The organism is [Erwinia] mediterraneensis (assembly GCF_900604315.1).
Classification (GTDB): Bacteria; Pseudomonadota; Gammaproteobacteria; order Enterobacterales; family Enterobacteriaceae; genus Pantoea; species Pantoea mediterraneensis_A.
The window spans coordinates 2,296,313-2,353,983 of sequence record NZ_LR026978.1 but is presented as its reverse complement, the minus strand read 5'-3'; the positions used below and the strand labels follow the sequence as shown (position 1 = coordinate 2,353,983).

The following is a 57,671-nucleotide window of genomic DNA, read 5'->3' as shown; positions in this document are numbered from 1 at the left end:
GCATAGGCCGCCGAGTGCGATTTGTTGAAGCCATAACCGGCAAATTTCTCTACCAGGTCAAAGATCTTCATCGCCAGCTCGCCGTTGATGCCCATTTTTTCCGCGCCGTCTTTAAAGACCGAGCGCTGTTTGGCCATCTCTTCCGGTTTCTTTTTCCCCATGGCGCGTCGCAACATGTCTGCTCCGCCCAGCGTATAGCCCGCCAGCACCTGAGCGATCTGCATCACCTGTTCCTGATAGAGGATGATGCCGTAGGTAGGCTCCAGGACCGGTTTCAGGCTTTCATGCTGCCATTCAATATCGGGGTAGGAGATCGCTTCACGCCCGTGCTTACGGTCGATAAAGTTGTCTACCATCCCTGATTGTAGCGGGCCGGGGCGGAACAGCGCCACCAGCGCGATCATATCTTCAAAGCAGTCCGGCTTCAGACGCTTGATCAAATCTTTCATGCCGCGCGATTCGAGCTGGAAAACCGCGGTGGTTTCCGCACGCTGCAGCATGTCGAAACTTTTCTTATCGTCCAGTGGGATTGCCGCAATATCGATAGGTGCTTCGCCCTGCTTCGCACGCCGGGCGTTGATCATCTCCAGCGCCCAGTTAATGATGGTAAGCGTACGCAGCCCGAGGAAGTCGAACTTCACCAGCCCGGCATATTCGACGTCGTTTTTATCAAACTGCGTGACCGGATGGTTGCCGTTTTCATCACAGTAGAGCGGTGCGAAGTCAGTGATTTTTGTCGGCGCGATCACCACGCCACCGGCGTGCTTACCGGCGTTACGGGTAACCCCCTCCAGCTTACGCGCCATGTCGATCAGCGCCTTGACCTCCTCATCCGCCTCATACATTTCGGGCAGCTGCGGCTCGGCCACAAAGGCCTTCTCCAGCGTCATACCAGGATCGGGAGGGATCAGTTTGGAGATGCGATCGACAAAGCCGTACGGATGGCCCAGCACACGCCCCACATCACGAATAACCGCCTTCGCCGCCATAGTACCGAAGGTGATAATCTGCGATACCGCCTCGCGGCCATACATATCCGCCACGTGTTCAATCACCAGGTCGCGTTTCTCCATACAGAAGTCAACATCGAAGTCGGGCATGGACACACGTTCCGGGTTAAGGAAACGTTCAAACAGCAGGTCAAATTCCAGCGGATCGAGATCGGTAATTTTCAGCGCATAGGCCACCAGCGAACCGGCACCGGAACCGCGTCCGGGGCCAACAGGCACGCCGTTATCCTTCGACCACTGGATAAATTCCATTACGATCAGGAAGTAGCCGGGGAAGCCCATCTGGTTAATAACACTGAGTTCGATCTCAAGGCGTTCGTCATAGGGCGGGCGTTTTTGCGCGCGCACTTCCGGATCAGGGAAAAGGAACGCCAGGCGCTCCTCCAGCCCTTCGCGCGATTTCACCACCAGGAAATCCTCGGTGGTCATCTCGCCGGTGGGAAATTGCGGCAGGAAATATTCGCCGAGACGTACCGTGACATTACAGCGCTTAGCAATCTCTACGCTGTTTTCCAGCGCTTCCGGGATGTCCGAGAACAGCTCGCACATCTCATCAATGCTACGCATATATTGCTGAGGACTATAGTTACGGGGGCGTTTGGGATCGTCCAGCGTGTAGCCGTCATGGATCGCGACGCGGATTTCATGGGCGTCGAAATCTTCTTCATTCAGGAAGCACACTTCGTTGGTGGCGACGACCGGCACCCCTTCGGCAATTGCCAGTTCCACCGCGGCGTGCAGATAGCGCTCTTCATCGGGCCGACCGGTACGGATCAGCTCCAGATAGTAGCGACTGGCGAAATGCTGCTGATAAAACGCCAGGCACTCGCTGGCCAACGCCTGATTGCCGCGCAGCAAGCTGCGGCCCACATCGCCACAGCGGCCACCGGAAAGTAAAATCAGTCCTTCCTGATGCTCAACCAGCCAGTCGCGATCGATGATCGGGCCGTGAATGCCATAGCCACGCTGATAAGCACGGGAAATTAACAGCGTCAGGTTCTGATAGCCAGTGTTGTTGGCAGCCAGCACCGTCAGCTGCGTCAGCTCATCCCCCATCAGTTCGCTGGCAACTTTAAAGTCAGCACCGATGATCGGCTTGATACCCGCGCTGTGCGCGGTGCCGTAAAACTTCACCAGACCGCACAGGTTGGTGAAATCGGTGATCGCCAGCGCAGGCATACCCAATGCCGCGGCTTTCCTGACCAGCGGGCCAGTTTTCGCCAGCCCATCGACCATTGAGTAATCGCTGTGTACGCGCAGATGTATAAAACGAGGTTCAGCCATATCAGTTTCCGGTTAAAACAGCATCAGGCTCTTAAAGCGCAGTGGACTGGCGTGTTGCCAGTAGCTCAGCATCCAGCAGAATATTCCGTACCGGCGCGAAGCTGCGCCGGTGATGGGGCGTTGCGCCGTACTGCATCAGTTTTTCCAGATGCAGGGCGGTAGGATAACCTTTATGTTGAGCAAAACCATAGTCAGGAAACAACACATCCAGCTCAGCCATCTCCCGATCGCGCGTTACTTTCGCCACGATGGAGGCGGCACTGATTTCCGCCACCAGGCTGTCGCCTTTGATCACCGCCTGAGCCGGCATCGGCAGCGTCGGGCAGCGGTTCCCGTCGATCAACACATAATCGGGCGTAACGTGCAGCCCCGCCACGGCGCGCTGCATCGCCAGCATAGTGGCGTGCAGAATATTGAGCTGATCAATTTCATCCGGTTCGGCACGCCCCAGGCTCCAGGCAAGCGCCTTGCTGGTGATTTCGTCATATAGCGCCAGCCGGCGTTTTTCCGACAATTTTTTAGAATCCGCCAGCCCGGCAATGGGTTTTGCCGGATCAAGAATCACCGCCGCGGTGACCACGGCACCGACCAGCGGTCCGCGTCCGACCTCATCTACACCAGCAATCAGACGGGCTTCAGGATAGATAAATTCAGCCACGAGCTAACTCCAGTACCGCCAGCGCTGCCTGCTCATCAGCATTCCAGCGGATTTGCGTATGTAATTCATGGAAAGTCGCCAGCAAGGTTTCACGTTCCGGCCCGGCGTGCAGCAGAGGCTCAAGCGCCGCCGCCAGCGCCCCGGGCTGACACTCTTCCTGCAGCAATTCTTTGACGATCTCGCGTCCCGCCAGCAAATTGGGCAGCGACACATAGGGCGTTTTGACCAGCCGCTTCGCCAGCCAGAAGGTGAAAGGTTTCATGCGATACCCCACCACCATCGGGCATTTCGCCAGCATACATTCGAGGGCGGCGGTCCCGGAGGCGAGCAGTGCCGCATCGCTGGCGATCATCGCTTCGCGCCCTTTGCCGTCCAGCAGATGCATCGGTAATTCGGGTGCCACTTCAGCTTTAATCTGTTCAAACTGCGCGCGTCGTTTCGCATTCACCAGCGGCACCACTATCTCCAGCGCCGGATAACGCACACGCAACTGGCGCGCCGTTTTCAGAAAATCCGCGCTCAGCATCTCGACTTCAGCGCTGCGGCTGCCCGGCAGCAGGGCCAGACAGAGCGTGTCGTCAGCTATGCCCAGCGTGCGTCGGGCTGCCTGTTTATCAGGCTGCAACGGCATCGCATCTGCCATGGTATGCCCGATAAAGCGGCAGGGAACCTCAAAGCGGTCGTAAAACGCTTTTTCAAACGGCAGGAAGGCAAGTACCAGATCGGTATTACGACCAATTTTAAACACGCGTTTCTGACGCCATGCCCAGACCGAAGGGCTGACATAGTGAATCGTTTTAATGCCCGCGCGTTTCAGGTGGCCTTCCAGCGTAATATTAAAATCAGGGGCATCGATGCCGACAAAGACGTCGGGCCGCAGTGCGGTAAAACGTCGGGTCAGATCGCGACGTATTTTCAACAGACGCGGCAGACGTTCCACCACTTCGACCACACCCATCACTGCCAGCTCTTCCATCTCATACCAGGCCTCACAGCCCTCCGCCTGCATCAGCGGACCCGCAACGCCCACAAAGCGGGCATCAGGATATTTGGCTTTCAGAGCACGAATCAGACCGGCACCAAGAATATCGCCGGAGGTTTCTCCGGCGACCAGGGCAATCGTTAAGGAACGCGACATCGGTTAACGAATGATTCCGCGAGTGGAACGGGCAAAGAAATCGTAGAACGGCTTAACTTCGCTGTGCTGCTGCGCCAGCGCTTCGATTTCCGGTTTCACCTCATCCAGGGTTTTTCCGCTGCGGTAGAGCAGCTTGTAGGCATTGCGAATCGCATGCAGCGCCTCTTTACTGAAGCCGCGGCGTTTCAACCCTTCAATGTTGATACCAAAAGGCGTGGCATGATTACCCTGCGCAATCACATAGGGAGGGACGTCCTGTGCAACGCCGGAGCAGCCACCAACCATCACATGCGCACCGATAATGCACCACTGATGCACGGCGGTCATCCCGCCAATAATGGCGAAATCATCGACGGTGACATGCCCGCCTAACGTGGCGTTGTTGGCAAAAATACAGCGGTCGCCAACCACGCAGTCATGCGCGATATGAGCATTGATCATCAACAAATTGTCGTTGCCAACACGGGTAACGCTGCCACCCTGAACGGTGCCGCGGTGAATGGTTACGCTTTCGCGGATGCGATTGCGGTCGCCAATTTCGACACGAGTCGGTTCGCCTGCGTATTTCAGGTCCTGATTGACCTCGCCAATGGAGGCGAACTGGTAAATCTGATTATCTTTACCGATACGCGTATGGCCGTTCACAACAACGTGTGACTTGAGTACCGTTCCTTCACCGATCTCGACATTGGCGCCAATATAGCAAAACGGGCCAATATGAACGCCGGGACCAATGATGGCCCCCTCTTCAATGACAGAACTGGGGTGGATAGTGGCAGTTTGATCAATCACTAATTATGCCTCCCGGCTACGGGCACACATCATGGTTGCTTCACACACAATTTTGCCGTCAACAGTGGCAACGCCCTTAAAGCGCGTCAGACCACGACGGGTTTTTTCGAACGTGACTTCCATAATCATCTGATCGCCTGGTACAACCGGACGCTTGAAACGCGCTTCGTCAATACCGGCAAAATAGTAGAGTTCGCCTGGCTCCAGCTTGCCGACGCTTTTAAACGCCAGAATGCCTGTTGCTTGTGCCATCGCCTCCAGAATCAGAACGCCCGGAAAAATCGGTTTACCAGGGAAGTGCCCCTGGAAAAACGGCTCGTTTACCGAAACGTTCTTCACCGCACGCAGATATTTGTGCTCTTCAAAATCCAGTACACGGTCAACCAGCAAAAACGGGTAACGGTGCGGCAGCAGTTCTAAAATCTCTTCAATTTTCAGAGTATGCGTTTCAGTAGTCAAAATACTCTTCCTGTCCTAAAAATCTGATGGCATCAATAACACGGCCTGCACCGATCAAAATGATCTTTCGCAGGCCGCAAATCGGTTCGTGGCACCTGGCTTCCCTGCTTATCATTGTTATGAAAGCCGGTCAGTTTTGGGATGCGTTCAGTCGTCTTTGCCGACTTTACGTTCGATGGCTTTCAGGCGTTTGCTCATGTCATCGATATTCATCACCAGCGCTGCAGTTTTACGCCAGGTTTTGTTAGGTTGCAGCGGGATGCCCGAAGAGTATACCCCAGGTTCAGTGATCGGACGCATGACCATTCCCATTCCGGTTACAGTCACCTTGTCACAAATTTCCATATGGCCGTTAATCACGCTGGCACCGCCAATCATACAGTAACGACCAATCCTGAGGCTACCCGCCATGATCACACCGCCAGCAACCGCAGTGTTATCGCCAATAACCACGTTGTGGGCTATCTGGCACTGGTTATCTATGATAACACCATTGCCGATCAGAGTGTTATCCAGCGCACCGCGATCGATGGTGGTACAAGCGCCAATTTCGACCCGATCGCCGATTATCACCGCACCTAACTGAGGAATTTTCACCCAGTTACCACGATCGTTGGCGTAACCAAAACCGTCAGCGCCAATCACGGTACCGGATTGAATCAGGCAATCCTGACCAATTTCGATTTCATGATAAATGGTGACATTTGCCCAGAGACGCGTGCCGCGACCAATACGCGTCCGTTTACCAATAAAGCAGCCGGCGCCGATAATCACATTATCGCCCAGCTCCACCCCGGACTCGATCACCGCATTGGCACCCACAGAGACGTTAGCACCCAGTTTTGCGCTGGGATCGATCACCGCGCTCGGCGCAATGTTTTGTGCCGGCTGCGGCGTGGTATCCAGAATTTGCGCCATACGCGCATAGGTCAGGTAGGGGTTTTTCACCACCAGCGCGGCCGTATTACACCACTCCAGATCCGCTTCCGTCAGCACCACGGCCGAAGCCTGGCATTGGGCGAGCTGCTCGCGGTAGCGGCTGTTAGCAAGAAACGTGATTTGGCCAGTTTTGGCGGATTGCATAGAAGCAATGCCGGAGATGGCGATATCGCCATCTCCGTGCAATTCTGCATCCAACTGCTGGGCTAAATCAGCCAGTCGAATTGATGACATCGATTATTTAACCTGTTTCAGCACGTCAGCAGTAATGTCTTTCGCATTTGCTGCGTAAGCCACGGCATTCGCATCGATAACGACGTCATAGCCATCATCTTTCGCTACGGCTTTTACGGCGTCCTGAATACGGCTCAGCAGCTTGTTACGCTCTTCCATCTGGCGACGGCGATTGTCCTGCTCAAAAGCCTGCGCTTTAGAGGAGAACGCTTCACGCTGTGACATAATCTCTTTTTCCATGCGGCTACGCTCGCTGGCCTTCATGGTAGAACCGTCACGCTGCAGACGCTGCATTTTGGCCTGCAGATCGCGTTCCTGGCTCTGCAGTTCGGTTGCACGGCCTTTGAATTCGTTTTCCAGCTGTTTGGCAACGGTCGCACGTTGCGGTAACTGCTGGAAAATGCTGGACACGTTTACCACTGCAATTTTATCAGCAGCCTGAGCGCCCGCGGAAACCGCTAAAGCCAGACCCAGACCTGCGGCACACAACAACTTTTTCACTATAAACTCCTTACCATCAACGTTTGTGTCTGCGACACATTTTTTGCCTGAGAACGGAGGCGCGCTGGCACTCCGTCCCGAAGCAATAGTTTGCTTACGCTTCCCTGCTCAGAACCTTACCAGGTTTTACCGATGTTAAACTGGAACTGTTCTGCTTTATCTCCATCATATTTCTTGATCGGCTGCGCATAGGAGAAGACCAACGGACCCAGCGGCGACATCCACTGCAGGGCGATCCCGCTGGAAACGCGGAAATTACTCGGATCGCTGTAGTCAGGTACGCCTGCGATACGCGTATCTTCGGTATTTTCCCACTTGGTATCCCATACGGTACCTCCGTCAATAAACAGAGAGGTACGTACCGAGTTTGCATACTTCTCACTCAGGAACGGCGTTGGGGTGATCAACTCCAGGCTGGCCACCGCCATGGCATTACCGCCCACTGCATCATTTGAAGAGCAGATACGATTCGCGCCAGAGCAGGTTGATGAGTTGTCGTTGTAGTAAGCCGCTTTCGGACCAATGGTATTGGAGCGGAAACCACGCACCGTGCTGGAGCCGCCAGCATAGAAGTTTTCATAGAATGGCAGTTCTTTGCCGCTCAGGCCATCGCCATAACCGACACGGCCACGGCCCAACAGCACCCAGTTGCGATCCTGATCCAGCGGTACATACTGCTGCGTATCCAGCGTCACTTTATAGAAGCTGTTATCCGAGCCCGGAATCGTTACTTTACCGTTCAGGTTGGTACGGTTACCGGAAGTCGGGAAGAAGCCGCGATCCAGGGTGTTATAGGTCCAGCCGTAGTTGAAGGTGAAATCATCCGCCGAAAACTCACCATCTTTGTTCAGATCCTGCGGCTTGCCCACCGAGTCGAGATAACGCCACATCGCGATCTGCGGCTGCATGTTCGACAGGTCGTTATGCACATAGCCTAACCCGACGCGCAGCGTGTTATTTTCGTTGACCGGGAAGCCCAGCGTGCCATCCAGACCATAACTCTTGTTGGTATAGTCGGAAAGATCGGCATCATCCGCTTTGAAGTCGTTATAGAAAATACGACCTCCCAGACTGACACCGTCGACAGTAAAGTAAGGGTCAGTCAGCGAGAATTCCGCATAGGTCTGGTAGTCATTTTTGGTACCGCTCAGGCTGACGGTGTTACCGGTGCCCAGCCAGTTATCCTGGGTGACGCCCACCTGGAAGCTGACACCGCTTTCCGTACCGTAGCCGATACCAAAGTTAAGCGTACCGGTATTACGTTCTTTGACCTTGTAGACCACATCCACCTGATCCGGCGTACCCGACACGCGCTGGGTATCCACTTCCACGGTTTCAAAGTAGCCGGTGCGGTTCAGACGCTCTTTACCCTGCTCAACCAGATCGCTGCCCAGCCACGCGCCTTCCATCTGGCGCATTTCACGACGCAGCACCGAATCTTTAGAGGTATCGTTGCCTTCAAAGCGGACTTTACGTACGTAGTAACGGTTGCCGGCGTCCACATTGATACGCAGCTTCACCGTTTTATCGGCGTCGTTAATTTCCGGTTGGGTCATCACACGCGGATAGGCATAGCCATAACGACCCAGCAGTTTCTTGATCTCATCTTCCATCCGCGTGACTTTGGTGCCGTTATACAGCTCGCCCGCCGGGATTTGCGTCAGATGTTCAATTTCTGCCGAGTGACCCGCCATGTTGCCGTTAACAATCACGCCAGCGATCTTGTACTGATCGCCTTCGGTAATATTCACCGTGATATAGATGCCTTTTTTATCCGGCGTCAGGCTGACCTGGGTTGAGTCGATGTTGAAACGGGCATAACCGCGGTCGAGGTAGAAGCTGCGCAGCGTTTCCAGATCGCCCGCCAGTTTCTGCTTCTGATATTTGCGGTCGCCGACCACGTTCCACCAGGGCACTTCATCACGCAGCTGGAAACGGGAGATCAGCTCATCAGAACTGTAGGCTTTATTACCGACGATATTGATCTGCTGGATTTTTGCTGACACGCCTTCGGTGAAGACCAGTTTCAGGTCAACGCGATTACGCGGCAGTGGCGTCACGACGGCTTTAACGCTGGCGGTATATTTCCCGACGCTGTAGTAGAAATCTTCCAGACCCTTCTCGATGGAGGAGATGGTGGTGCGGTCCAGGGCTTCTCCAACGCGAACGCCTGAGGCTTCAAGATTCTGCTTCAGCTGTTCTTCCTTCACCGCTTTGTTGCCGGAGAAGGTGATGCTGGCAATCGTGGGACGCTCTTTTACCTGAACAATCAGGGTTTCACCGTCGCGCAGAACCTGAACATCTTCGAAGTTGCCGGTCGCAAAGAGAGAACGAATGGTATTTCTGATGTCATCATCATCTACCGTATCGCCTACACGTACCGGCATACTCAGCAGAGCCGCGCCGACGGCGACTCGCTGCAACCCTTCGAAATGAATATCTTTCACCACGAAATCGTCTGCACCGTAAACGGTGGCGCTGCTAAACAGCAGCGACGCTATGAGCAACTTTTTCATCGCCATCGTTATTATGCGTTTTCCTAACACATCCCACGCCCGTCTGCATTCCAGCCATCACAAACGTGAGAAATCATTGAAAAGTGCAAGCCCCATTAACAACACCAGCAGAATAGAGCCAATGCGATAACTGAAGTCCTGAACTCGTTCGGACACCGGTCCCCCTTTGATCTTCTCGATCGCCAGGAAAAGCAGATGCCCACCATCTAAAACCGGCAGAGGAAACAGGTTGATGATGCCCAGATTGACGCTAATCAACGCCAGAAACATCAGATAATAAATCAACCCGTACTCTGCTGACATCCCTGCGCCCTGCGCAATCGAAATTGGCCCGCTCAGGTTATTCAGCTTGACGTCACCGGTCAGTAATTTGCCCAGCATGGAAACGGTCAGTTTCATCAGTTGCCAGGTTTTCACGCTGGCCTCCCCGATCGCTGCAACCGGCCCATACTGCTTTAACGTCTTATAAGCATCCGCCAGCGGGATAACGCGCGGTACCACCCCCGCAAACCCTTCCGCGGCATTGCCCGGCCGCGCTTCCGGTATCAGCGTCAGCTGTACCCGCTCGCCCTGTCGTTCGACCTCAAGCGCCATCTTCTGGCCGGGATTATCCCGCACCTGAACCACGAACGCCTGCCATTGCGTTAAAGGCTGACCATCGACTTTAACGATCCTGTCGCCCGCTTGCAAACCGGCTGCACTGGCAGGCGAATTCGCCTGCACGTTATCCAGCGTGGTTTCGATTTGCGGGCCATGCGGACGAATCCCCAGGGCAACAACCGGATCCTGTTTATCGGGCTCAAACTGCCAGTGTCGCAGATCGAGCCGTTTCTGCTGGGTGGCATTTTCCCCAAAGCGGGAAACCGTGACGGTGGTTTCGCTGTCGCCGATTTTATCAATCAGCGCCATGCGCACCGCATCCCAGTCAGGCGTTTCGATGCCATCAACGGCCTTAAGTTCCATGCCGGGCGCAATTTGCGCCTCTGCAGCCACCGAGTCGTTCAAAATTTCGCCAACTACCGGGCGAATCCCTGGCACGCCGTGCATAAACACCAGCCAGTAAGCAAACACAGCAAAGATGAAATTGGCGACAGGACCCGCCGCAATAATCGCGGTGCGCTGCCAGATGGCTTTGTTATTGAAGGCCTGATGTCGCAGCTCAGCGGGCACGCTTTCGACACGTTCATCCAGCATTTTAACGTAGCCGCCGAGGGGAATAAGCGCGATAACATATTCGGTGCCCTGGCGATCGCTGCGACGCCAGAGCGCTTTACCAAAACCGATGGAGAAGCGCTCGACTTTTACGCCACAGCGGCGAGCGACCCAGAAATGACCAAATTCATGAACGGTGATCAACACGCCGAGCGCGATAATAAACGCGACAAAACTCCAGAGTATGTTCAACATCTTTGCGTGTCCTCAGAGGGTGCGGAACACCAGCAACAGCAGGCAGGCAAACACCGGAACCGCCGCAGTGAGGCTATCGATGCGATCAAGAATACCGCCATGACCGGGGATCAGGCTGCCGCTGTCTTTAATTCCGGCTTCGCGTTTAAACATACTTTCAGTCAGATCACCTAACACTGAGGCCAGTGTCGCAATTACCGCACAGATAACCAGCGTGCCAGGCGCAACCGTCAGCGGCGCCAGCAGGGCAAACAGCAAGGCTATAACAGCTGAGGAAAGCAGGCCGCCAAAAAAACCTTCCCAGGTTTTGCCGGGCGATACCCTGGGTGCCAGCTTGTGTTTGCCAAACAGTCTGCCAAACATATACGCGCCAGAGTCTGCGCCCCACACCAGAAACATCACAAACAGCAGCCACCAGGCACCGGCAAAGTGATCGGTTTCATAGTGGTACTGGCGCAGCGCCATCATACCCCAGAAAAAGGGGATAAGCGTCAGAATACCAAACAGCAGTCTCAGCGGACGTGAATTACGCCACAAAGCCGCGGATGCCGGATAAAAGAGGACCAGCAGCAGCGCGACTATCCACCAGCAGAGCGAAGCCCAGAGCGAGGCGGTGATTTGCGGCTGATGGATATCAGGATGATAAGGCGGCAGGGTGAAAAGCATCAGGGCGAGCAGCAAGCCGCAGAGCACGGCCAGCCAGATACGCTGCTGACGGGACGCCATACCCGCCAGCTGCCCCCATTCCCAGGCGGCAAGCATACAGATCACGATGGTTATGATCGCAAAACCAGCAGGCGGTAACCAGAACAGCGCAGCAATTACCAGCGGAATCAGAATTAACGCGGTAATCAGACGAGACTTCAGCAAAGGTTACCCCCAGGTTGCTCAGGCGCCGCCTGGTGCAGCGCCGCCAAAACGACGCTCCCGCAGAGAGAAAGCATTCAGTGCACCTTCAAAAACGTGTTCATCAAAATCAGGCCAGAGAACATCAGTGAAATAAAACTCCGCATAGGCTACCTGCCACAGCAAAAAGTTGCTAATCCGATGCTCTCCCCCGGTCCTTATCACTAAATCCACCGGCGCCAGCTCCTGCAGGCAGAGCTGCGCAGCCAGGCTTTCTTCGGTTATCTGGTCAGGCCGCAGCAAACCTTCCTGCACCTGTTCAGCCAGTTTTCTCGCTCCCTGGATAATATCCCAACGGCCGCCATAATTGGCGGCAATATTGAGCGTCAGTCGACTATTTTGTTGAGTCAGTTCCTCTGCGCGACGAATACGTTCCTGGATACGGGCGTTGAAGCGGCTGGTATCGCCAATAACCCGCAAACGAACATTGTGTTTATGCAGGCTTTTGACTTCGCTATCGAGCGCCCAGACAAACAATTCCATCAACGCCGTCACTTCCTGTGCCGGGCGACTCCAGTTTTCACTGCTGAAGGCATACAGCGTCAGCGCGTCAAGATTGTGGCTGGCCGCAAAACTGACAGCGCGACGTACCGCCTTCACACCAGCCTTATGGCCGGAAATACGCAGTTTTCCCTGATTCTTAGCCCAACGGCCATTGCCATCCATGATGATAGCCACATGGCGCGGGCCGTTTCCGTGCTGGTCATCGGTTTCGTTGTGATTGTTGGACGACATAACGCGTAATCAATTCCTTTAATCAGAAATGCTGTGTTTTCTGAATACATTGCGCCCGGTACAAATCCCGGCTGAGTCAGCCAGGCCACACCGAATTCGGTGTCAAACCGTTAAACGCGAGCGTGCGACTATACCATTTCCACCTGAATCGAACAAATAGCGGGGCGCAATCAGCCCCGCAGCGCAAAACGCGGCAACATTTCTGTTGCTGCGGCGCGCGCCATCTGATCGATCTCCATAACCGCTTCCACGCTTTCCGGTTCCGCACAGGAAAGCGCTGAGAGTACGGCAGTGTTCATAGCGGCAATATCCGTAAAACGGATTTGCTGATTCAGGAAGGCCGCGACGGCCACTTCATTCGCCGCATTCAGCGTGGTCGTGGCCGCCTGTCCCGCCGCACAGGCATCAATCGCCAGCTTCAGGCAAGGATAGCGGGCAAAGTCGGGTTGTGCGAACGTCAGTGCGCTCATGCGCGTAAAATCCAGCGGTGTGACGCCAGACTGAATACGCGCCGGCCAGGCCATGCTATGTGCAATGGGTGTGCGCATATCAGGCGACCCCAATTGGGCAAGCACACTGCCATCGCAGTAGCGCACCATGGAGTGGATGACCGATTGTGGATGCAGAATCACTTCCATTTGTGCATCACTGGCGTTAAACAACCATCGGGCTTCAATGTATTCAAGACCTTTATTCATCATGGTGGCCGAATCAACGGAGATTTTTCTTCCCATTGACCAGTTCGGATGGGCACAGGCTTGATCCGGGCTCATTGTCGCCAGGCTCTCAAGCGGTGCGTCACGAAAAGGGCCACCCGATCCCGTAAGGATAATCGACTCAATGCCGTTTTCCTGCAGGTCAGCGTAACCTAACTGATGCTGGATGGTAGCCGGTAAACTCTGAAAAATGGCGTTATGTTCGCTGTCGACCGGCAGCAACTGCGCCTGATGCTGACGCACCGCCTCCATAAACAAACGGCCGCACGTGACAAGCGATTCTTTGTTCGCCAGCAGTACAGTTTTACCAGCACGAATCGCCGCAAGAGTGGGGAGAAGCCCGGAAGCACCCACAATCGCCGCCATGACCTGATCAACGTCATCCAGCGCGGCGAGTTCGCAGGCCGCCTGAACGCCGGAGAGCACTTCGGTATCTACCTTGAGTGCTCTCAGTCGCTCACGCAGCGCCGTGGCCGCGGTCTCATCCGCCATCGCCGCATAGCGCGGACGAAAGCGCACGCACTGCTGCGCCATTAATGCCACATTCTGGCCCGCCACCAGCGCCGTCACCTGGTACAGATCAGGGTTTGCGCTTACCACCGCCAGCGTGCTGGCACCAATTGAACCAGTAGAACCCAACAGGGTTAATCGTTTCATAGGGCTGTCCGTGTGAAGTCATGCGCCTGCGCATCAGGAGAGATACGCACTGCGGCGTAAAAAATATAAAACGCCGCAAGATACGCATTCCGGAAGAATACCTCTCTGTACGGCGTTTTTCAGGCAGCGATGGAATCAGAAATCCATCAGCTCCGCTTCTTTCTCTGACAGGGCTGCATCCACTTTCTTGATATGGATGTCTGTCATTTTCTGGATTTCATCCTGCGCACGGCGTTCTTCATCTTCGCCGATCGCTTTATCTTTCAACAGCGCTTTGATGCGGTCATTGGCGTCGCGACGTACGTTACGTACAGAGACACGACCCTGTTCCGCTTCGCCACGAACGACTTTGATCAGATCTTTACGGCGTTCTTCCGTCAGCGGCGGCAGGGGAACGCGAATATCGCTACCGGCTGAGCTCGGGTTCAGCCCGAGGTCGGAGGCCATAATCGCTTTCTCTACTTTTGGTCCCAGAGAACGATCGAAGACGTTGATTTTCAACGTACGAGAATCTTCTACGGTCACGCTGGCCAGCTGACGCAGCGGTGTTGGCGTGCCGTAATATTCCACCACGATGCCGTCAAGCAGTGAAGGAGAAGCGCGGCCGGTGCGCACTTTACTGATGGTATTTTTAAACGCTTCAACGCATTTTTCCATGCGCGTTTCAGCATCTTTTTTGATGTCGTTAATCACGTTGGAACCCTTGGATTCGGTTTGACCTGGCCAGTTCCGGCAACGCCGGAAACGGTGTCGATAATCATCGATAATCCTGAATGGTGCGCGACAACTCATTATCGCGCAGACAGAATATACCCTATTTTATGTCGCCTCGGGTATTAATGCGTAATCAGGGTACCTTCTTTTTCACCCATCACCACGCGGCGCAGTGCGCCAGGTTTGTTCATGTTGAATACACGAATAGGCAGTTTATGGTCACGCGCCAGGGTAAAGGCGGCCAGATCCATCACTTTCAGTTCGCGCTCAAGCACATCCTGATAGGAGAGCTGATCGTACAGCGTTGCATCCGGGTTTTTCACCGGATCCGCAGAATAGACACCATCAACTTTGGTGGCTTTCAGCACCACATCCGCCTCGATCTCAATGCCGCGCAAGCAGGCAGCCGAGTCGGTGGTAAAGAAGGGGTTGCCAGTACCGGCAGAGAAGATTACCACGCGGTTGTTACGCAGCAGGCTAATCGCCTCAGCCCAGCTGTAGCTGTCACAAACGCCGTTCAGCGGAATCGCTGACATCAGACGCGCGTTAACATAGGCACGATGCAGCGCATCACGCATCGCCAGGCCGTTCATCACGGTGGCCAGCATGCCCATGTGGTCACCTACCACACGGTTCATCCCCGCCTGAGCCAGTCCGGCGCCGCGGAACAGGTTGCCGCCGCCAATGACCACTCCCACCTGGATGCCCAGCTCGACCAGCTCTTTCACCTCTTGCGCCATGCGGTCAAGCACGCTCGCGTCGATACCAAAACCTTCGGCACCTTGCAGTGCTTCACCACTCAGTTTCAGCAGGATACGTTGATAAACAGGTTTTGCGTTGGTCGCCATGGTCATTTCTTCCTGGAAGATTTGATGAGTGAGAAGTTAAATCTGATCGATCATCCGCTTAGTGCCAGATAATAGCTATTGGGATGAGACTGAAAAAGTGTGTACAACAGCACACGACAGACAAAAAAGAACCGCCTTATGGCGGTTCTTTCAGACCATTAAGACTGCCTGGACATTGCCGCTACTTCAGCAGCAAAGTCGCTTTCAACTTTCTCAATGCCTTCACCCACTTCGAAGCGGATAAAGTTGATCACGTCAGCGCCCTGCTCTTTCAGCGCCTGACCGACGGTTTTGCTCGGGTCGATAACGAAGTTCTGGCCGGTCAGAGAAACTTCACCGGTGAATTTCTTCATGCGGCCTTCAACCATTTTCTCTGCGATTTCTTTCGGCTTGCCAGACTGCATCGCGATGTCCAGCTGGATCTGGTGCTCGCGCGCAACCACTTCAGCAGACACGTCTTCCGGCTTCACATATTCCGGCTTGCTGGCCGCAACGTGCATAGCGATCTGCTTGATCAGCTCTTCGCTGGCGCCTTTTGCTGAAACCAGAACACCGATGCGTGCGCCGTGCAGGTAGCTGCCCAGCTCTTCGCCTTCCAGAATTGCAACGCGACGAATATTGATGTTCTCACCAATTTTCGCTACCAGCGCAACACGCTGCTCTTCAAATTTCGCTTTCAGGACGTCTACGTCAGTGATGCGCTCAGCAGCAGCCACTTCCAGAACTTCATCAGCAAAGGCCTGGAAACCGCCATCTTTAGCAACGAAGTCGGTCTGGCAGTTAACTTCCAGAATCACGCCGTAGTTGCCAACGATTTTGGTTTTGATCACGCCGTCAGCAGCAACGTTACCTGCTTTTTTCGCAGCTTTCGCCTGGCCAGACTTACGCATGTTGTCGATTGCCAGCTCGATGTCGCCGTTTGCTTCGCTCAGCGCTTTTTTGCAGTCCATCATGCCAGCGCCAGTACGCTCGCGCAGTTCTTTTACCAGTGCAGCGGTAATTTCAGCCATTCCAGAATCCTCGGTTCGTACCTGTAGGCTTTCGCACCCGCAGGTACCCTGTTGCGGAAAATTTACTCTGTCCCGCCAGCCCGAATGGGGGCGTAACAGACTTGGATAAAATAAAGGGGCCTTATCAGGCCCCTTACAGATCACATCTGAATGCTAAGGGCTCTTACGCAAGAGCAAACCTTATTAGGCGTTTTCTAAAGATGTATCTTCAGCCTGCTCAGCCAGGTCCTGTGAACGGCCTTCGCGCACGGTAGTGGCAACGGCATTCAGGTACAGGCTTACAGCACGGATCGCATCGTCGTTACCCGGGATAACGTAATCAACGCCATCCGGATCAGAGTTGGTATCAACGATAGCAAATACCGGAATACCCAGGTTGTTTGCTTCTTTGATTGCGATGTGTTCGTGATCGGCATCGATTACAAACAGCGCATCCGGCAGACCGCCCATATCTTTGATACCGCCCAGGCTGTTTTCCAGCTTGGCCAGTTCACGAGCGCGCATCAGCGCTTCTTTTTTGGTCAGTTTGTCGAAGGTGCCGTCCTGAGACTGAGTCTCAAGATCTTTCAGACGTTTGATAGACTGACGAACGGTTTTCCAGTTAGTCAGCATGCCACCCAGCCAGCGGTGGTTAACGAAGAACTGGTCACAGCTCAGCGCAGACTCTTTGATCGCTTCGCTGGCAGCGCGTTTGGTACCTACAAACAGAATCTTACCTTTACGGGAAGAGATTTTGCTCAGCTCAGCCAGGGCTTCGTTGAACATCGGTACCGTTTTCTCAAGGTTGATGATGTGAACTTTGTTACGCGCACCGAAGATGAATGGCTTCATTTTCGGGTTCCAGTAACGGGTCTGGTGACCAAAGTGTACGCCAGCCTTGAGCATATCGCGCATGGAAACAGTTGCCATGATTACCTCTAAAGTTTAATTGGGGTTGAGCCTCCATGTATCCCATACCACCGACCTCTTACGAAGCACCCCGGGGCATGTGTCGATACATGTGTGTTTTAGTACACATAATGAGAGTTATGCGTTTCCTGCCGACGTTACCGCCGTACAGAGAATCGTCGGCGCGCTTTATACCACAAAGCAGGGGATGAAGCCAGCGATTGTTGCCTGTGATCTCCCCGGGACGTTCTCTATTTGGCAGCGGTTTTACTGGCTGCTAACATGACAGCACAGAGTTCATTATTGTCGAAAAAGTCGGCAACTGCGGATAAATTTAATGGCCATTTCAATTAAAACCCCTGAAGAAATCGAAAAAATGCGCGTCGCCGGCCGTCTCGCCGCTGATGTGCTGGAGATGATCGAAGAACATGTCAAACCGGGCGTCTCTACCGGCGAGCTGGATCGCATCTGTCACGAATACATCACTCAGCACCAGCAGGCGATTCCTGCCAGTCTCGGCTACCACGGCTTTCCGAAGTCGGTCTGCATCTCGATTAATGAGGTCGTCTGTCACGGCATACCCAGCGATGACCGTATACTGAAAGATGGCGATATCGTGAATATCGACGTCACGGTGATCAAAGATGAGTATCACGGCGACACCTCGAAAATGTTTATCGTGGGTAAACCCACCATTCTCGGCGAACGTCTGTGCCGCGTCACCCAGGAGAGTCTCTATCTGGCGCTGCGCCTGATTAAGCCCGGCATTCGTTTACGCACTCTGGGACGTGAAATCCAGAAATATGTCGAAGCGAATGACTTCTCAGTGGTCCGTGAATATTGCGGCCACGGTCTGGGTAAAGGTTTCCATGAAGAGCCGCAGGTGCTGCACTACGATGCGGATGATGGCGGCGTGGTGCTGCAGGCGGGCATGACCTTTACCGTGGAGCCGATGGTGAACGCGGGCGACTACCGCATCCGCACCATGAAAGATGGCTGGACGGTGAAAACCAAAGATCGCAGCTTGTCCGCGCAGTATGAGCATACTATTGTGGTGACGGAAAACGGCTGTGAAATTTTAACCCTGCGTAAAGACGACACCATTCCTGCCGTGCTGATCAACGAAGGGTAATCCACAAGAGCAAGTAAGAGCCGGCGCCGAGCCGGCTTTTTTATGTCGCCAATAAGAGAACGAGTCGATGAGTGGTAGCGTGACGGATGCAGTTAAATTCAGCCTGACAGACTCCCCGACCCACTGGGGTGATGAAGTGCTAACCCGGGAAAACCTGAAGCTGCGCCTGGAGCAGTTTCAGCAGCAGCTGGCCGATGCCTTTGATGCCGGCACCGCCGCCGAAGCGCTGGTGGACGCACGCACACGCTATATCGATCGCCTGCTGCGCCGCCTGTGGCGTTTTTTTGGTTTTGACCAGATGAGCGAAATTGCGCTGGTTGCCGTCGGCGGTTACGGGCGTGGTGAGCTGCATCCGCTCTCTGATATCGACATTCTGATCCTCAGCCGCCAGACGCTCAACGAGGAGGCAGCGCAGAGCACCGGCGAACTGCTGACGCTGATGTGGGATCTGAAGCTGGAGGTCGGCCACAGCGTACGCACCCTGGAAGAGTGCCTGCTGGAGGGGTTATCCGATCTGACCGTCGCCACCAATCTCATCGAATCACGCATGCTGACCGGCGATGTCGCGCTGTTTTTAGAGATGCAAAAAAACATCTTCAGCGATGGCTTCTGGCCCTCGGCGCGCTTTTACGCCGCAAAAATTGCTGAACAACAGGAGCGTCATCAGCGCTATCACGGCACCAGCTACAACCTTGAGCCCGACATTAAAAGCAGCCCCGGCGGCCTGCGCGACGTTCACACGCTGCTGTGGGTAGCGCGCCGCCACTTTGGTGCCACCTCGCTGGATGAAATGGTGGGTTTCGGCTTCTTAACCCAGGCTGAACGTAGCGAGTTAAATGAGTGTCTGGCGTTTCTCTGGCGCATCCGTTTCGCCCTGCACCTGTCGCTGAACCGTTATGACAACCGCCTGCTGTTTGAGCGTCAGCTGACCGTGGCGCAGCGCCTGAACTATCAGGGGGAAGGCAACGAGCCGGTTGAGCGTATGATGAAAGATTTTTATCGCTTCACGCGCCGTATCAGCGAACTTAACCAGATGCTGCTGCAGCTGTTTGACGAAGCGATCCTCGCCCTCTCCACTACAGAAAAACCGCACGCCATCGATGACGCTTTCCAGCTGCGCGGCGATCTGATCGATCTGCGCGATACCAGCCTCTTTGAACGCGAGCCTGAGGCCATTTTGCGCATGTTTTATGTCATGGTGCGCAATGAAAATATCAAAGGCATTTATTCCACCACGGTACGCCAGCTGCGTTATGCGCGGCGTAACCTGAAGCAGCCCCTTTGTCAGATCCCGGAAGCGCGCCGCTATTTTATGGCGATTCTGCGTCATCCTGGCGCGGTGAGCCGTGCCCTGGTACCGATGCACCGCCACAGCGTGCTTTCCGCCTATACGCCAAAGTGGGGAGCGATTGTCGGCCAGATGCAGTTCGATCTGTTCCACGCCTATACGGTGGATGAACATACTATCCGCGTGCTGCAGAAGCTGGAGAGCTTTGCCCAGGAGAGCACGCGTCCGCAGCATCCGCTCTGCGTCGAGCTCTGGCCGCGCCTGCCGCAGCTGGAGCTGCTGCTGATGGCGGCGCTGTTTCACGATATCGCCAAAGGACGCGGCGGTGACCACTCCATTCTTGGCGCGCAGGATGTGCAGGCATTCGCGGAGCTGCACGGGCTTAACTCCCGCGAGTGCCAGCTGGTCTCCTGGCTGGTGCGCCACCATCTGTTGATGTCGGTGACTGCGCAACGCCGCGACATTCAGGATCCCACGGTAATTCAGCAGTTTGCCGAAGAGATGCAGAATGAAAACCGCCTGCGTTATCTGGTGTGCCTGACGGTTGCAGACATCTGCGCCACCAATGAAAGTTTGTGGAACAGCTGGAAACAGAGCCTGCTGCGCGAGCTGTTTTTTGCTACTGAAAAACAGCTGCGTCGCGGCATGGAAAACAGCCCGGATCTGCGTGAGCGTGTGCGCCATCATCGCCTGCTGGCGCTGGCGCTGCTGCGTATGGACAACCTGGATGAAGAGCGCCTGCACCATATCTGGAGCCGCTGCCGTGCCGATTACTTTCTGCGTCATACCCCTAATCAGCTCGCCTGGCATGCGCGCCACCTGATCGATCACGACCTGAACAAACCGCTGGTGTTGGTAAGCCCCCAGGCGACGCGCGGCGGCACGGAGATCTTTATCTGGAGTCCGGATCGCCCTTACCTCTTCGCCACCGTTGCTGGCGAGCTGGATCGACGTAACCTGAGCGTGCATGATGCGCAGATCTTTACCAGTCGTGACGGCATGGCGATGGATACTTTTATCGTGCTGGAGCCGGACGGCAGCCCGCTGGCGCCGGATCGCCATGTGATGATTGTGCATGCGCTGGAACAGGCAATCACGCAATCAGGCTGGGTTCCGCCGCGTATGCGTCGTCTGTCCGCCAAACTGAAACACTTTAGCGTCGAGACTCAGGTGAAATTTCTGCCGACCCATACCGATCGCCGCAGTTACCTGGAGCTGGTGGCCCTTGACCAGCCCGGCCTGCTGGCGCGCGTCGGTGAAGTGTTTGCCGATCTCGGCGTTTCTCTGCATGGTGCGCGTATCAGCACCATTGGCGAACGCGTGGAAGATTTATTTATTCTGGCCAACAGCGAACGACGCGCGCTTGATGCTGAAATGCGCAATGTATTGCAACAACGGTTGACAGAGGCCCTGAATCCAAACGATAAAGTGTGACCCGAATCGCTTTATCATCCTTCAATTTTTAATGCAGCAGGGATGGCGGTGATGCCGCCCGATAGCCCGGGATGAGTGCGGGGTCCCTGCATTGGACATGACAGAACAGGAAAAATTATGCAACAGTTACAGAGTGTTATTGAATCCGCCTTCGAGCGCCGTGCCGACATTACGCCGACCAGTGTCGATACTGCGACCCGTGAAGCGATTAATCAGGTTATTTCACTGCTGGACAGCGGTGCGCTACGCGTCGCAGAAAAAATCGAGGGTGAATGGGTAACGCATCAGTGGCTGAAAAAAGCTGTTCTGCTCTCTTTCCGCATTAATGACAATCAGGTGATGGAAGGGACTGAAACCCGCTTTTACGATAAGGTGCCAATGAAGTTCGCCAGCTATGACGAAGCGCGCTTTAAAAAAGAGGGTTTCCGCGTGGTACCGCCCGCCGCGGTACGTCAGGGGGCCTTTATCGCGCGTAATACCGTGCTGATGCCCTCCTATGTCAACATTGGTGCCTTTGTCGATGAAGGCAGCATGGTGGATACCTGGGCTACCGTGGGCTCCTGTGCGCAGATTGGTAAAAACGTCCATCTCTCTGGCGGCGTCGGCATTGGTGGCGTGCTGGAGCCGCTGCAGGCGAACCCTACCATTATCGAAGATAACTGCTTTATCGGCGCACGCTCTGAAATCGTTGAAGGCGTGATTGTCGAAGAAGGTTCCGTGATCTCCATGGGCGTTTATATCGGCCAGAGCACCAAAATTTACGATCGTGAAACCGGCGAAGTGCATTACGGTCGCGTACCGGCTGGCTCCGTGGTGGTATCCGGTAACCTGCCGTCAAAAGATGGCAGCTACAGCCTCTATTGTGCGGTAATCGTGAAGAAAGTGGACGCGAAAACCCGTGGCAAAGTCGGCATTAACGAACTGCTGCGCACCATCGATTAAGCCGTTTCGGGCTGCAGCAGGCAGCCCGTCATTTTTTCTTTACGCATCCTGACGAATTAGCTGGGCGCAGCAACGTCCGAACGGGTGCGTTTATTTTTCATTCAGTTCATAATTCGCGCCAGTTAAATCAGGCCGCGCAGTGTCTGTCCCGGGTTTTGAGTCTAAAGTTGTTTAAGTATTCCCTGAGACATCTGGTGTCTGCCAGAACATGACGGGCTAATTGCGCGCTTCCCACTTTGTTACCGGAAAGAAAGCTATGTATGACAATCTCAGAAGCTTAGGCATCAGTAACCCTGACGATATCGATCGCTATAGCCTGCGTCAGGAAGCGAATAATGACATCCTGAAAATCTATTTCCGTAAAGATAAAGGCGAATTCTTTGCCAAAAGCGTGAAGTTTAAATATCCGCGCCAGCGCAAAACCGTGGTCGCCGATCACCTGAGCCAGGGCTATAAAGAGGTACAGGAAATCAGCCCTAATTTACGTTATGTGATCGACGAGCTGGATCAGATTTGCCAGCGCGATCAGGTTGAAGTGGATTTGAAACGTAAAATTCTTGCCGATCTGCGTCATCTGGAAAGCGTGGTTTCTAACAAGATCACCGAGATCGAATCCGATCTTGATAAGCTGACCCGTAACAGTCGCTAATCTCTTCCTGTCAGGGCGAAATTTTTCGCCCTTTTTTATGCCTGCTCATCCAGCTGTAATGCCACATACAGTAATAAGCGATCATCAAACTGGCTCAGATGCAGGCCGGTCAGCTCAGAAATGCGGTTGAGTCGGTACTCCAGAGTATTACGGTGAATAAACAGCGCCTTTGCCGTCGCTGAAGGCTGTACGTTATTACTGAACCAGGCGAGCAGCGTCCGCCGCAACAGACCGTTATTATCCATGCTTTTCAGTTTTTCCAGCGGTCGTGCCAGCTCATTGGCCTGCCAGCCGCTACGCAGACTGTCCAGCAGCACCGGCAGCACCAGATCCTGATAAAAATAGCTGCGCTGATCGGGCATACGCTGCTTGCCCACCATCAGGGTAGTACGTGCCGTACGGTAAGAACGCGCAATACTGCCAGGCCCGGTGAAGTAGTTACCCAGCGCAATGCGAATACGCAAGTGACCGCTCTCTTTCATGCGCTGCAGCAGTTGATCCACCCGCTTGCGATGATCGTCCTGATCGTAACGGCCATGCGCATTGAGCGCTGGCTTCAGCACCACCATCTCGGTAAGAGAAACAATCGCAATCAGATTATCGCGTTCCGGAGTAGTCAGCAGGGTTTGCAGCTGCTGCAGCTCAGCCATAGCGCTGTCAACACCCAGCTGCCCGCTGTCGACCTCCAGCACCGCCACCACGCGTGGCTGATTAAGATCGATACCTAACCGCTGCGCCCATTCGCTTAATGCTGGCGACAGCGTTTCACTGCGGATAAGGTTCAGTACCAGCTCCTCACGCAGACGACTGTCCTGCGCCAGCATATGCATCAGGCGCGCCTGTTCCAGCATCATCTCCGCCGTCATGCAGACCAGCTCGCCATAATGGCGCAGCGCGGCCGGTTCGCCGGTCAGGCCAATTACGCCAACGATATTGCCATCGATGCGCAACGGGAGATTAATACCAGGCCGCACGCCATGCAGATGTCTGGCGACCGCATCGTCAATATCGACGATGCGTCCCTGCGACAGCACCAGCAACGCGCCTTCGTGCAGTTCCCCAATACGCTCCCGATCGCCGCTGCCGATAATGCGCCCACGGGCATCCATCACATTGACATTACTGTCAATAATTTTCATGGTACGCGCAACGATCTCCTGAGCCAGGCGGGCATCAAGATGGTAAGTGGCCATGAAAAAGCTCCTGCGAAAGATAAGGAGATAAAGAATACGCCGCTGTCTGCACGCTGACATTGTGCAACTGCCCAAAGCCGGGTAAGGGATAATGAAATTGCGTTCGCGCTCACACTTCCGGCCTGCCCTGCAGGTGTCAGGCAAAAGAAAGGCGGGCCTGAGCCCGCCTGAAAACGGCTACTGTCGACAGGGATTACTGCATCAGCAGATAGAGGCTGCTGTCGCCGCGTTTGACATTCAACGCCAGCACTGACGGTTTGCCATCGAGGATCTTGCGCAGTTCGCCCAGGTTGTTGATACGCTGCTGGTTCACACCCAGAATTACATCGCCTTTTTTCAGGCCGATGCGCGCTGCGGCGCTGCCTGGCTTCACGTTATCCACTTTCACACCTTTCAGGCCGCCTGTCTCGCTGTTGCTGAGGTCGGCGCCTTCAATGCCGGTGTAAAGAATGGCGGACTGTACTTTATCCTGCGAGCTCTGCTGCAGCTCGACGCTAACGCTCAGCGGTTTACCGTCACGCAGCAGGCCAAGCTCCATTTTGGTGCCGATCGGCAGCGATCCTACTTCGGCCCGCAGAGCGGCAAAGCTGTTTAGCGGTTTATTGTTCAGTGAGACGATAACGTCGCCCGCCTGGATACCCGCTTTTGCCGCCGCCGAGTTAGGAACAACCTGGCTGACAAAGGCTCCGCGCTGCGCATCCACTTTCATCGCTTTCGCCAGTTCAGCGTTGAGTTCGGTGCCCATCACGCCCAGCTCGCCGCGTTTCACCTGGCCATATTCCACCATCTGTGCCGTCAGGTTTTTCACCATATTGCTCGGGATGGCGAAGCCAATGCCGATGTTGCCGCCATCCGGCGCCAGAATCGCGGTGTTGATGCCGATCAGTTCCCCTTTCAGGTTAACCAGCGCACCGCCGGAGTTACCCCGGTTGATGGCCGCATCGGTCTGAATAAAGTTTTCATAGTTTTCAGCATTCAGGCCGCTGCGTCCCAGCGCAGAAACGATACCGGACGTCACGGTTTCGCCCAGGCCATAGGGGTTGCCAATGGCCACGGTATAGTCACCGACGCGCAGATCATCGGAATCGGCAAGATTGATGGCAGTAAGGTTTTTCGCCTCGCTCAGCTGGACCAGGGCAATATCAGAACGTGGATCTTTGCCGATGACTTTGGCCTCGTAACGACGACCATCGCTGAGCTGTACCTGAATTTTTGTCGCATTGTCAACCACGTGATTATTGGTGACCACATAGCCTTTGGCGGCATTAATAATCACGCCGGAGCCGATGGCGCGGAATTTTTCCTGCTGCGGAGCGCCGCCCGGGCCGACGCCGCCCTGGCACATCGGTGACCCCTGGAAGGGCGAACCATCCTGACAGAAAGGAGAATCATTGCCAAAAAATTGCTGAAACTGCTGCGGCAGGCGCGGCGTTTTTACCGTGGTGCTGCCTTCTACGCTAATGCTGACAACAGAAGGCATGACTTTTTCCAGCATCGGCGCAAGGCTGGGTAATTGCTGGCTGGAAGTGGAGGCCGTTTCCGCGGCAGAAACAGTGACAGGCTGCAAAGCTATGCCAAGGCTAAGCGCCAGTGCACTCAACGCTAAAGTCGTTTTTTTCATTTGTCTTTGTCTCGTTAAAATGATTACGTGCAAACCATTGCTGTCGTCGTGAGGATGAGATTGAATTTTTACCGCGAAGTTCCTAAAGAAGTTTTAGCCAAAAGTAAAAATTTATTCGCCTTCTTTACAAATCTGCGTGTTATTCTACGGCCATTAATCGCCGATACTCATCCCAGGCGTAGAGATCGGTCATTCCGCTGATATAGTCCTGAATCAGACGATAGCGATAATAACGTTCCCATAACAAACGTTCATATTTATGGCTGACCGTCAGCGTACGCATTTTTTGCAAATAGGCCATCCGGTGTTTACCCGAAAGCTTATGAAACAGACGGGTCTCAATCGGATGTCCTTTGAGAAAATCTTCATTGATCAGGCAGCTAAAATCCTCGCTGGTTAACTGCATCAGTGGTTGATAGACTTCCAGTAACCCCTTGATCACCCGGTAACCCTGTAATTCCAGCTGTTCAACTTCGGAATGGTTAAAAACATGCTGACGCGCAACCGTTTTAAACAGGTGCAGTAACCGTCCCTCTTCGCCTTCATCTTCTAACAGCGCGTGATTAAAATTACCGGCAAAAATAGCGGGCAGGTTTTCCACAAAGCGTTTTACCGCATAAGTGACCAGCACACTCTGTACATTAACCCGCAACGCCATAAAAAACTGATCGCTTTTACTGCGCCTTTTTTTATTACAGGCTTCACGCCAGGCCTCGCCTATTGTGCGACTGAAGGCATCGCCCGCGCGGATAGTGCCCCAGGCCTGGGCAAGAAACCCATACAAGGCATCCACATTAAATATCGCTTTTTCTACTGCATCATCGAGGTCGGCAATACAATAAGAGATATCATCGGCCGCTTCCATAATATAAGTCAGCGGAAAGCGATGATGCTCAGCCATATGGGTTGCGGTACGCAATTCAGCAATATATTCCCGCTCAGATAAATAAAAGCCGGGCTTTTTCATCAGGGTGCTGAACGCGGCGGGTTTATCTCCCTGCCACCAGGCTGGCGCGGTGTATTTTAAAATACAGGCAACCTGGGAATAGCTGAGATTAAGCTGCAGCAGGGTATGCACCATACGTATCGCCTGCGCATTGCCATCGAAATGGCAAAGATCCTGGCGCATCATGGCGTTCAGGCGATCAAAATCGCCCTGCTGCTCCGCTTCCACTCTGGCTACCAGCGGATCGACCAGTTCGGCAGGCAAATTATCTTCAAACCAGTCGTTGATCGCGGCTTCGCCAAAATGGCCAAACGGCGGATTACCCACATCATGCAGCAGGCACGCCATCTCTACCAGGCTTTCAAAAGCGCCTTCCAGCTCTTCCAGGCCATACTGCGCCAGGCCGCCCCGCCCTTTCAGCGTCTGCAGAATCTCTTTGGCGATATAGCGACCGGTTTGTTGCACTTCCAGCGAGTGGGTCAGGCGCGAACGTACTGCCGCATTACGTTCCAGGGGAAAGACCTGAGTTTTCTGCTGCAAACGACGAATAGCTGCGGAATTAATAATACGCCCACGGTCGCTTTCAAAGTGGCGGGTAATAAGATATTCACCTTCAGGATCTTTACGACTGGTATAAGGGCGAGTGAAGCTGATCTTCGTCCTGAAATTGATCGCCGCCATAATTACCCCTTATTTTTACGTGAATTAATCCCCTGCCAGCCATGATAGACTATGCCTCACTTTAGACAGTTAATTCCACAACATTAGCGAGACTCTCTATGAAAGCAGGCATTATTGGCGCGATGGAGCAGGAAGTCACTCTGTTACGTGACAAAATTGAGAACCGTCAGACGCTTACGCTGGCTGGCTGCGAGATTTATACCGGTACGCTGAATGGCGTTGAGGTGGCGTTGCTGAAATCGGGCATCGGTAAGACAGCGGCGGCGCTCGGCACCACGCTGCTGCTACAGATCTGCAAACCGGATGTGGTGATCAATACCGGTTCAGCGGGCGGCCTGGCACCATCGCTGAAAGTGGGCGATATCGTAGTTTCGGAAGAAGTGCGCTATCACGATGCCGATGTGACCGCATTTGGTTATGTGCCGGGTCAGATGGCGGGTTGCCCGGAAGCCTTTGTCGCCGATGCTGCGCTGATTGCAGCAGCAGAGGCCTGCATTCAGCAGCTCAACCTCAATGCGGTACGCGGTCTGGTGGTCAGCGGCGATGCCTTTATCAACGGTGCCGAGCCGCTGGCGCGTATCCGTCACACCTTCCCTCAGGCCATTGCGGTAGAGATGGAAGCGACTGCTATCGGCCATGTCTGCCACCAGTTCAACGTGCCTTTTGTTGTGGTACGCGCTATCTCTGACGTTGCCGATCAGGAATCGCACCTCAGCTTTGACGAATTCCTGACAGTAGCGGCGAAGCAATCTTCGCTGATGGTCGAGAATCTGCTGACGCATCTGGCGCGTGGCTAACGCTGTGCGTCTGTGGCTGCTCGGGCTGCTGCTGTTAAGCAGCAGCCTGTGGGCAGCGCCGCCGCGCGTTATTACCCTTGCTCCCCATCTTACCGAGCTGGCTTTTGCCGCTGGCATTACGCCAGTGGCAGTCAGTGCCTTTTCCGACTATCCCCCTGAGGCTAACGCCCTGGAGCAGGTAGCGAACTGGCAGGGGATCAAGGTAGAGCGCATTCTCGCCCTGCAGCCGGATGTTGTGCTGGCGTGGCGTGGCGGCAATCCGCAGCGCCAGATTGAACAGCTGCAACGGCTGGGCATTCATATTCTCTGGATAGATCCCGTGAATATCGATGGCATGATCGCCACCCTGCGCGCTTTAGGTCAGTGGAGCCCGCAACCTGCGCTGGCGCAGCAGAATGCAGATAAACTGCAGCAGCAAAAGCACGATTTGCAGCAGCGCTACAGCCAGCTGCCCGCCATCCCGCTCTTTTTACAGTTTGGTCAGCAGCCGTTGTTCACCGCCGCCCGATCCACGTTACAGAATGAAATCCTTTCTCTGTGTGGCGGCAGGAATATCTTTGCCGACAGCCAGGTCGCCTGGCCACAGGTCAGTCGCGAGCAGGTGCTGGCCCGTCAGCCACAGGCGATAGTGATCGCTGGCGACAGAACGCAGGCCAGCAGCGTCGCGCAATTCTGGCAGCCACAGCTCCCGGTGCCGGTGATTGCTATTCATGATGACTGGCTCAGCCGTCCCGGGCCGCGCTTGCTGCTCGCGGCCCGACAGCTTTGTGCCGCCCTGCATCCGGACGCGGTACAATAAACGATCAAAAAATATTAAAGAAAATTTATCTTTTGCCGTTAATTCACAGTGAGACGGGCGCACATGTATGCGCTCTGTCCACTGTTATGCGTTACGCATTTTGACTACACCAGGAATTTATTATGCTCCGAGCCCTGGTCCTGGGCGTGCTGAGCAGCGCGTCCCTGGCGCAGGCCGCGACCAGCGGCGCCATCACCGCCCGGCTCACGCTTTTTTCCCGCTGTGAGATTGGTAGCGTGGGAGTCGCTGGCGACATACCGGCTATTCAGTGTGGCGCGCATTCCAGTGCGCAACCGCGTGTAACACAGCGTGTCCTGACCGATGCCGTGCGACATCAATCCGCGACCCGGCTGATTACGATGGAATGGTAAGCAGGCCGCCGCCAGCGGCCCGTCTTTTTTAAATACTGAAGGAAGAGCCGCAGCCGCAGGTGGTTTTGGCGTTGGGGTTGGTAACGATGAAACGTGAGCCTTCCAGCCCTTCGGTATAATCCACCGAACCACCAACCAGATATTGCAGGCTCATGGGATCCACCACCAGTGCGACACCCTGTTTCTCAATGGTCATATCGCCATCATTCAGCTTGTCGTCAAAGGTAAAACCATACTGGAAACCGCTGCAGCCGCCACCGGTGATATACACACGCAGCTTCAGGTCCGGGTTATCTTCATCAGCGATCAGGTTTTTCACCTTACTGGCTGCCGCGTCGGTAAACTGCAACGGCAGTGCTGCTACATCATCACTCATCTTTTACTCCGCTAATCGCCCAGGTCAGAAAACGACCTTAATTGCGTTATTATCCGCCAGCCGGTTACGGCAATCAAGCATACTCCTTCGCACTCTGTGCCTCTGGCGCTGCGCATCTTACTGTTTCCTCAATCAGTACGCCGCTTATCCTGAGTATAGCGGCTAAAATTCTGCCAAATAAGTGCAATCGCTTTTCTCGCCTTTCACCCGCTCTGCAAGTTCCCGTAGAATGGCGGAAAATTTTCTCAGAACAGCTGGAGCTGAAACATGAGCAAGTCAGAGAACCTCTTTACCGAAGCGCAGCGCCTGATCCCCGGTGGTGTGAATTCGCCGGTACGAGCCTTTACCGGCGTTGGCGGTGTACCGCTGTTTATTGAGCGTGCGGATGGCGCTTACCTGTACGATGCCGATGGTAAAGCCTATATCGATTATGTCGGCTCCTGGGGCCCGATGGTGCTGGGCCACAATAACGCCGCGATTCGTAACGCGGTGATTGAAGCCGCCGAACGCGGATTAAGTTTTGGTGCGCCGACGGAAATGGAAGTGAAAATGGCGCAGCTGGTGTGTGAACTGATGCCGGGCATGGATATGGTGCGGATGGTGAATTCCGGTACCGAAGCCACCATGAGCGCCATTCGTCTGGCGCGCGGTTTTACCGGTCGCGACAAAATTATCAAGTTCGAAGGTTGCTATCACGGCCATGCCGATTGCCTGCTGGTGAAAGCCGGTTCGGGCGCGCTGACGCTGGGCCAGCCCAATTCACCGGGCGTACCGGCCGATTTCGCTAAACATACGCTGACCTGTACCTATAACGATCTTGATTCCGTGCGCGCGGCCTTTGAGCAGTATCCGCATGAGGTGGCCTGTATTATCGTCGAGCCGGTGGCGGGCAATATGAACTGCGTGCCGCCACAGCCGGAATTCCTGCCGGGTTTGCGTGCCCTGTGTGACGAATTCGGCGCGCTGCTGATTATTGATGAGGTGATGACCGGATTCCGCGTGGCGCTCGGCGGCGCTCAGGCTTATTACGAGGTGACGCCTGACCTCACCTGCCTCGGCAAAATCATCGGTGGCGGCATGCCGGTGGGCGCATTCGGCGGGCGTCGTGATGTCATGGCGGCGCTGGCGCCGACCGGGCCGGTTTATCAGGCGGGAACGCTTTCCGGCAACCCTATCGCCATGGCTGCCGGTTTTGCCTGTCTGACGCAGATCGCCCAGCCCGGCACGCACGCCACCCTGACAGAGCGCACCACGCAACTGGCAGACGGCCTGCGCGCGGCGGCACAGGCGGAGAATATCCCGCTGGTGGTCAATCACGTCGGCGGCATGTTCGGCCTGTTTTTCACCGATGCCCCACAGGTCACCTGCTATGAAGATGTTACCCGTTGCGATGTCGAGTGCTTTAAGCGCTTCTTCCATCTGATGCTTGAAGAGGGCGTTTATCTGGCGCCTTCGGCGTTTGAAGCGGGCTTTATGTCGCTGGCCCACAGCACGGAAGATATCCAGCGCACCGTAGATGCGGCACGCCGCTGCTTCGCCCGGTTGTAATCAGTCCGGACCGGCGTTCAGCCGGTCCGTTTCTCCCCCGCCCTGCCTTGCTTAACGCGAGCGTCGTAACAGCCAGATAAAGTAAGGTGCACCGATAAAGGTTGCCATCAGCCCTGCCGGGATCTGGTCGGGGAACGCCAGCATACGTCCGCACCAGTCAGCAAACGCCATCAATCCCGCCCCCAGCAGTCCGGAGAGCAACACCTGCGGCAGCGCCCGGCGAAAGCCCAGCATACGCGCCATATGCGGCGCCATCAGACCAATAAAGCTTAACGGGCCGATAGTCAGGGTGGCGGCGGCGGTCAGTGCGGCAGCCAGCAGCAGCAGACAGAGACGCGAGGCGTTCAGCGCCATACCTGCCGAGCGGGCGGTCGCGCTGCCCAGCGGCAGCAGTGTCAGCCAGCGACTGACCAGCGGCGCGCAGGGCACCAGAATCAGCGCACAAATGGCGCTCTGCAACGCCTGCGTCGCGCTGATGTTGTAGGTGGAACCGGAGACCCAGGTCAACAGACCGGCCATTCGCGGATCGCCGCTGGCCATCAGCAGCATCATCAGGGTAACGAAAGCGCTGTTCAGCGCCATACCCGCCAGTAGCATACGTTCCGGCGAAAAGCCGCCGCGACTGGCGACCAGCATAATAATCAACAGGGTCAGCGTCGCACCGAAGCAGCCTGCCGGTAACAGCCAGCCGAGCGCGTCACCGGGGACAAAAAACAGCATCACGACCACGCCGGTTGCTGCGCCGGAACTGATGCCCAACACTTCCGGGCTGGCCATGGGATTGCCGGTCAGGCGCTGTATCACGCAGCCCGCTACGCCCAGCATCAGCCCCACCGCCAGCGCAGCCAGCAGCCGCGGCGCACGCCAGGCGAAGAGTTGCTGCCAGAGATCGCCGCTGGCCCATACCCAGCCGTAAGCATCACGACCAAACGCGAGTGCGCACAGGGAGATGAGCGCCAGCACCAGCAGGCCAGCCAGCGCCCAACGTATCACGTGATGACGTTCGGCAGGCACTCTGTCACCCTGATCGAGCGGCGGCGGTATCGAGCCGGTACGCAGGCGCGGCAACAGCACCAGCAGAACAGGCACGCCAATCAGCGCCGTGGCCGTGCCGGTAGAGAGCTCGCGCCAGTGCGTCGTCAGCCAGAGCACGCACGCATCCGCCAGCCAGAGCAGCAGCGCGCCGATCAGCGGCGCCAGCAACAGCCGGCTACGCAGACGGCGCGCCCCGAGCAGTCTCGCCAGCAAGGGAGCAAACAGGCCGATAAAGCCGATAATGCCCGCCACGCTTACCAGCTGCGCGCTGAGCACTATCGCCAGCAGCAGTCCCGCCAGCCGGGCCAGCGACAACGCCAGCCCGAGGTTTTTCGCCACGCCATCATCCAGCCCCATCAGCGTCAGCGGACGTATCAGCGCCATCGCCAGCAAAAAGGCGATCAGCAGACGCGGCCACAATTGCCGGACGCTTTGCCAGTCGAGCTGGTTAAGTGCGCCGGTGCTCCAGAGAAACATATTCTGCAGCTGGTCGTGATTGAAGATAGCAAAGATCTGGTTCAGCGCGCCGCTGTACAGACTGAGCACCAGCCCGGCCAGAATCAGCGTCACCGGAGAGAGCCGTTTGCCCCAGGAGACGCCAAATACCAGCGCCCCCACCAGCAAGGCGCCGCCCAGCGCCGCAAACTGCTGCGTTGCAGCACCGCCCGGCAGGTTCCATAAGGTCGCGACGGTCAGCCCCAGCTGCGCCCCCGAGGAGACCCCCAGCGTAGTAGGCTCCGCCAGCGGGTTACGCAGCACCTGCTGAAACAGTAACCCCGCCAGCCCCAACCCGGCACCAACCAGTAGCGCCAGCGCCAGCCGTGACAGCAGGCTGTAATGGAATACCACCTGACTGATGTTATCCACATCGGGATGGGTGAATGCCTGACGCCACTGCGCTGGCGGCAGCGCCTGCTGCAAATTGATGGAGGTCAGCAGCAGCGCCAGTAAAAACAGGGCGCTGAGCAGCAGCGCGGGAAAAACAGGACTGCGCTTCATGCCGCCTCCAGTGCGTGTTCCAGGACACGACAAAAACGCAACGCCGAGAGCGTAGCGCCGTAATACCAGACGGCGGGCACAGGCTGAAAGCGCCCGGCGCGCACAAACGGCAGCGCCTGCCACAGAGCGCTGCGGGTTACCTGATCCATAGTGCTGTCGTTGTTATGCGCGAAACAGAGCACATCGGCATCCCGGATTGTTGCCAGCCGTTCCAGTCCGACCACCGCGCTGCCCCAAAAGTTGGTTTCTCCCTGCCAGGCGCTCTCCAGCCCCAGCGTCTCCATGACTTCAAGAAACAGGCTGCCTTTACCGAAAGTGATAGCGTGTCGACTGTCGAGCAGCGTCATTAACAGGATGGGACGTTTCGCCCGGCCCGCCAGCCGCTGGCGCGCCAGCAACAGCCTCGCATCAAGTTGCTGCAGATGCTGTTGCGCCTGCGCTTCACGCCCGATACGCGCGCCCAGCAGATGCAGCGAATGCCGCGCGCTGCTCAGCGGCTTGCCGTTGCCGCTGTTAAGATCAAAGCCCAGCGCCGGCGCAATACGTGTCAGCTTATCAGGACTGGGGCCGTAGCCGTTGGAATGGAGCAGCAGAGAAGGTTGCAGCTGCGCGATCAGTTCGAGATTAGGTTCAGTACGTAGCCCGACATCCACCGTGCTGGCCGGTAACACCGGTTCGCCCACCCAGATACGGTAGTTGTGAATATCCGCCACGCCCAGTGGCGTCACGCCCAGCGCCATCAGCAGCTCGACCGGTAACCATTCCAGCGCGATGATACGTTGATTGTCCGGCAGCGCAGCGCGCAGCGGCAAAGAGGAGAGTAACGGTGATAGCGCCAGTGCTGTCATCAGCCGGCGACGAAGTAGATCTGGCATCTCCCTGCCCTCAGTAAACGAAGCTGACGGGTGCCCCGCCCTGTGGATGCGGCAGGATGCCCATCGGAATCCCGTAAATGCTGGCCAGCACTTCCGCCTGCATAATAGCGTCAGGCCCACCTTCGGCGATCATTTCACCGCCGCGCAGCGCGACCAGGCAATCGCAATAGCGCGCCGCCATGTTGATATCGTGCAGCACAGCAATCACGGTCAGCCCGCGCTCGTGGCTCAGGCGCTGGATCAGCGCCAGCACATCGACCTGATGGGCAATATCCAGCGCCGAGGTCGGTTCATCCAGCAGCAGACAGCGGCTGTTTTGCGCCACCAGCATCGCCAGCCAGGCGCGCTGGCGCTCGCCGCCGGAGAGGCTGTCTACCAGACGCCCGGCAAAGGGCTGCAGATCAACCAGACCAATCGCCTCCTCCACGCGCTCGCGATCTTCCCGCCCGAAGCGCCCCAGCGCACCGTGCCAGGGATAGCGGCCAATCGCCACCAGTTCCCGTACTGTCATCCCCTCCGCCGCGGGCAGTTGCTGCGGCAGGTAGGCAACCTGACGCGCAAAAGCTTTACTGCCCCAGTTTTCTACCGGCTGGCCGTTCAGCAGAACACGGCCGCTGCTGGCGGCGTGATGTCGTCCCAGCATTTTGAGCAGTGTCGATTTGCCGGAGCCGTTATGGCCGATCAGTGCGGTGACTTTGCCGGCGGGGAAAGTATGGGTCAGCGGCTGCAGGAGCGTGCGGCCCGGTACCTGAAAGCTGGCGTTTTCCAGGGTGAAGGTGGTTTCTTCGGCTTGCGGATGCTGCATGGTAATCCCTGTTAACGGGCGCCGCAGCGCCCGGTCAATGTATCAGAAGCGGAATGTCGCGGTTCCGACAATCTGACGTTCTGCGCCCCAGTAGCAGGCGTGTTCACGATAGCAGCTGGCCACATATTCACGATCGAACAGGTTATTGATATTAACGCCTACGGTTGAACCCGGCAGGCCAAAGCGTGCTAAGTCATATTTAACCGCCGCATCAACCAGGGTATAACCCGCAACATCAAAGTTTTGGTCCTGATTACTACCATTCGAATCAATATGACGATACAGCCCCTTACTTTCCCCCATGTAGCGCACGCCAGCCCCTAAAGTCAGTCCAGAAAGAGCCGTTTCATGGAAGGTGTAATCGCCCCAGAGCGAAGCCATATGTTTTGGTACCTGCACCGGTGTTCTACCCCTCAGGAAGTTATCTGTGGTGTATTCTGCATCGGTATAACTGTAGGCCGCCGTCAGGTTAATATTGGCGTTCAGGGCGGTTTTCGCTTCGAACTCAAACCCACGAGACCGTATCTCGCCGCCCTGTACGTTAAATAATGGTGCGGTTGGATCACCTGTCAGATTGTTAGTTTTGGTCAGCTGATATACTGACCCGGTAATCACCAGCGGTCGATCCTTCGGTACATATTTCACTCCGGCTTCATACTGTTTAGCGCGTGAGGGCTGAAAAGTTTCACCGCCAATAGTTGTACCAGTGTTAGGAATAAAAGATTCGCTATAGCTGAAATAAGGCGCAATACCATTATCAAATACGTAATTTAACCCGCCACGCCAGGTAAAATCCTGATCGTGCGTTTTATTTCCGCTCCCGGCTTCGCGATCGAATGCCGACATGGTCAAATAGTCGTAGCGTCCGCCCAGTGTTAATACCCAGCGATCCCATTCAATCTGATCCTGAGCGTACAGGCCGGTTTGTTCCTGCTTGTTGAGATAACGATAGGGTGAATAAAGCAGCGTTGGCGTATCGTTGCCATATTGAGGATTGATGGCATTTAACGGAGCCGCTGCGCCAAAAATCGCATCGATATCATTACGGGTACGCTGATAGTCCACGCCCATCAACAACGTGTGATCTACCGCTCCGGTCGCAAACTGTGCCTGCACCTGGTTATCAACCGAGAACTGCTGCAGTTTTTCTTCAGAATGGGCATAGCCACGATTAATCAAGGTGCTGTTGACTGGTGAAATGCCATCACCATAAATACTGCGATAATCGGTGCGCAGGTCGGCATAGCGCAGGTTCTGACGCACCGTCCAGGTGTCGTTAAAGCTGTGCTCGAAGTTGTAGCCCACCATTTTGGTGTTGCGCGAAATTTTGTTGCTGTCTTCACCTTCGTCGAAGTTGGTCGGCAGCTTATACTGCTGGCCGTCAGCCCCGATGATCGGCACGACCGTGCCCTGACGCGGCAACCAGCCGTAGTAGCCGGTTTCCGGCTCGTTCTGGAAATAAGTCAGCAGATCGAAACGCGTATTTTCATCCGGCTGCCAGCGGAACGAGGGCGCGAGAGTATAACGCTTCGCTTTATTCATCTTCTGCTGCGCATCCTGATCGCGCGCCAGCCCGGTAAGACGGTAGCTGTAAACGCCGTTGTCATCCAGCGCCCCGCCAAAGTCGAAGCCGGTGGAGAACAGGTTGTCGCTGCCCATCTCAAACCGCACTTCACGCAGGGTTTCCTGCACCGGGCGCTTGCTGACCAGCGAGACCACGCCGCCAGGGTTGCTCTTGCCATACAGGACCGACGCTGGCCCGCGCAGCAGTTCGGCGCGCTCCAGGAAATAAGGATCGATGGCGAATTCGGAGTAGTTATCTGCCTGCAGCTTCAGTCCATCCAGATACTGGTTGGTGTTGGTTTCACTGAAGCCGCGAATAGCCAGCGCATCAATCACCTGCGAGCTGCCGCGGTTACCGGCAAAGACCCCGGCGGAATAACCGAATGCTTCTTTTACGCTGGTAACGTTATGGGTTTCCATCTCTTCACGTGTCACCACCGATACTGACTGCGGCGTCTTCTCAATCGGCGTGTCGGTTTTCGTTCCGGTGGCACTCTTTTTGGCGGCAATGGTCGCTGCCGGTCCCCAGGCGCTCTCCTGCTCAACGCCGGTGGCGCTGTCTGCGGATACTACCAGGGTATCTTCAGCCAGGGCACTGGCACTCATGCTACTCAGCGCCAGAGCGATCATCAGCGACAGCGGACGTGGGGCGGTCAGGCTTCGGGTATAACAAAAAGAGGTAGCTCGGGCATTCATAATGGGTTCTCTAAAAGTAAAGGACTCGGGCAGAGAATGGAAACGAGAATCGTTATTATCACGGTCGGATAATATGCGAAACGAAGTAAGATCTGCAAGGCTTAATCCCTTGCGCAGTGGGGTTTGCCGCTGAGTTAAGCAGTTTATTGATATCGATCAGAAGTAACGGACTCAGGCGCCTTTATCTTCTTGCCGCTAAACGCATGAATGATGGAAGCCAGGCCTGAATAGCGAAGAAGCAGAGTAACCGGACAAGCGGTGAAGAGCAGCGATAAAAACAGGGGGGAATGACAATCCTTGTCATAGCGTTCATTCATCCAACCTGTACTAAAGTACAGGTGGCAGGATAATACGCTGTTCGCACCGCCATGGCAATAACCTGATTACCATAAAAGCGTCAAAAAGGGCACCGGAGTGCCCTTTTGTCTGCTGCGTGCGGCTTATTTGCTGCCAAACATATCTTTAATCCAGCCCGCAACCCCATCGCTCTCCTGCTGTTGAGGCGCTTGTTGTTGCTGCTGTTGCTGCTGTTGCTGTTGCTGCAACTCCTGCTGCTGTTGCTGCATCTGCTGCTGCTGAATCTGCTGTTGCTGACAAAGGGCGTCAGGATCCAGCGTCCAGACCGGCAGAGAACGCCAGGTGCTACTGCCGCTGCCACAGACAAAGCTGCCTGCCGAGTCGACGTTCATCAACGACACATCTTCCGGCGGCGTCAGTACCAGCGGCATCGGTGCCTGATTGTCAAGATAACGGCGATAGAGCTGCATCGCCCCACTGGAACCATAGAGCTTCGATGGCTGGTTGTTATCACGCCCGACCCAGGTAATCGCCACCTCCTTGCCATCGATACCGGCAAACCAGCTGTCGATCAAATCATTTGTTGTTCCGGTTTTACCCGCCAGATGCGCGCCCGGATATCGCGCTCCCAACGCTCTGGCGGTGCCGCGCGCGGCGACCTGCTGCATAGTGTAGAGCGTCAGATAGGCTGCCTGCGCCGGTTCAACGCGCTGCGCCTGTGGGAAGCTCTGATAGAGCACCGTGCCATCTTCCGCGATCACTGAACGCACCGCAGACAGCGGCGCCCGGTTGCCGCCACTGGCGATCGACTGGAACGCCTGCGCCACTTCAACCGGAGTCAGGTTCAGCGCCCCCAGCAGCATTGCAGGCACCGGATGCAGCTGCTCTTTCGGCACGCCCAGTTTGCTCCAGGTCTCAATCACGCTATCCAGCCCCAACGTCATACCAAGGTTGACCGTTGGCACGTTCATGGAGTTAGTCAGCGCATCCACCAGCATCACTTTACCGCTGAAACGCCGGTCGTCATTCCTGGGTTTCCAGATGGTGCCGTTCGGCTGTTTCAGCGCAATCGGCTCATCGGCAATCCAGCTGTTCAGGCGATAGGTATTTGGCTCTCCCAGCGCCGTCAGATAGGTGACGGGTTTTGCCAGTGAACCGATAGAGCGGCGCGCCTGTAGTGCACGGTTATAACCGGCAAATTGCGGATCGGAACCGCCCACCATCGCGCGCACCTCACCGCTGAAGCGGTCAACCACCACCATGGCGGTTTCCAGATCTTTCAGGCCGCGCTGTTTTTTCAGCGCCGGAATGCCCTCTTCCACCGCCTTCTCCGCTGCATCCTGCGATACCGGATCCAGCGTGGTGAAGATCTTCACGCCAGAGAGATCTTTGGTCTTGTCGCCCAGCTGCGCCTGCAGTTCGTTACGCACCATCTGCATAAAGGCCGGCTGCGGCGTAATCACGCCGCCTTTCGGCTGGACGCCCAGCGGGCGCGCCGACAGCATGTCGTACAGCTCCTGATCAATCACCTTCTGCTGTTGCAGCAGGCGCAGCACCAGGTTACGACGCTCCAGCGCCAGTTTGGGATTACGCCACGGGTTATAGAGCGAGGCTCCTTTGACCATACCGACCAGCATCGCCTGCTGATCGAGGCTCAGCTCATCCACCGGGCGACCAAAGTAATAGAGACTGGCGAGCGGGAAGCCACGAATCTGATCGCCCCCCGCCTGGCCGAGATAGACTTCGTTCAGGTAGAGCTCAAGGATACGGTCTTTGCTGTAGCGCGCATCCATAATCACCGCCATATAGGCTTCACGCGCTTTACGCCACAGCGAACGCTCATTGGTGAGAAACAGGTTTTTCACCAGCTGCTGCGTCAGGGTACTGCCGCCCTGCACGGCGCGACCGGCGGTGATGTTCGCCAGGAACGCGCGGCCAATGGAGTAGAAGCTGATGCCGTCATGCTCATAGAAATGGCGATCTTCCGTGGCGAGCAAGGTATCTACCAGCAAGTCCGGAAAGCCCGCACGCGGCACAAACAGACGCTGTTCACCGTTGGGCGACTGCAACATGGTGATCAGGCGCGGATCGAGGCGAAAAAAGCCAAAATCACGCCCCGTCTCCATGTTTTTGATCTCGCTCAGCGTGTCGTTGCTGAAGCTCATGCGTGCATGAATCTGCCCTTCTTTACTGTCCGGGAAATCAAAGGGACGACGCAGCAACTCTATAGTGTTGCCCTGCACGCTGAACTCCCCGGGACGCGTAATGCGCGACACTTCGCGATACTGCGTGCCTTCCAGCAGCGCCACCATCTCTTTTTTGCTGTAAGCCATACCCGGCTCAAGGCTGACCATACGGCCATAAACCGCGGCAGGCAGTTGCCAGACTTTGCCGTCGATACGGCTGCGGATCTCGGAGTCCAGGTAGACGCCCCAGGCAGCCATCACAACGACAATAATCAGGAAGAGTTTGATCAACCATCCTAACCAGCGACGTTTTCCGCGTGCTGGACCCCGTCCTTTTCCTTTACGTGGCACCGGTTTGCTTTCCTCATAGTCATCATCAAAATCATCCTGATCGATATCATCATGGACATCCCTGTTGCGCCCCCGACGCACCGCATTGCGCGGCGGTTTGGGCTGTTTTCCCTTGCGCCCGATAGGCTCGCGATCGTTCCCAGACATTGGTTTCATTCTCCAGGCATAGCTACGACAAGGCCGTTACTCTATACGCTTTCCAGTTTTCCGCATGGCAGAACCCTCTGAAAGCGATCCCCCTTGCTGAACCCGGCACTGGCGCGCTTTTTGTGCGCCTGATGCGTCAGGCCAGGGGGTCACACCAGTGTAATCCAGTCACTGATAACGTCACGATTTACACGCATCACCTTGTCATCAAGGCTGACAGAGTACCATTAAACCCTGAGCGCCTTAACCCCCGGTCAGCGCACGTCACGGCGGCAAAAAGGCAATTCATTTTTTCAGTCAACAGATTAAAAACGTGCAGCACCTGATTTATCACCCGATGTTCCTCTGGCTGGCTGCCTTCTGAGCCTGATAACCTGCTGCGCCCTCCTGCCGCACCTGTGATATTTGCGTTGTGTTGATGTGAAAAATACCTTTAATGGCGATCTGTTTATTTACATAACCACAAAAAAACCACTAAAGAATTAATAACGTTAACCGAAAATCTAACTGGTCGCAGGCAAGCGGCAAAAGATTTAAATAGCTGTGGCGGCAAGCACACTGCAGAAAAATGTTGCCCTTGGGCAGCAACGGATACGCGTAATCACGGGGATGGCCGCCTCCCTTCTGGCATTTCTGTCATTTTTGCTACACCAGAGTAAGGACATTTGGATGCTTAAGACGACACAATCCCGTTTCACTGCGACCCTTGTCGCGTTCTTTATTATTTTGATGCTGGTGACCATTCTGGTCATCAAACAGTTTGTGGCACCGCAGATCAGCCAGAATGAAAGCCGTCTGGTGCGCTATGAAGTAGACAGATTTGCCGGGCGCATTGTCGAGCAGATGAATCGCGTAGAGGCACAACAGCGAGCGATTACCGAGGCCGCAGTGGTTATGGACAGCGCGGCTATCGACGTTGTGCTGCCTGCGCTGGTGAATCAGTATCAGGACAGCAACGTGACCGGCGGCGGCATCTGGCCGCTCCCCTACCGACGCGATCCGGCAAAAGAGAAGGACAGCTCCTTCTTTGCACGTAACGCCAACAATCAGCTGGAGGCGAACGATTACTGGAACGCCCCTGAGGTAGATAAATACTGGGAACAGTCGTGGTTTAAGGATGGTTTCACCGGCGATAAAGGCCAGTGCGTCTGGGCAAAAGCCTATCAGGATGACGCCACGCCACAGCCGGTCACCACCTGTGCGATGGGTATTTACCGCGAAGGTGAAGCCTGGGGCGTAGCGACCATCGACGTTACCCTCGGTTTCTTTAATCAGCTGGCGAAACAGATGGGTGAGGCGATCCATGGCCGCGTGCTGATTGTTGAAGCCGATGGCACCGTGGTGGGCAATGCCGCCCTGCTGGCAGGTAAGCCGAAGCTGGAAAACGTTTCTGATACCGGACTGCCGATGGCCGCTGCGCTGAAAAGCCTGCTGACCCAGGCCGGGAAAGAGCCGACCCAGACGACATTCGAGACGGAGGATGGCGAACACACGCTGTTTATCCAGGCGATTGCCGGCAGCCCCTGGTATCTCGCCAGCGATGTGCCCACCAGCCTGCTGGAAGCGCAGACCAACAGTATGCTGAAGCGCCTGGGCCTGGTGCAGATCCCGCTGGCGCTGCTGCTGCTGCTGGTCCTGCTCGGTTTTGTCCGCGCCATGATGAATCGTCTGCACCTGCTGCACAGCAATATCGAAGCACTGTCGAGTGGCGGCGCCGACTTAACCCAGCGCTTGCCGGAGAGCAACAGCCCGGAATTCAACGCCGTGGCGCAGAGCTTCAACCGGTTTATCGGTTATCTGCAAGATTTGATGCGCCAGGTGGGCGACAGCGCGCTGGCGATCACCGCCGCCTCGCGTGAAATCGCCAGGGGCAACGCCGATCTCTCGGCACGTACCGAAAATCAGGCCAGTTCCATCGTGGAAACGGCGGCCTCTATGGAGGAGCTGACGGGCACGGTACGTCAGAACGCGGACAACGCCACCCATGCCAGCCAGCTGGCCAATGGCGCCTCGCAGGTCGCCGCGCGCGGTACGCAAGTGGTGCGTCAGGTGGTGAGTACCATGGGCGAAATTCATCACTCTTCGCGTAAGGTGGTGGATATCATCAGCGTGATCGACAGTATCGCCTTCCAGACCAATATTCTGGCGCTGAACGCGGCGGTTGAAGCGGCACGCGCCGGTGAACAGGGACGCGGCTTCGCAGTCGTCGCAGCAGAAGTAAGAAACCTGGCGCAGCGTTCCGCCAACTCAGCGCGGGAAATCAAAAAACTGATTGAAGAGTCGGTGGCGAACATCGATACCGGCAGCCAGCTGGTGGAACAGGCCGGGGAAACTATGGATGAGCTGGCGAAAGGGGTCAGCAGCGTGACTACCCTCATTGGTGAAATTATGTCCGCCAGCCATGAGCAGAGCATGGGCATCGGGCAGGTGAATGTGGCGATCACCCAGCTGGATGGCAACACCCAGCAGAACGCGGCGCTGGTTGAGCAGGTATCGGCAGCCGCCAGCGCCATGCAGGAGCAGAGCACTCAGCTGGAGCAGGTGGTGCAAAGCTTCAGACTGTAACGGCGCGCAAGAACGCGCGACAGATGAACCGGGCAACTGCCCGGTTTTTTTGCTGCCAGGGGCGATGCCGCCACCCACCGGGCACTGCTTATTTTTTGGTCGGCGGGGCGACGGACGGATCATCCGGCCAGGCGTGTTTCGGATAACGCCCTTTCATCTCCTTTTTAACCTCCGGATAAGCGCCGCGCCAGAAGGCAGCCAGATCGCGGGTGATCTGTAGCGGTCGCCGCGCGGGCGACAGCAACTCCAGCACCAGCGGTATACGCCCCTCCATCACTGCCGGACTGGTGGCTTCGCCAAACATCTCCTGAATGCGCACCGCCAGCGCCGGTGGCTTTCCGTCATCGTAGCGAATCGGCACCCGGCTTCCGCCTGGCACCCGGTAATGGGTGGGCAGCACCCTATCCAGACGCTGACGTTGCGGCCAGGTGAGCAGATGCATTAATGCGCTGACCAGACTGATGTTCTGTAACCCTTTCAGATCGCGCACCGCACTCATTTCCGGCAGCAGCCACTGCTCCAGCGTTTCCAGCAGCGTAGCGTCATCCACGGCGGGCCAGCTCTCGTCCGGCAGCCACTGCGCAGCGCACTGCAGCCGCAGCCGCAATTGTCGGGCTTCCGGCGACCAGTTAAGCACCTGCAGGCCACGCGTGCGGATCCAGCGCAGCATGGCGGCGTGCAGCGCTTCCGGCTGCGGTTTCGCCAGCGGCTGCGCCTTCAGCACCAGCACGCCAATCTGTTCGCGCCGCCAGGCGCGCAGGGTGCCCTTCTCTTCATCCCATTCAACCTCGGTACGCGTTTCGATCAGCTGGGGTGCCTGCTGTTGCAATACCCCGATATCCACCGGCAGCGCCAGCAGGATGCGGGCGTCCGGCGCGCTGCTGCCCTGCAGCAACAGCGGGGCGATCAGCCATTCGTAGCGCGTCAGCCCCTCCTGCTCATCCAGTATGGCACCGCTGCCGTTCGCCAGCTGATAACGACCGCCGGTGCCACGGCGTCGCGCCAGCCGGTCACTGAAGGCGGCCGCCAGCAGCGACGTGAGATGATCAATATCAACCTTCCCCGTACGCACCCGTAACCGTTGTTGCCACTGCTGCGCCCGTCGCAACCATTGCGGCTGCGGACGCAACAGCGCATCGCGCAAATCGGGGCTGCCGGAGCGCGGCGGATCTTCCAGAATCGCCACCAGCAGCGCGGCACTGGCTACTCTGTCCGGCGTATCGCCTGCGGCACACAGCAGCGCCGTCAGACGCGGATCGCTGCCCAGTTGCGCCATCTGCCGACCTTTGGCCGTCAGCCTGCCGCTTTCCTCCAGCGCCCCGAGCTGGGTTAACAGACGTTGGGCCGCACTCAGGTTCGCAGCAGGCGGCAGATCGAGCCAGCAAAGCTGCTCCGGCTGCTGACATCCCCACTGCAGCAAATCCAGCCAGAGGCCGGTAAGGTCGCTGTGCAAAATCTCCGCGTCACTTTGTGCTGCTGCGCGTTCAGCCTGCTCCTGACTTACCAGATGGAGGCAGAGACCGGGCGCCAGCCGCCCGGCTCGCCCGGCTCGCTGCGTCATTGAGGCCTGGCTGATACGCTGGGTTTGCAGGCGCGTCACGCCGGTGCGGGCGTCAAAGCGGGCGGCGCGCTCCAGCGCGCTGTCTACCACCAGCCGGATGCCTTCGATGGTGAGACTGGTTTCGGCGATATTGGTCGCCAGCACCACTTTGCGTCGTCCGGGTGGCGCAGGCAGGATCGCCCGACGCTGTGCCGCCAGCGGCAGCGCACCATACAAAGGCGCGAGGTCCACATCGTCATTGATGCGGGATTCCAGCTCGCGCTTTACGCGCTCGATTTCATTTACGCCCGGCAGGAACACCAGTATCGAACCGCTTTCACTACGCAGCAGCTGCGCGACCTCACGTGCCACCGCCTCCTCAAAACGGAATGTGTTGCTGAGGGCGGCGTAGCGCCGCTCCACTGGATAACTACGCCCTTCAGAGACGATTAGCGGCGCATCAGGCAACAGCGCCGTGAGACGGCTATTATCCAGGGTGGCGGACATGATGAGAATTTTTAGATCCTCACGTAGCCCTTGCTGTACGTCGAGCAGCAGCGCCAGAGCCAGATCCGCCTGCAGGCTACGCTCATGGAATTCATCAAGGATCACCAGCGACACGCCGTCCAGCAGCGGATCCTGTTGCAGCATGCGCGTGAGGATACCCTCGGTCACTACCTCCAGCCGTGTTTCTGGCCCGATGCAGCTTTCCGCCCGCATCCGGTAGCCCACCGTACCGCCCGGCTGTTGGTTCAATTGCTCCGCCAGCCGCTGAGCCACATTGCGCGCGGCCAGCCGCCGCGGCTCCAGCATAATAATCCGGCCGGACAAGCCCGCCTGTTGCAGCAGCTGCAACGGCAGCCAGGTGGACTTGCCTGCGCCAGTGGGGGCCGCCAGCATCACCTGCGGCGAGGAGGCCAGTGCGGCCAGCAGCGCTGGCAGCGTCGCGCTTACCGGTAAATCACTCACATCAAACTCCACATGCGCCTGTGTTAAGATGGCGCGATTGTAGCATTCATCCGCCTGCATTACCGGAGAGAGCCATGAAGACACAACGCCTGTTCTTTGGTCTCAGCCTGCCCGAAAGCCTGCAGCAGCAGCTGGTACGCTGGCGCGCTGAGGTTTTCCCTGCGGAAGCTGGCAGACCGATTGCGGCAGCCAATTTGCATATGACCCTCGCCTTCCTCGGCGAGGTGAGTGAAGAAAAGGCGCTGATTTTGCAACAGCTTGCGGGACGCATCCAGCAGGAGGGCTTTACGCTGGATCTGGATGATGCCGGTTTCTGGCCGCGTCCCGGCGTGGTATGGCTGGGTTGCCGCCGTCCGCCGCGCGCGCTGCTGCAGCTGGCCAACCTGCTACGCGCGCAGGCCGCCCGCCAGGGCTGTCATCAGACCCCGCAGCCGTTTCATCCCCATATCACGTTGCTGCGTTACGCGCCGCGCAACGTGGCGTTGCCGCCGCGTGACTTTCACTGGCAGTGTCAGGTGGATCACTTTTCGCTGTTTGCATCAGTGCCTGATCAGGGTCGCCCGAGCTATCGCCAGCTGGCCAGCTGGCCGCTGAGCGTGAATAAGGAAGCATGATGGAGTTTTCCCCGCCGCTGCGTGCTGCGCGCCTGATTAAACGTTACAAACGCTTTCTCGCTGATGTGGTCACCCCTGACGGCGATATCCTGACCCTGCACTGCGCCAATACCGGGGCGATGACCGGCTGCGCCACGCCGGGCGATACCGTCTGGTACTCCACCTCCGCCAGCGCAACACGCAAATATCCGCACAGCTGGGAGCTGACGGAGACGCAGGCGGATCACTGGATCTGTGTCAACACCTTACGTGCTAACCAGCTCGTGCGCGAGGCGCTGGAGAAAGAAGCGCTGCCGGAGTTGTCCGCTTATACCCACTGCCAGGCGGAGGTAAAGTACGGCACGGAAAATAGCCGAATTGATTTTTTGCTTCAGGCGCAGGGCAGACGCAACTGCTATATTGAAGTGAAATCCGTGACGCTTTTACAACAGGGTAAAGGCTATTTTCCGGATGCGGTTACTGCCCGCGGTCAGAAGCATCTGCGCGAATTACGTAACCTCGTGACAGAAGGACACCGGGCAGTGTTGTTGTTTACCGTTCTGCACTCGGGGATTGAGGACGTTTCCCCCGCGCGTCATATTGACGCCCGTTACGCAGAGCTACTGGTCCAGGCGCAACAGAACGGCGTGGAAGTACTGGCTTATCAGGCGGAGCTCTCACCGAAGGGTATGTTTCTGAAAAAGCCGCTTATGGTGAGCAGGTAATATTTTTTGCAATTTATTGTGTTATGAATGTTCTGCTGATGTGCCAAATACGCTGTTCCTCACAGGCTTGTCAAGGTGCGATGATCAATAATTGCCAACCCTGACTGCTTCTGTTATTTATAGCGGCCTGTTTTTATCCCCGTTGGGGATCGATAGTGCGTGTTATCCAGGAGAAACAACATGCAAGAAGGGCAAAACCGTAAAACATCGTCCCTGAGTATTCTCGCCATCGCTGGGGTGGAGCCTTACCAGGAGAAACCGGGCGAAGAGTATATGAATGAAGCCCAGCTGAACCACTTCAGAAAAATTCTGGAGGCCTGGCGCAATCAGCTCAGGGATGAAGTCGATCGTACCGTCTCACATATGCAGGATGAAGCCGCCAACTTCCCGGATCCGGTGGATCGTGCCGCTCAGGAAGAGGAGTTCAGTCTTGAACTGCGTAACCGTGATCGCGAGCGCAAGTTGATCAAGAAGATCGAAAAGACGTTGAAGAAAGTGGAAGATGACGATTTTGGCTACTGCGAATCTTGCGGTGTTGAAATTGGCATCCGCCGTCTGGAAGCGCGTCCGACCGCCGATCTCTGCATTGACTGCAAAACGCTGGCGGAAATCCGCGAGAAACAGATGGCTGGCTGATGTTAACTGCCTGCCTGTCACCGCACCGCAGGGAAAAACACTTTTTTCCCGCTGTGCGGTGAATCCTGTAAAAATGTCAAACTCTACCTGCATCGGGCGTTTCGCCCCTTCTCCTTCCGGGGAACTTCATTTTGGCTCGCTGATTGCTGCTCTGGGCAGTTATCTCAGCGCGCGTGCGCAGCACGGCCAGTGGCTGGTGCGTATTGAAGATATCGATCCGCCACGGGAAATGCCCGGCGCCGCCAGCGCCATTCTCCGCCAGCTGGAACATTATGGCCTGCACTGGGATGGCGAGGTGCTGTGGCAATCTACGCGCCATGCAGCTTACCGTGAGGCGCTGGCCTGGCTGCAGCAGCATCGTCAGAGCTACTTCTGCACCTGTACGCGCAGCCGGATTCAGCAAACTGGCGGATTTTATGACGGCCACTGTCGCGATCTGCACCGTGGCCCGCAACAGGCCGCGCTGCGTTTGCGTCAGCATGCACCGGTGTATCAGTTTCAGGATCGTCTGCGCGGCATCCTGGTGGCGCAGCGTCAACTGGCGGAAGAGGATTTTATTATCCATCGCCGCGACGGTCTCTTTGCTTATAACCTGGCGGTGGTGGTGGATGATCATTTCCAGGGCGTGACCGAGATCGTGCGTGGCGCCGATCTGATTGAGCCTACGGTGCGCCAGATTGCCCTTTATCAGCAGTTTGGCTGGCCGGTGCCCGCCTATCTGCACCTGCCGCTGGCGTTAGATCAGCAAGGGAATAAACTATCGAAACAGAATCATGCCCCCGCCCTGCCCGCTGGCGATGCCCGTCCGGTGCTGGTGCAGGCGCTGCGTTTCCTGGGACAGCCAGTAGCCGAGGGCTGGCGCGACGAGCCGCTGGAAACATTATTGCAGCGTGCCGTAACAACCTGGGACAGTAGTCTTATCCCGCAAGAAAGCGCCCTGAAAGGGGATGAAGCGACAACGGCATTCTCAAATGGTTCGCAACAGGCTATGATTAGCCGCTGATTTTAACACCACATACTTACGTCACTGTCGAGGTGTCCTATTTTTACCCGAGTTGCTAATTTTTGCCGGAAAGTTCTTAAGCGAGATGAAGAGGTGCCAGCAGAGGTTGAACCTGAGCGTCATATGACCGTCATTCCTCGTGACAGCCATAATATCTCGCGCAAAGACATCAGCGAAAATGCCCTCAAAGTGCTCTATCGCCTGAACAAAGCGGGCTATGAAGCCTATCTGGTCGGCGGCGGCGTGCGCGATCTGCTGCTGGGGAAAAAACCGAAAGATTTTGATGTGACCACCAATGCCACCCCCGAGCAGATGCGTAAGCTGTTTCGCAACTGTCGTCTGGTGGGTCGTCGCTTTCGTCTGGCACACGTGATGTTTGGGCCGGAAGTGATCGAGGTTGCCACATTCCGCGGCCATCATCAGAGCACGGAAGCGGAAGACGATCGTAACAGTTCCCAGCGTGGTCAGAATGGCATGCTGCTGCGGGATAATATCTTCGGCACGATTGAAGATGATGCCCAGCGCCGCGATCTCACCATCAACAGCCTCTACTACAATGTGGCGGATTTTACCGTACGCGATTACGTGGGCGGGCTGCAGGATCTGCAACAGGGCATTATTCGTCTGATCGGCGATCCGGAAACGCGCTACCGTGAAGACCCGGTGCGTATGCTGCGCGTGGTGCGCTTTGCTGCACGTCTGGAGATGCGTATTGCGCCGGAAACCGCCGAACCGATACCGCGCCTGGCCACGCTGCTGAACGATATTCCTCCGGCACGCCTGTTTGAAGAATCGCTGAAGCTGCTGCAGACCGGCTACGGCTACAGCACCTATCTCAAGCTGCGCGAATATCAGCTGTTCCAGCCGCTGTTCCCGACTATCACGCGCTATTTCACCGAAGAGGGTGACAGCCCGATGGAGCGCATGCTCCTTCAGGTGCTGAAGAATACCGACAATCGTATCCACAACGATATGCGCGTCAATCCGGCCTTCCTGTTTGCCGCCATGTTATGGTATCCGCAGATAGAAACGGCGCAACAGATTGCCCAGGAGAGCGGCCTGACCTGGTATGATGCCTTTGCTCTGGCGATGAATGACACGCTGGATGAAGCCTGCCGCGCGCTGGCGATTCCGAAACGCATCACCACGCTGATTCGCGATATCTGGCAGCTGCAGTTACGCATGTCACGCCGCCATGGCAAACGCGCCTGGAAGCTGATGGAGCATCCCAAATTCCGTGCCGCTTACGATCTGCTGGCGCTACGCGCTGAAGTGGAGAATAACGCGGAGTTGCTGCGCCTCAGCCACTGGTGGGGAGAATTCCAGACTGCCACGCCGCCGCAGCAGAAAAATATGCTGAACACCCTGGGCGACGATCCGGCTCCGCGTCGCAAAACCCGTCGTCCCCGTCGCCGTCCGGCCGGTCCGCGCCGCGACAATAACGCCGCATCATGACCCCGGTCTGGCTCGCTCTGGGCAGCAATCTTGCGCATCCTCTGCAACAGGTGGAGGAGGCGCTGGCTGCCCTTGATCAGATCCCGCAGACGCAGCGTGTCGCGACCTCCTCTTTTTATCGCACGCCGCCCTACGGGCCGCCCGATCAGCCCGACTATCTGAATGCAGTTGTGGCGCTGCACACCGATCTTGCGCCGGAACAACTGCTCGATCATACCCAGCGCATTGAACTGGCTCATGGCCGCGTGCGTAAGGCCGAGCGCTGGGGACCCCGTACCCTGGATCTCGACATTTTGCTGTTCGGCGACGCGGTGATAAATACGCCGCGTCTGACTATCCCGCATTACGATATGCACAATCGTGCCTTTATGCTGGTGCCGCTGCAGGAGATCGCCCCGGATCTGATTCTGCCGGACGGTCGCCCGCTGACGGCGCTGCTGGCGAACCTGGACTGCAGTCAAATCCAGCCCTGGACACGCTGAAACTGCCTCTCCTTTTCTCTCATTCCGCTGGCGCGCAGGATCCAGTAAACTTGGCTCATCAAAAATAGCTGACAAGAGATTGCGATGAAGCCAACTACGCTCTCCCATCTGCGACAGTGGAAACTGGACGGACGTAAGTTCGCCACCCTGACCGCCTACGATTTTAGCTTCGCCCGACTTTTCGCCGACGAAGGGATTCAGGTGATGCTGGTGGGCGACTCTCTGGGCATGACGGTGCAGGGGCACGACTCCACGCTGCCGGTCACCGTCGCGGATATCGCCTATCACACCGCCGCCGTGCGTCGCGGCGCCCCTCAGGCGCTGTTACTGGCCGATATGCCGTTTATGAGTTACGCCACGCCCGCACAAACCTTTGACAGCGCGGCGCAGCTGATGCGCGCCGGTGCCAATATGGTGAAGCTGGAGGGCGGTGACTGGCTGTGTGAAAGCGTGAAAATGTTGACGGAACGCGCGGTCCCGGTCTGTGGCCATCTCGGTCTCACGCCGCAGTCGGTAAACATCTTTGGCGGCTACAAAGTTCAGGGACGTGATGAAGAGGCTGCCGAACGTCTGCTGACCGACGCGCTGGCGCTGGAAGCGGCTGGCGCGCAGCTGATGGTGCTGGAGTGCGTGCCGGTGAGCCTGGCGCAGCGGATTACCACCGCCCTGAGCATTCCGGTAATCGGTATTGGCGCAGGCAATGTGACCGATGGTCAGATTCTGGTGATGCACGACGCCTTTGGCATTACCGGCGGCCATATCCCGAAATTTGCCAAAAACTTTCTGGCCGAAACCGGTGATATTCGTGCCGCCGTACGCCACTATATTGCCGACGTTGAAGCGGGTAACTACCCCGCCGCTGAACACAGTTTCCAGTAAATCAGGAGAATTACAGTGCTGATCATTGAAACGCCACCCATGCTGCGTCGTGAGGTACGTCGCTGGCGTCGCGAAGGCAAACGTATTGCGCTGGTTCCTACCATGGGCAATCTGCATGACGGCCATCTGACGCTGGTGGATGAAGCGCGTGCGCGGGCCGATATTGTCGTGGTTTCTGTTTTTGTTAATCCTATGCAGTTTGACCGCGCCGACGACCTGGCGCGCTACCCGCGTACGCTTCAGGAAGATTGCGAAAAGCTGAACCGCCACGGCGTTGATGTGGTGTTTGCCCCGGCAGCGGCCGAGGTCTATCCCACCGGGCTGGAAAACCAGACCTTTGTGGAAGTCCCGGTGCTCTCCTCGCTGCTGGAAGGGGCGAGCCGTCCCGGCCATTTCCGTGGCGTGGCGACCATCGTCAGCAAGCTGTTTAATCTGGTGCAGCCCGATCTCGCCTGCTTTGGGGAGAAGGATTTCCAGCAGTTAGCCATTATCCGCAAAATGGTGGCGGATATGGGCTATGACATCGAGATTATCGGCGTCCCGACGGTGCGCGCCCAGGATGGCCTGGCGCTCAGCTCGCGTAATGGCTACCTGAACGCTGACGAGCGCAAGCTGGCTTCCGGCCTGAGCGAAGTGATGCGCAGCATGGCGGCGCGCCTGGAGAACGGCGAGCGCCACATTGAAGAGATTATTGAAGCGGGCGAAGCGAGCCTGCACGAAAAAGGCTTTCAGCCGGATGGCCTGGCGATTTGCGATGCCGAAACGCTACAGCCGCTCACCGTGGAGAGTCGACGGGCGGTGATCCTGATGGCTGCCTGGCTGGGGAAAGCGCGCCTGATTGATAATCAGCAAGTGGATTTGACCCAGTAACCTGTGGATACTGTGGATCGTTTTTTCAGCAGCAGAACAAGGCGATAACTTTATGATACGCACCATGTTGCAAGGCAAACTGCATCGCGTCAAAGTGACCCAGGCGGATTTGCACTATGAAGGTTCCTGCGCCATTGATCAGGACTTTCTTGATGCCGCCGGTATTCTGGAATATGAGGCCATCGATATCTATAACGTGACCAACGGCCAGCGTTTCTCCACCTATGCCATTGCCGCCGAACGGGGCTCGAAAATCATCTCGGTGAATGGCGCGGCTGCCCGCCTCGCCTGTGTCGCCGATATCCTGATTATCTGCTCTTACGTGCAGATGGAAGAGGAAAAAGCGCGCCTGTGGCAACCGCGAGTCGCCTATTTTGAAGGCGAAAATGAGATAAAGCGCCTGGCTAAAGCCGTGCCGGTCCAGGTCGCCTGAAGATCCTTTTTCTGCGCCGGGACGGGCAAAGTACGGCTCGGGCATTGCCCGAGCCGTCGCCGCAGCGGGAAAGTTACCCCAGAGGCTGAGTGGCTGGCGTTTTTCGCGGTTTTTTCAGCGTAAACAGGAAGTTAAACATCCCGCGTTCACGCAACAGGCAGAGCGCCCAGGGCAGCGACAGAGCAAACACAAACGCCAGTAAGAATTTCACATCGTTGACCCAGAGCGAGGTTCCGCCAAACTTAACCAGCTTGGCAAAGAACTGAATCGCCAGATAATGGGACAGAAAGAACACTATCGAATTCACCCCCACGTAGTACGCCATGCTCATCTTCAGATGCAGCGCTATCCAGATAAACAGCGGGATGGAAAGCAGCGCCAGCGGAGACAGCAGCGGCTGCGGCAGATGCTGCGTCATCATCATATTCAGGCAGAAGAGCAGCACAAAACTCAGCAGGGACACCATCAGCACGCCCGTTTTATTCACCAGTTGCGGAATATCCACCTTCATGCGCACCAGAAGATCGCCGAGATAAAAGAAGACAAACAGATAAAGCGATTTATTGATGTGGTGATTATCGAAGCTGGAGAAAAGTGTGTTATCAGGGATCGCAGGCAATGTCGCGCTGGCGATCATACAGCTAAAAAACACCAGATAAAAAGGCAGGCGTCGCACGGCCAGAATGACAATAAAAAAGAGAAAGAGCGAATGCAGAAACCAGGTAATGTCGCCTCCGCCGGTGAGGTGCATTAACAGTATGTTGGCAGGCGACTGCGGCGTATTTGACATCGAGCTGAAAACGATTTTCAGACCCGCGTAAATGATGACCCATATGGCGAAAGGATAGAGAATACTTTTGACTTTATTCTCAATAAACACCCGCCGACCTTTACTCAGTCCCGCTTCCACAAACAGGCCGGAAACAAAAAACATCAGCCCCAGACGTATCGGAGCCAGCGCTTCATTCACCAGACTGCTCATTAAGGTGAAATGCCCGGCATTATTGTTTACCGCGATAGTACAATGTAAAAAAATAACCGCGAGTATACTTAATCCACGCAGATTATCGATCCAGGTAATTCTGTTCATATTGACATCCCCGGTGCCGCTGGCAAGGTATTATCCTTTTATAGCGAGCAGCACATTCTAATTAAAATTAAGAGTAATAAATGCGCTTCTGCTGGCTAACGGGCACAAAGGCACCAGCCATGGCAAAGGCTAAAAGCAAGGCATCTGAATGGCCTTTTAAAGGCAATGGTTCTACCTGAAGAATGCAGTAATTACGAGCTGAGGTGATTATACACAGCCCGGCTTGAGTTGAAATATGGCGGAAATAAATTAAGAGTATACTGATTATTTCCTGCAGTTATCAGTTAGTTTCAGAATAAGAGAAGCGTGGTATTAAGATATATCTCATGTTAATTGCCGGCAACGAACGCTCTTTTTTAATGTTGTTTTAATCTGTTTAAAAGCTTAATTACTGCTTATCCCTGCCAGCCCTGAGCATCATATAATTAACCAGAATTAATATATGTTAGCGGGGCGAACTCTGAAAAATATAACAAGAAAGCGTTCAATTACAGAAAAATCAAAGTCTGAGAAAAAAAATGCAGCCTCAGGCTGCATTTATAAAAGCTTAACATTAAGGAGCAACTAGCTGCGTAATCCTCTGCCACGCTGAATCAATATCCAGGCCAGCAGATAAAACACCACAATAAAGGCGATCAGAACCGACAGAGTAAACACCAGCGGGACATCGTTGATGCCAAGAAAACCAAAGCGGAAACCACTGATCATATAGACGATAGGGTTCAGCTTCGAAACGTCCTGCCAGAACGGAGGCAGCAGCGTCAGCGAATAAAAGACCCCCCCCAGGTAGGTTAACGGCGTTAACACAAACGTCGGGATCAGGCTGATATCGTCAAAGGTGCGGGCGAATACCGCATTCAGCAGCCCCGCCAGCGAGAAGAGAATGGCAGTGAGCAGCAGCGTGATCGCCACCATGCTCCAGGAGTGCACATGGAAGGGCACGAAAAACAGCGATACCGCGGTGACCAGAATGCCGACGCAGATGCCGCGCGCTACCCCACCCCCAACATAACCTGCAATAATGACATGGGTCGGTACCGGCGCGACCAGCAGCTCTTCAATGTTGCGCTGGAACTTGGCGCTGAAAAAGGAGGAGGCGACATTCGCATAAGCATTGGTAATCACTGACATCATAATCAGACCCGGCACGATAAATTGCATGTAGCTGAAACCGTGCATATCACCGATACGCGAGCCAATCAGATTGCCGAAGATGATAAAATAGAGCGTCATGGTGATCACCGGCGGCACCAGCGTCTGCACCCAGATACGGGCAAAACGGTTAACCTCTTTGGTCCAGATACTTTTCAGCGCCACCCAGTACAAATGTGTCATGCTTTTACTCCTGTTTTTCCCTGCACCAGGCTGACAAACAACTCCTCCAGCCGGTTTGCTTTATTACGCATACTCAGTACCTGAATCCCCTGCGCGCTTAACTGGCTGAACACACTGTTCAACCCCTGTTCACGCATCACTTCTACTTCCAGCGTGGAGGTATCCACCAGACGATACTGGAAGCCTTCCAGCATGGGCAGCGGACTGCGCGGCGCCAGGTCCAGAATAAAGGTTTCCGATTTCAGCTTCGCCAGCAGCCCTTTCATGGAGGTGTTTTCAACCAGCTCACCGCTCTGGATAATGCCGATATTGCGGCACAGCATCTCCGCCTCCTCCAGATAGTGTGTGGTCAGGATAATGGTGGTGCCTCTGGCGTTCAGCTCCTTGAGGAACACCCACATTGAGCGCCGCAGCTCGATATCTACCCCGGCGGTGGGTTCATCCAGAATCAGCAGCTTGGGCTCATGCATCAGCGCACGCGCAATCATCAGGCGACGCTTCATGCCACCAGAAAGCATACGGGCGCGTTCATTGCGCTTCTCCCACAGGTCGAGCTGCCTGAGATATTTCTCCGCGCGAATAACCGCTTCACGGCGCTCAACGCCGTAGTAGCCAGCCTGGTTAACCACAATCTGCTGTACGGTTTCAAAAGGGTTAAAGTTAAACTCCTGCGGCACCAGACCGAGCTGGCGTTTGGCGTTAACCACATCTTTTGCCAGGTCATAACCGAAAACCCGCACACTGCCAGCCGATTTGTTCACCAGTGAGCTGATGATACCGATAGTGGTCGATTTTCCAGCCCCGTTTGGCCCCAGTAGCGCGTAAAAATCACCCGCCTCAACATTCAGATCGATTCCTTTAAGCGCCTGCACGCCGCCGGGATAAGTCTTTGTTAGCCGGGAAAGCTCAAGTGCATAAGTCATAGAGAATCCATACCCTGTTTTGATTGCATTGGTTTAACCATTGAAATTACCTGGCGTTGTCCTATAGTACAGCAACGCATTTCGACGTATTACAGGTCACCCCGATGAAAGAAATTGAAAGACTCATCAGTAATAACCGTGCATGGTCCAAATTGCTGGTTGAAGAAGATCCCGGTTTTTTTGAGCGCCTGGCGCTGGCGCAAAAACCCCGTTTTCTCTGGATTGGCTGTTCAGACAGCCGCGTTCCCGCAGAGCGCCTCACAGGGCTGGAACCCGGCGAACTCTTTGTTCATCGCAACGTTGCCAACCTCGTCATCCATACCGATCTTAACTGCCTTTCTGTCGTCCAGTATGCGGTAGATGTGCTGCAGGTCGAACATATCATCATTTGCGGTCACTACGGCTGCGGTGGTGTGCAGGCGGCGATAGAGAACCCGGAACTGGGTCTGATCAACAACTGGCTGCTGCACATCCGCGATCTCTGGTACAAACACAGCTCCCTGCTGGGCAACCTGCCCGAGGAAAAACGTTTTGATAAGCTGTGCGAGATCAATGTGGTAGAGCAGGTGTATAACCTCGGCCATTCAACCATTATGCAGTCAGCCTGGAAGCGCGGACAGAAAGTGACCCTGCATGGCTGGGTGTACGGCATCCATGACGGCTGTCTGCGCGATCTGGAAGTTACCTCTTCCAGCCGCGAAATTCTGGAGCAGCGTTATCGTCACGGTATGAGTAACGTGCTGGTCAGCCCGGAAAGTCATCGCTAACCGCACTGAACATCAGCCACCAGGCCGGTCGTGCCGGCCTGGAATAGCGGGTATTCCCCGATCAGAGCGGTACGACTTTGCCGATATACGGCAGATGACGATAGCGTTGAGCGTAGTCGATGCCGTATCCAACGACAAATTCGTCGGGAATCGTAAAGCCGACATATTCCACAGTGACATCCACTTCACGCCGTTCCGGCTTATCCAGCAGCGTACAGATCGCCAGCGACTTCGGCTGACGCAACTGCAGGATTTCGCGTACCTTGCTCAGCGTATTGCCTGAGTCGATGATATCTTCCACGATCAGCACATCCTTGCCGCGAATATCTTCATCCAGATCCTTGAGAATTTTGACATCACGGGTGCTGGACATGCCGCTGCCATAGCTGGAGGCGGTCATAAAATCGACTTCATGGGGCACATCAATGGTGCGACAGAGATCGGCCATAAACATAAAGGAACCACGCAGCAAACCGACCAGCACCATTTCGCTGCCGCTGTCACGGTACTGTTCGGTGATCTCTTTGCCCAGCTCGGCAATGCGGGAAGCGATCGTCTCTTGAGCGATCATCACTTCAACGATATGTTTCATAAAAACACAACCAACTATTTTTAAAGCAGAAAAGAGACAAACCAACCGGAATATACCCTGCAGTGATTGCTACCCCGATTGAAATGCATGAGTTTGCAGAGCCGCGCACCGCTTCCAGCACGAGCACAACGCGGGCATTATAACAGCGCCTCAACCCGGTATCATCCAGATAAGCTTCCCGGCAGCGCGCGCTTTCGCGCCAGACATTCACCCTGATACCTGCCGTCGTACCCTGCCTGCAGGCACACATCCTGCCCGACAAAGGTGATCGCGCCTTATAAAAAGGTGCCTGTACTGCCTCCTTCTGGTGCAGCGTGATTTCCTTTCGCCGCGCCAGCGCCGCCTGGCCCGGCTCAGACGATTCTGGCACGCATCCTGCTTCTCCTGTCAGGACTTGTATCTGATAAAGCGAGAGCACGCCATGAGCGACATTACCCTGACAGGCAGCGCAAGCGGCACGAAAAGATGGCAGCAAATGCTGCTGGGCCTCATCTGTATGGGCGCGATTTCCAGTCCGCAATATGTCTGGACGCTTTTTACCCGCCCGCTGATGGATAAACTCGATGTGCCGCTGGCGGAAATCCAGCTCACCTTTTCCCTGCTGATAGTGCTGCAGACATTTTTTTCTCCGTTTCAGGGGAAACTTATCGATCGCTATGGCCCGCGCCGCC

51 protein-coding genes (2 of these 51 running past the window's edge) are annotated in these 57,671 nt (G+C 55.9%); 20 read left to right on the top strand and 31 right to left on the bottom strand.

Annotation, left to right across the window (positions count from 1 at the left end; all coding sequences use genetic code 11):
* The 16 genes from dnaE to rpsB form a co-directional block, all read right to left on the bottom strand.
* Nucleotides 1-2,294, bottom strand: partial view of a DNA polymerase III subunit alpha gene (gene dnaE, locus E0E17_RS10840; RefSeq protein WP_130834084.1) — the 5' portion only. 1,189 nt of this gene lie to the left of the window's left edge; 2,294 of the gene's 3,483 nt are visible here — the first part of the coding sequence; it begins with the start codon at nt 2,292-2,294; its stop codon lies off the left edge, out of view.
* A gap of 31 nt (nt 2,295-2,325) precedes the next feature.
* Nucleotides 2,326-2,952 carry a ribonuclease HII gene (gene rnhB / locus E0E17_RS10835; RefSeq protein WP_130834083.1) on the bottom strand — a complete coding sequence of 209 codons (627 nt, stop codon included), beginning with the start codon at nt 2,950-2,952 and terminating at the stop codon, nt 2,326-2,328.
* Nucleotides 2,945-4,090: a lipid-A-disaccharide synthase gene (gene lpxB / locus E0E17_RS10830; protein WP_130834082.1), complete on the bottom strand. Its 1,146-nt coding sequence runs from the start codon at nt 4,088-4,090 to the stop codon at nt 2,945-2,947. The genes rnhB and lpxB overlap by 8 nt, the downstream gene beginning before the upstream one ends.
* A 3-nt stretch (nt 4,091-4,093) precedes the next feature.
* Nucleotides 4,094-4,882: an acyl-ACP--UDP-N-acetylglucosamine O-acyltransferase gene (lpxA, locus tag E0E17_RS10825; protein ID WP_130834081.1), complete on the bottom strand. Its 789-nt coding sequence runs from the start codon at nt 4,880-4,882 to the stop codon at nt 4,094-4,096.
* Between the two features lie 3 nt (nt 4,883-4,885).
* Entirely contained in the window at nt 4,886-5,341 is a 456-nt protein-coding gene (gene fabZ / locus E0E17_RS10820) for a 3-hydroxyacyl-ACP dehydratase FabZ (protein WP_007893924.1), read from the bottom strand.
* Nucleotides 5,342-5,488: 147 nt separating this feature from the next.
* Nucleotides 5,489-6,514, bottom strand: coding sequence for a UDP-3-O-(3-hydroxymyristoyl)glucosamine N-acyltransferase (gene lpxD / locus E0E17_RS10815; protein WP_130834080.1), 1,026 nt, complete (start codon nt 6,512-6,514; stop codon nt 5,489-5,491).
* A 3-nt stretch (nt 6,515-6,517) separates the two neighbouring features.
* The gene (gene skp, locus E0E17_RS10810) at nt 6,518-7,015 is read right to left on the bottom strand and encodes a molecular chaperone Skp (RefSeq protein ID WP_130834079.1); all 498 of its coding nucleotides are present in this window, start codon (nt 7,013-7,015) and stop codon (nt 6,518-6,520) included.
* Nucleotides 7,016-7,131: 116 nt separating this feature from the next.
* Nucleotides 7,132-9,537 (bottom strand): outer membrane protein assembly factor BamA, encoded by a 2,406-nt coding sequence (gene bamA, locus E0E17_RS10805; RefSeq protein ID WP_130834078.1) that lies wholly within the window; start codon nt 9,535-9,537, stop codon nt 7,132-7,134.
* A 51-nt stretch (nt 9,538-9,588) separates the two neighbouring features.
* Entirely contained in the window at nt 9,589-10,938 is a 1,350-nt protein-coding gene (rseP, locus tag E0E17_RS10800) for a sigma E protease regulator RseP (protein ID WP_130834077.1), read from the bottom strand.
* Nucleotides 10,939-10,950: 12 nt separating this feature from the next.
* On the bottom strand, nt 10,951-11,808 hold the full coding sequence (gene cdsA / locus E0E17_RS10795) for a phosphatidate cytidylyltransferase (RefSeq protein WP_130834076.1): 858 nt from the start codon (nt 11,806-11,808) through the stop codon (nt 10,951-10,953).
* Nucleotides 11,809-11,826: 18 nt separating this feature from the next.
* Complete coding sequence (gene ispU / locus E0E17_RS10790; RefSeq protein WP_130834075.1) at nt 11,827-12,579, bottom strand: (2E,6E)-farnesyl-diphosphate-specific ditrans,polycis-undecaprenyl-diphosphate synthase; 753 nt, start codon at nt 12,577-12,579, stop codon at nt 11,827-11,829.
* A gap of 170 nt (nt 12,580-12,749) precedes the next feature.
* Nucleotides 12,750-13,952 carry a 1-deoxy-D-xylulose-5-phosphate reductoisomerase gene (ispC, locus tag E0E17_RS10785; RefSeq protein ID WP_130834074.1) on the bottom strand — a complete coding sequence of 401 codons (1,203 nt, stop codon included), beginning with the start codon at nt 13,950-13,952 and terminating at the stop codon, nt 12,750-12,752.
* A gap of 135 nt (nt 13,953-14,087) precedes the next feature.
* The gene (gene frr, locus E0E17_RS10780; protein WP_130834073.1) at nt 14,088-14,645 is read right to left on the bottom strand and encodes a ribosome recycling factor; all 558 of its coding nucleotides are present in this window, start codon (nt 14,643-14,645) and stop codon (nt 14,088-14,090) included.
* 143 nt (nt 14,646-14,788) lie between these two features.
* Nucleotides 14,789-15,514, bottom strand: a complete 726-nt coding sequence (pyrH, locus tag E0E17_RS10775; RefSeq protein ID WP_130834072.1) for a UMP kinase — start codon at nt 15,512-15,514, stop codon at nt 14,789-14,791.
* 158 nt (nt 15,515-15,672) lie between these two features.
* Nucleotides 15,673-16,524, bottom strand: a complete 852-nt coding sequence (gene tsf / locus E0E17_RS10770; protein WP_130834071.1) for a translation elongation factor Ts — start codon at nt 16,522-16,524, stop codon at nt 15,673-15,675.
* Between the two features lie 183 nt (nt 16,525-16,707).
* A complete protein-coding gene (rpsB, locus tag E0E17_RS10765; protein WP_130834070.1) occupies nt 16,708-17,433 on the bottom strand; it encodes a 30S ribosomal protein S2 in 726 nt (241 codons plus the stop codon).
* Between the two features lie 316 nt (nt 17,434-17,749).
* Here rpsB and map point away from each other — a divergent pair, with 316 nt between their 5' ends.
* From map to E0E17_RS10745, 4 genes are all read left to right on the top strand, one after another.
* Nucleotides 17,750-18,544, top strand: coding sequence for a type I methionyl aminopeptidase (gene map / locus E0E17_RS10760; RefSeq protein WP_130834069.1), 795 nt, complete (start codon nt 17,750-17,752; stop codon nt 18,542-18,544).
* A gap of 67 nt (nt 18,545-18,611) precedes the next feature.
* Nucleotides 18,612-21,266: a bifunctional uridylyltransferase/uridylyl-removing protein GlnD gene (gene glnD / locus E0E17_RS10755; RefSeq protein WP_130834068.1), complete on the top strand. Its 2,655-nt coding sequence runs from the start codon at nt 18,612-18,614 to the stop codon at nt 21,264-21,266.
* 117 nt (nt 21,267-21,383) lie between these two features.
* Nucleotides 21,384-22,208 (top strand): 2,3,4,5-tetrahydropyridine-2,6-dicarboxylate N-succinyltransferase, encoded by an 825-nt coding sequence (dapD, locus tag E0E17_RS10750; RefSeq protein WP_130834067.1) that lies wholly within the window; start codon nt 21,384-21,386, stop codon nt 22,206-22,208.
* Nucleotides 22,209-22,464: 256 nt separating this feature from the next.
* A complete protein-coding gene (locus E0E17_RS10745) occupies nt 22,465-22,857 on the top strand; it encodes a DUF3461 family protein (protein WP_130834066.1) in 393 nt (130 codons plus the stop codon).
* Between the two features lie 35 nt (nt 22,858-22,892).
* Here the strand turns inward: E0E17_RS10745 and E0E17_RS10740 are convergent, their stop codons facing one another.
* The 3 genes from E0E17_RS10740 to dgt all read right to left on the bottom strand — a co-directional run bounded on the left by E0E17_RS10740 (nt 22,893) and on the right by dgt (nt 27,298).
* Nucleotides 22,893-24,050, bottom strand: coding sequence for a CdaR family transcriptional regulator (locus tag E0E17_RS10740; protein WP_130834065.1), 1,158 nt, complete (start codon nt 24,048-24,050; stop codon nt 22,893-22,895).
* A gap of 193 nt (nt 24,051-24,243) precedes the next feature.
* Nucleotides 24,244-25,671: a serine endoprotease DegP gene (degP, locus tag E0E17_RS10735; protein WP_130834064.1), complete on the bottom strand. Its 1,428-nt coding sequence runs from the start codon at nt 25,669-25,671 to the stop codon at nt 24,244-24,246.
* 139 nt (nt 25,672-25,810) lie between these two features.
* Nucleotides 25,811-27,298 (bottom strand): dGTPase, encoded by a 1,488-nt coding sequence (gene dgt / locus E0E17_RS10730; protein ID WP_130834063.1) that lies wholly within the window; start codon nt 27,296-27,298, stop codon nt 25,811-25,813.
* Nucleotides 27,299-27,396: 98 nt separating this feature from the next.
* Between dgt and mtnN the strand changes: the two genes are divergently transcribed.
* The 3 genes from mtnN (at nt 27,397) to E0E17_RS10715 (ending at nt 29,265) form a co-directional block, all read left to right on the top strand.
* Complete coding sequence (gene mtnN, locus E0E17_RS10725; protein WP_130834062.1) at nt 27,397-28,095, top strand: 5'-methylthioadenosine/S-adenosylhomocysteine nucleosidase; 699 nt, start codon at nt 27,397-27,399, stop codon at nt 28,093-28,095.
* Nucleotides 28,088-28,894, top strand: coding sequence for a vitamin B12 ABC transporter substrate-binding protein BtuF (gene btuF, locus E0E17_RS10720; protein ID WP_237680774.1), 807 nt, complete (start codon nt 28,088-28,090; stop codon nt 28,892-28,894). The genes mtnN and btuF overlap by 8 nt, the downstream gene beginning before the upstream one ends.
* Before the next feature lie 122 nt (nt 28,895-29,016).
* Nucleotides 29,017-29,265, top strand: a complete 249-nt coding sequence (locus tag E0E17_RS10715; protein ID WP_130834061.1) for a hypothetical protein — start codon at nt 29,017-29,019, stop codon at nt 29,263-29,265.
* A 28-nt stretch (nt 29,266-29,293) separates the two neighbouring features.
* Here the strand turns inward: E0E17_RS10715 and erpA are convergent, their stop codons facing one another.
* Nucleotides 29,294-29,641, bottom strand: coding sequence for an iron-sulfur cluster insertion protein ErpA (gene erpA / locus E0E17_RS10710; protein ID WP_130834060.1), 348 nt, complete (start codon nt 29,639-29,641; stop codon nt 29,294-29,296).
* 267 nt (nt 29,642-29,908) lie between these two features.
* On the opposite strand from erpA, the gene hemL reads away from it, so the two are divergent.
* Nucleotides 29,909-31,189, top strand: coding sequence for a glutamate-1-semialdehyde 2,1-aminomutase (gene hemL, locus E0E17_RS10705; protein WP_130834059.1), 1,281 nt, complete (start codon nt 29,909-29,911; stop codon nt 31,187-31,189).
* Nucleotides 31,190-31,240: 51 nt separating this feature from the next.
* Here the strand turns inward: hemL and fhuB are convergent, their stop codons facing one another.
* From fhuB to mrcB, 5 genes are all read right to left on the bottom strand, one after another.
* Complete coding sequence (gene fhuB, locus E0E17_RS10700) at nt 31,241-33,223, bottom strand: Fe(3+)-hydroxamate ABC transporter permease FhuB (RefSeq protein WP_130834058.1); 1,983 nt, start codon at nt 33,221-33,223, stop codon at nt 31,241-31,243.
* Complete coding sequence (gene fhuD / locus E0E17_RS10695; RefSeq protein WP_130834057.1) at nt 33,220-34,098, bottom strand: Fe(3+)-hydroxamate ABC transporter substrate-binding protein FhuD; 879 nt, start codon at nt 34,096-34,098, stop codon at nt 33,220-33,222. Before fhuD ends, fhuB begins: the two co-directional genes overlap by 4 nt.
* A gap of 10 nt (nt 34,099-34,108) precedes the next feature.
* Nucleotides 34,109-34,903 (bottom strand): Fe3+-hydroxamate ABC transporter ATP-binding protein FhuC, encoded by a 795-nt coding sequence (gene fhuC, locus E0E17_RS10690; protein WP_130834056.1) that lies wholly within the window; start codon nt 34,901-34,903, stop codon nt 34,109-34,111.
* Nucleotides 34,904-34,945: 42 nt separating this feature from the next.
* Nucleotides 34,946-37,162, bottom strand: coding sequence for a ferrichrome porin FhuA (gene fhuA, locus E0E17_RS10685; RefSeq protein WP_130834055.1), 2,217 nt, complete (start codon nt 37,160-37,162; stop codon nt 34,946-34,948).
* Between the two features lie 440 nt (nt 37,163-37,602).
* Complete coding sequence (gene mrcB / locus E0E17_RS10680) at nt 37,603-40,143, bottom strand: bifunctional glycosyl transferase/transpeptidase (protein ID WP_130834054.1); 2,541 nt, start codon at nt 40,141-40,143, stop codon at nt 37,603-37,605.
* A 669-nt stretch (nt 40,144-40,812) separates the two neighbouring features.
* On the opposite strand from mrcB, the gene E0E17_RS10675 reads away from it, so the two are divergent.
* Nucleotides 40,813-42,708 (top strand): methyl-accepting chemotaxis protein, encoded by a 1,896-nt coding sequence (locus E0E17_RS10675; RefSeq protein WP_130834053.1) that lies wholly within the window; start codon nt 40,813-40,815, stop codon nt 42,706-42,708.
* Between the two features lie 88 nt (nt 42,709-42,796).
* Here E0E17_RS10675 and hrpB read toward each other — a convergent pair whose 3' ends face one another.
* A complete protein-coding gene (gene hrpB, locus E0E17_RS10670; RefSeq protein WP_130835518.1) occupies nt 42,797-45,277 on the bottom strand; it encodes an ATP-dependent helicase HrpB in 2,481 nt (826 codons plus the stop codon).
* A gap of 14 nt (nt 45,278-45,291) precedes the next feature.
* On the opposite strand from hrpB, the gene thpR reads away from it, so the two are divergent.
* From thpR to panD, 9 genes are all read left to right on the top strand, one after another.
* Nucleotides 45,292-45,831 carry an RNA 2',3'-cyclic phosphodiesterase gene (gene thpR, locus E0E17_RS10665; protein ID WP_130834052.1) on the top strand — a complete coding sequence of 180 codons (540 nt, stop codon included), beginning with the start codon at nt 45,292-45,294 and terminating at the stop codon, nt 45,829-45,831.
* Entirely contained in the window at nt 45,831-46,535 is a 705-nt protein-coding gene (gene sfsA, locus E0E17_RS10660) for a DNA/RNA nuclease SfsA (RefSeq protein ID WP_130835517.1), read from the top strand. The genes thpR and sfsA overlap by 1 nt, the downstream gene beginning before the upstream one ends.
* 180 nt (nt 46,536-46,715) lie before the next feature.
* On the top strand, nt 46,716-47,171 hold the full coding sequence (dksA, locus tag E0E17_RS10655; RefSeq protein WP_084872798.1) for an RNA polymerase-binding protein DksA: 456 nt from the start codon (nt 46,716-46,718) through the stop codon (nt 47,169-47,171).
* A 73-nt stretch (nt 47,172-47,244) separates the two neighbouring features.
* On the top strand, nt 47,245-48,174 hold the full coding sequence (gene gluQRS / locus E0E17_RS10650) for a tRNA glutamyl-Q(34) synthetase GluQRS (protein ID WP_130834051.1): 930 nt from the start codon (nt 47,245-47,247) through the stop codon (nt 48,172-48,174).
* Nucleotides 48,175-48,213: 39 nt separating this feature from the next.
* Nucleotides 48,214-49,629: a polynucleotide adenylyltransferase PcnB gene (gene pcnB, locus E0E17_RS10645; protein WP_207302084.1), complete on the top strand. Its 1,416-nt coding sequence runs from the start codon at nt 48,214-48,216 to the stop codon at nt 49,627-49,629.
* Nucleotides 49,626-50,111, top strand: coding sequence for a 2-amino-4-hydroxy-6-hydroxymethyldihydropteridine diphosphokinase (gene folK / locus E0E17_RS10640; protein WP_130834049.1), 486 nt, complete (start codon nt 49,626-49,628; stop codon nt 50,109-50,111). Before pcnB ends, folK begins: the two co-directional genes overlap by 4 nt.
* Before the next feature lie 84 nt (nt 50,112-50,195).
* Nucleotides 50,196-50,990 (top strand): 3-methyl-2-oxobutanoate hydroxymethyltransferase, encoded by a 795-nt coding sequence (panB, locus tag E0E17_RS10635; protein WP_130834048.1) that lies wholly within the window; start codon nt 50,196-50,198, stop codon nt 50,988-50,990.
* Between the two features lie 15 nt (nt 50,991-51,005).
* Nucleotides 51,006-51,860, top strand: coding sequence for a pantoate--beta-alanine ligase (panC, locus tag E0E17_RS10630; RefSeq protein WP_130834047.1), 855 nt, complete (start codon nt 51,006-51,008; stop codon nt 51,858-51,860).
* A 52-nt stretch (nt 51,861-51,912) separates the two neighbouring features.
* A complete protein-coding gene (panD, locus tag E0E17_RS10625) occupies nt 51,913-52,293 on the top strand; it encodes an aspartate 1-decarboxylase (protein ID WP_130834046.1) in 381 nt (126 codons plus the stop codon).
* A 73-nt stretch (nt 52,294-52,366) separates the two neighbouring features.
* Here panD and E0E17_RS10620 read toward each other — a convergent pair whose 3' ends face one another.
* The 3 genes from E0E17_RS10620 to E0E17_RS10610 form a co-directional block, all read right to left on the bottom strand.
* Nucleotides 52,367-53,383, bottom strand: a complete 1,017-nt coding sequence (locus tag E0E17_RS10620; RefSeq protein ID WP_130834045.1) for an acyltransferase family protein — start codon at nt 53,381-53,383, stop codon at nt 52,367-52,369.
* A 564-nt stretch (nt 53,384-53,947) separates the two neighbouring features.
* A complete protein-coding gene (locus tag E0E17_RS10615; RefSeq protein ID WP_130834044.1) occupies nt 53,948-54,718 on the bottom strand; it encodes an ABC transporter permease in 771 nt (256 codons plus the stop codon).
* Nucleotides 54,715-55,641, bottom strand: coding sequence for an ABC transporter ATP-binding protein (locus E0E17_RS10610; protein WP_130834043.1), 927 nt, complete (start codon nt 55,639-55,641; stop codon nt 54,715-54,717). The genes E0E17_RS10615 and E0E17_RS10610 overlap by 4 nt, the downstream gene beginning before the upstream one ends.
* Nucleotides 55,642-55,745: 104 nt before the next feature.
* Here E0E17_RS10610 and can point away from each other — a divergent pair, with 104 nt between their 5' ends.
* Nucleotides 55,746-56,408 carry a carbonate dehydratase gene (gene can / locus E0E17_RS10605; protein WP_130834042.1) on the top strand — a complete coding sequence of 221 codons (663 nt, stop codon included), beginning with the start codon at nt 55,746-55,748 and terminating at the stop codon, nt 56,406-56,408.
* Nucleotides 56,409-56,469: 61 nt separating this feature from the next.
* On the opposite strand, the gene hpt is transcribed toward can, so the two are convergent.
* Together hpt and E0E17_RS10595 are read right to left on the bottom strand one after the other, a co-directional pair.
* Entirely contained in the window at nt 56,470-57,000 is a 531-nt protein-coding gene (gene hpt, locus E0E17_RS10600; protein WP_130834041.1) for a hypoxanthine phosphoribosyltransferase, read from the bottom strand.
* Complete coding sequence (locus tag E0E17_RS10595) at nt 56,984-57,370, bottom strand: hypothetical protein (protein WP_130834040.1); 387 nt, start codon at nt 57,368-57,370, stop codon at nt 56,984-56,986. Before E0E17_RS10595 ends, hpt begins: the two co-directional genes overlap by 17 nt.
* A 51-nt stretch (nt 57,371-57,421) precedes the next feature.
* Between E0E17_RS10595 and oxlT the strand changes: the two genes are divergently transcribed.
* On the top strand, nt 57,422-57,671 hold the start of the coding sequence (oxlT, locus tag E0E17_RS10590; RefSeq protein WP_130834039.1) for an oxalate/formate MFS antiporter. Its footprint extends 1,007 nt past the window's final position; 250 of the gene's 1,257 nt are visible here — the first part of the coding sequence; its start codon is at nt 57,422-57,424; the stop codon falls past the right edge of the window.

Bases quoted from the DNA above. Each gene is read 5' to 3' on its own strand.
- lpxB (WP_130834082.1), bottom strand. From the start codon at position 4,090: ATGTCGCGTTCCTTAACGATTGCCCTGGTCGCCGGAGAAACCTCCGGC.
- lpxD (WP_130834080.1), bottom strand. From the start codon at position 6,514: ATGTCATCAATTCGACTGGCTGATTTAGCCCAGCAGTTGGATGCAGAA.
- bamA (WP_130834078.1), bottom strand. From the start codon at position 9,537: ATGGCGATGAAAAAGTTGCTCATAGCGTCGCTGCTGTTTAGCAGCGCC.
- rseP (WP_130834077.1), bottom strand. From the start codon at position 10,938: ATGTTGAACATACTCTGGAGTTTTGTCGCGTTTATTATCGCGCTCGGC.
- ispU (WP_130834075.1), bottom strand. From the start codon at position 12,579: ATGTCGTCCAACAATCACAACGAAACCGATGACCAGCACGGAAACGGC.
- ispC (WP_130834074.1), bottom strand. From the start codon at position 13,952: ATGAAACGATTAACCCTGTTGGGTTCTACTGGTTCAATTGGTGCCAGC.
- pyrH (WP_130834072.1), bottom strand. From the start codon at position 15,514: ATGGCGACCAACGCAAAACCTGTTTATCAACGTATCCTGCTGAAACTG.
- tsf (WP_130834071.1), bottom strand. From the start codon at position 16,524: ATGGCTGAAATTACCGCTGCACTGGTAAAAGAACTGCGCGAGCGTACT.
- rpsB (WP_130834070.1), bottom strand. From the start codon at position 17,433: ATGGCAACTGTTTCCATGCGCGATATGCTCAAGGCTGGCGTACACTTT.
- map (WP_130834069.1), top strand. From the start codon at position 17,750: ATGGCCATTTCAATTAAAACCCCTGAAGAAATCGAAAAAATGCGCGTC.
- glnD (WP_130834068.1), top strand. From the start codon at position 18,612: ATGAGTGGTAGCGTGACGGATGCAGTTAAATTCAGCCTGACAGACTCC.
- dapD (WP_130834067.1), top strand. From the start codon at position 21,384: ATGCAACAGTTACAGAGTGTTATTGAATCCGCCTTCGAGCGCCGTGCC.
- E0E17_RS10745 (WP_130834066.1), top strand. From the start codon at position 22,465: ATGTATGACAATCTCAGAAGCTTAGGCATCAGTAACCCTGACGATATC.
- E0E17_RS10740 (WP_130834065.1), bottom strand. From the start codon at position 24,050: ATGGCCACTTACCATCTTGATGCCCGCCTGGCTCAGGAGATCGTTGCG.
- degP (WP_130834064.1), bottom strand. From the start codon at position 25,671: ATGAAAAAAACGACTTTAGCGTTGAGTGCACTGGCGCTTAGCCTTGGC.
- dgt (WP_130834063.1), bottom strand. From the start codon at position 27,298: ATGGCGGCGATCAATTTCAGGACGAAGATCAGCTTCACTCGCCCTTAT.
- mtnN (WP_130834062.1), top strand. From the start codon at position 27,397: ATGAAAGCAGGCATTATTGGCGCGATGGAGCAGGAAGTCACTCTGTTA.
- E0E17_RS10715 (WP_130834061.1), top strand. From the start codon at position 29,017: ATGCTCCGAGCCCTGGTCCTGGGCGTGCTGAGCAGCGCGTCCCTGGCG.
- erpA (WP_130834060.1), bottom strand. From the start codon at position 29,641: ATGAGTGATGATGTAGCAGCACTGCCGTTGCAGTTTACCGACGCGGCA.
- hemL (WP_130834059.1), top strand. From the start codon at position 29,909: ATGAGCAAGTCAGAGAACCTCTTTACCGAAGCGCAGCGCCTGATCCCC.
- fhuB (WP_130834058.1), bottom strand. From the start codon at position 33,223: ATGAAGCGCAGTCCTGTTTTTCCCGCGCTGCTGCTCAGCGCCCTGTTT.
- fhuD (WP_130834057.1), bottom strand. From the start codon at position 34,098: ATGCCAGATCTACTTCGTCGCCGGCTGATGACAGCACTGGCGCTATCA.
- fhuC (WP_130834056.1), bottom strand. From the start codon at position 34,903: ATGCAGCATCCGCAAGCCGAAGAAACCACCTTCACCCTGGAAAACGCC.
- fhuA (WP_130834055.1), bottom strand. From the start codon at position 37,162: ATGAATGCCCGAGCTACCTCTTTTTGTTATACCCGAAGCCTGACCGCC.
- mrcB (WP_130834054.1), bottom strand. From the start codon at position 40,143: ATGTCTGGGAACGATCGCGAGCCTATCGGGCGCAAGGGAAAACAGCCC.
- E0E17_RS10675 (WP_130834053.1), top strand. From the start codon at position 40,813: ATGCTTAAGACGACACAATCCCGTTTCACTGCGACCCTTGTCGCGTTC.
- hrpB (WP_130835518.1), bottom strand. From the start codon at position 45,277: ATGCAGGCGGATGAATGCTACAATCGCGCCATCTTAACACAGGCGCAT.
- thpR (WP_130834052.1), top strand. From the start codon at position 45,292: ATGAAGACACAACGCCTGTTCTTTGGTCTCAGCCTGCCCGAAAGCCTG.
- sfsA (WP_130835517.1), top strand. From the start codon at position 45,831: ATGGAGTTTTCCCCGCCGCTGCGTGCTGCGCGCCTGATTAAACGTTAC.
- dksA (WP_084872798.1), top strand. From the start codon at position 46,716: ATGCAAGAAGGGCAAAACCGTAAAACATCGTCCCTGAGTATTCTCGCC.
- gluQRS (WP_130834051.1), top strand. From the start codon at position 47,245: ATGTCAAACTCTACCTGCATCGGGCGTTTCGCCCCTTCTCCTTCCGGG.
- folK (WP_130834049.1), top strand. From the start codon at position 49,626: ATGACCCCGGTCTGGCTCGCTCTGGGCAGCAATCTTGCGCATCCTCTG.
- panB (WP_130834048.1), top strand. From the start codon at position 50,196: ATGAAGCCAACTACGCTCTCCCATCTGCGACAGTGGAAACTGGACGGA.
- panD (WP_130834046.1), top strand. From the start codon at position 51,913: ATGATACGCACCATGTTGCAAGGCAAACTGCATCGCGTCAAAGTGACC.
- E0E17_RS10620 (WP_130834045.1), bottom strand. From the start codon at position 53,383: ATGAACAGAATTACCTGGATCGATAATCTGCGTGGATTAAGTATACTC.
- E0E17_RS10615 (WP_130834044.1), bottom strand. From the start codon at position 54,718: ATGACACATTTGTACTGGGTGGCGCTGAAAAGTATCTGGACCAAAGAG.
- E0E17_RS10610 (WP_130834043.1), bottom strand. From the start codon at position 55,641: ATGACTTATGCACTTGAGCTTTCCCGGCTAACAAAGACTTATCCCGGC.
- can (WP_130834042.1), top strand. From the start codon at position 55,746: ATGAAAGAAATTGAAAGACTCATCAGTAATAACCGTGCATGGTCCAAA.
- hpt (WP_130834041.1), bottom strand. From the start codon at position 57,000: ATGAAACATATCGTTGAAGTGATGATCGCTCAAGAGACGATCGCTTCC.